Below are 55,030 nucleotides of genomic sequence, written 5' to 3'. Positions count from 1 at the left end.
ACGTATCGAGGACATGCGCCCCTTCTGCGGGGACCAGCGGCGCAATCGCACGGTGAGTATCACGTTCGTCCCGCGCCTGCAAATCCATCAGAAGGTCTTCCATATTAGCAGAAAAACCCTTGTCTATCAATTGCTTGTAGCGCCGTTGCGCGCGCGCCTCGACGCTGGCGGTCAGGAACACCTTCAATGGGGCATGCGGGAAGATCACCGTGCCCATGTCGCGTCCGTCGGCCACCAGGCCCGGCGTCTTGCGAAAGCCCAGCTGCAAACCGACCAAGGCATGGCGGACGGTTGGTAAAACAGCAATTTTCGACGCCGTATTCCCCACTTCTTCGGCACGGATCTGCTCGGTGACATTTTCATGCGCCAGCAGGATCTCGCCGCCCGCAAAATGGCAGGGCAAGTGTTCGGCCAGCTTGGCCAGCGCGTGCTCGTCGCGCAAGTCCGTGCCGCGGCGCAGCGCGCTCAAGGCCGTCAGGCGGTACAGCGCGCCCGAGTCCAGGTAATGAAAGCCCAGCTTGTCGGCCACGCGGTGCGCCACCGTGCCCTTGCCGGAAGCGGTAGGGCCGTCGATGGCGATGACTGGGATGTGGGAGGTCGGCATAGTGTTAGCAATCAATTAAATCAAAGTGTCTTTGGCAATCCCCGCGAAGGCGGCGAAATACTCGGGGAAGGTCTTGGCCACGCATTTCGGGTCGTTGATGCGCATCTCGTTGCCGCGGCGCGCGGCGCCGTCCAGCGAGGCCAGCGAAAAGCACATGGCCATGCGGTGGTCGTCATACGTGTCGATGGTGGCGGCAAGAATCTGCGCCGGCGGCGTCACGCGCAGGTAATCGGCGCCCTCTTCCACTTCCGCGCCCAGCTTGCGCAACTCCGTTGCCATGGCGGCCAGGCGGTCCGTCTCTTTTACGCGCCAGCTGGCGATATTGCGCAAGGTCGAAGTGCCGTCCGCATACAGGGCGGCCACGGCGATCGTCATGGCCGCGTCGGGAATGTGGTTAAAGTCCATGTCGACGGCTTTCAGGACGCCGTTCGAACGGGCTTCGATCCAGTTCTCGCCCATGGTGATGGTCGCGCCCATCTGCTGCAAGGCTTCGACGAAGCGCACGTCGCCCTGGATGCTGTCGCGCCCCACGCCTTCCACGCGCACGGGACCGCCGCCGATGGCGCCAGCCGCCAGGAAATACGAGGCCGACGAAGCGTCGCCTTCCACGTGGATGGTGCCCGGGCTTTGGTATTGCTGGCCCGGCTGCACGGTGAACGACTGCCAGCCGTCATGTTCGACCGTCACGCCGAAACGGCGCATCAGGTTCAGCGTGATCTCGATGTACGGCTTCGAAATCAGCTCGCCCGTTACATCGATGGTGACGGCATGGTCGCGCGCCATCAGCGGCGCCACCATCAAGAGGGCCGTCAGGAACTGGCTCGACACGTTGCCGCGCACGGCGATGCGCTGCGCGTGGATGTGGCCGCGGCGGATGCGCAGCGGCGGGAAGCCCTGCTCACCCGTGTATTCGATCTGCGTGCCGACGGCGTTCAGCGCGTCGACCAGGTCGCCGATGGGGCGCTCGTGCATGCGCGACACGCCATGCAAGGTGTAGTCGCCGCCGATGACGGCCAGCGCCGCCGTCAGCGGGCGGATCGCCGTACCGGCATTGCCCATGAAGAGGTCAGCCTCGTGGTGCGGGAATACGCCGCCGCAGCCTTCCACGTGGTGGATCTGGTGCGCGGTGGCCGGGTCGCCCTGCAACTCGTCCTGCGTCCATTTGACGCCCAGCGATGTCAGGGCCGTCAGCATGACGAAGGTGTCGTCGGAAGCGAGCAGGTCGACGATCTTCGTCGTGCCCTTGGCCAGCGCGGCCAGCAGCAGCACGCGGTTGGAAATGCTTTTCGAGCCGGGCAAGCGCACCGTGCCCTCGGCGTGCATCACCGGTTTCAAGTCGATATGGTGGGGGTAGTGCTTGGTCTGGGTCATGCTGGAATCCTTGAGTATTTATTGTGCGGGCGCGGGAGCTTCCGCCGTCTCGATCGCCTCGATCCATTGCTGCCGCGCGTGCTGGGCGTTCGCGTACACGCCCTCGATGGCGGCGCCGTCGTTCGCGGCCAGGTGGGCGCGCAAGGTCGTCAACTGCGCCAGGTAGGCATCCAGTTCGTGCAGCAGCGCCGGCTGGTTGGCCAGGCTGATGTCGCGCCACATTTCCGGCGATGAGCCGGCGATGCGCGTAAAGTCGCGAAAGCCGCTGGCCGCGTATTGAAACAGCAGGCCCGCGTGCGGTTTGTTGGCGATGTCGTCGACCAGCGCAAAGGCCAGCAAATGCGGCAGATGGCTGACGGCGGCAAACACCTTGTCATGTTCTTCGGGCGTCAACGTGTGCAGGATGGCGCCGCAGGCACGCCAGGCGGCCGCCACGCGCTCGACGTCGTCCGCGGCGTTTTCCGCCAGCGGCGTGAGCACCACTTTCTTGCCTTGATACAGATCAATGATGGCGGCGTCGGGACCATTCGTCTCGCGCCCCGCGATCGGGTGGCCAGGCACGAACTGGCCCACCTTGGCGCCAAGCGCCGCGCGCGCGGCCGCCACCACGTCGCTCTTCGTGCTGCCCCCATCGGTGACGATGGTGCCGGGCTGCAGGTGCGGCGCGATGGATGCCAGGATGGGGCCCGTCTGCGCCACGGGCGCGGCCAGCAGCACCAGGTCGGCACCATGCAAGGCTTGCGCCATGTCGCCGCCGATTTCATCGATGATACCCAGTTCGAGCGCGCGCACCATCGAGGCGGGCGAGCGGCCCATGCCGACTACGGTTTGAACCGCGCCCGCGTGTTTCAAGGCGCGCGCGAACGAGCCGCCGATCAGGCCTACGCCAAAAATGACGACCTTCTTCAGTGCAGGCGTCGTCATGGCGTCAGGCCAGCGCTTTCGTCAGCGCGGCGATGAAGATGGCGTTTTCCTGCGGCAGGCCGATGGAAATGCGCAGCCATTGCGGCAAGCCATAGCTGCCGACGGGGCGCACGATCACGCCCTGTTTCAGCAGCGCCAGGTTCACGCGCGCACCCGCTTCGTCATCGTCGCCCACCTTCACCAGCACGAAATTGCCGTGCGACGGCACGTATTCCAGGCCCAGTTGCGCAAACGCTTCCGTAAACTGCCGGTAGCCGGCCGCGTTGTTGCGCGCGCTTTGCTCGAGGAAGGCCTTGTCGTTCAGGGCGGCAATCGCAGCCGCTTGCGCCAGCGAGTTGACGTTGAACGGCTGGCGGATGCGGTTCATCAGGTCCGTCAGCACAGGCTGGGCGATGGCGAAGCCGATGCGCAGGCCGGCCAGGCCGTAGGCCTTCGACAGGGTGCGCGAGACCACCAGGTTCGGATACTGGCGCACCCACGCCGTCGATTCGTACTGGTCGTCGGCCGACAGGAATTCGTTGTAGGCCTCGTCCAGCACGACGACGACATGCGCCGGCACTTTCTGCAGGAAGGCTTCGAGCTGCGCCGCCGTCAGGAAGGTGCCGGTCGGGTTGTTCGGGTTGGCGATGAAAATCAGACGCGTGTCGTCGGCAATCGCCGCCGCCATGGCGTCCAGGTCATGGCCATAGGCTTGCGCCGGGACGACGATGTGGCGCGCGCCCAGGCCTTGCGTGGCCAGCGCGTACACGGCGAACGAATACTGCGAGTACACGACGGATTCGCCATGCTGCACAAACGCGTGCGCGGCGATTTCCAGGATGTCGTTGCTGCCATTGCCCAGGGTGATCCAGTCGGCCGGCACGTCATAGCGCTTCGACAGCACGGCTTTCAAGTCGAAGCCGTTGGCGTCCGGGTAGCGGCCCAGGTCATCGATGGCGGCGATCATCGCCTGCTTGGCCGATTCCGGCATGCCGTACGGGTTTTCATTCGACGCCAGCTTGACGATGGCTGCCTCGTCGAGGCCGAATTCGCGCGCGACTTCCGCGATCGGTTTGCCGCTCTGGTAAGGGGCGATGGCGCGGACGTATTCTGGACCGATATTTTTAGACATGGTGTTCTTTAAAAAAGTGGGTGATTGTAAGAATAGCTACAGCTTCACAGGCTGACAGGATATGACCCCAGCACCTTGAAAAACGCCGCATTGCTTTGCAGCTCGGCCAGCGCCTGGGCGACGGCTGCGTCGTGCACGTGGCCCTCCACGTCGACATAGAAATAATACTCCCAGCTGCCCATGCGCGCCGGGCGCGACTCGAAGCGCGTCATCGACACGCCGTGTTTCGCCAGGGGCGCCAGCAACTGGTACACGGCGCCCGCCTTGTTCGGCACGGCCAGCACCAGCGACGTCTGGTCCTTGCCCGACGGCGCCGTCTGCAAGGTGCCGACGACGGCAAAGCGCGTGCGGTTGTGCGGGTCGTCCTGGATATGGCCCTTGACCACGCCCAGCTTGTACTGCGCGCCCGCCAATTCGCTGGCGATGGCCGCCACCGTGCCGTCTTCGCCGGCCATGCGGGCCGCCTCGGCGTTCGACGCCACGGCATGACGCGCGATGTGCGGGTAATTCTGGTTCAGCCACACCTGGCACTGCGCCAGCGCCTGCGAATGGGCGCAGATGGCGGTGACGCCATCCATGTTGCCGCTCTTCGTCATCAGGCTGTGGTGCACGGCGATCGCCACCTCGCCGCTGATGATAAGGCTCGTCTGCAGCATCATGTCCAGGGTGCGGTTGACGGCGCCTTCCGAGGAATTTTCGATCGGCACCACGCCGAAATCCGCCGTTCCCGCCTCGGCGGAACGGAATACTTCGTCGATGGACGCGCATGGCAAGCCTTCCACGGCGCTGCCGAACTGCTGGTACACGGCCTGTTCGCTGAAAGTGCCCGCCGGGCCAAGGTACGCCACAGTGACCCGTTTTTCCAGCGAGCGGCAGGACGACATGATTTCGCGGAAGATGGTCTGCACTTCGCGGTCGCCCATGGGGCCGGGATTGCGTTCGGCCACGCCGCGCAGCACCTGCGCTTCGCGCTCGGGGCGGAACACGGGCGCCTGCGTTTCAGCCTTCACGTGGCCCACTTGCTGAGCGATTTGCGCGCGGCGGTTCAGCAGTTCGAGGATTTGCGCGTCGATCGCATCGATCTGTTCGCGCAGCGGTTTCAATTTATCGGTCATGGTTGGTTTGTTTCGTCAGCTGTACTTCAATCATGGCCGCGCGGCCTGCGCCGGCGGCGGGCCGGCGCGGTCGTCTAGGCGACTCAGCGTCCGGCAAACTCGTTCAAATAGTTGACCAGGGCTTGCACGCCCTCGATCGGCATCGCGTTATAAATCGATGCACGCATGCCGCCGACGGACTTGTGGCCCTTCAGTTGCAGCAGGCCGCGCTGTTTTGCGCCGGCCAGGAATGCGTCGTTCAGACTTTCATCGCGCAGATAGAACGGGATGGTCATGCGCGAGCGGTATTCTGGGGCGACCCGGTTCTGGTAAAAGTCGTCCGCATCGAGCGCCGCGTACAGCAGCGCCGCTTTCTCAATATTACGCTGTTCCATGGCTGCAACGCCACCCTGGCGTTTGAGCCACTGGAAAACCAGGCCGGCGATATAGATGCCGTAGGTGGGCGGCGTGTTGTACATCGACTCATGTTCGGCCACGATGCTCCAGTCGAAGGCCGACGGGCAGATCGGCAGCGCCTTGCCCAGCAAGTCTTCACGCACGATGACCAGGGTCAGGCCGGCCGGACCGATATTTTTCTGCGCGCCGCCGAAGATGACGCCATATTGCGATACATCAATAACGCGCGACAAAATGTGCGACGACATGTCGGCCACGATGGTGGTCCCTGCCGGCACGTTCGGCGCCTGCTGGAATTCCACGCCGTCGATGGTTTCATTGGTGCAAATGTGCAGGTAGGCGGCGCCCGGCGTCAGCTGCCATTCGGCGACCGGCGGCACGCCCGTGAAACGGGCGGCCTTGGACGACGCGGCCACGTTGACGTTGGCGTACTTGGCCGCTTCCTGGATCGACTTGCCGGACCACGAGCCCGTATGCACGAAGTCTACGGTGGCCGGCTGCTGCGCGGCCAGGCCCACCAGGTTCATGGGAATGATGGCGTTCTCGCCCAGGCCACCGCCCTGCAGGAACAGGATCTTGTAGTTCTCGGGCACGGCCAGCAGCTCGCGCAGGTCGGCCACTGCCTGCTGGTAGATGGAAATGAATTCGGGACCACGGTGGCTCATTTCCATCACCGACATGCCACTGCCATGCCAGTCCTGCATCTCGGCAGCTGCTTGCGCCAGCACTTCCTTGGGCAGGACGGCGGGGCCGGCGGAAAAATTGTAGATATGGGTCACGATACGGTCCTTGGCAAAATGGAAATCTTATTGGGGCGACTGCGTGGCCGCCCGCATGACCTGGTCCAGCACCGCATTCACGCGCGGGATCAGCACGCGCTGGCTGATGGCCATCGATTCGGCTGACAGTTGCGGCATGGTCGCCAGCATCTTGCGCCCCAGCGGCGTCTTGTAGAAGGTCGTCAGCTGCTCGACTTCGGGCACCGTGTAAAAGCGCGCGTACAGGGGCACCATTTCGGCGGCCAGCTCGTCGATCAGGGTCGGATCGGCCAGCACCTGCGTCAGGGTGGCGATGGCCAGGGGGATTTCTTCCTCGGCGCTGGCCAGCGCGCGCGCCTTGCGCTGCTCGTCCAGGTTCGGGTTGCTGCTGATTTGCTGCTGCGCCGACTGGCGGATCATGGCCGGCACCGATTGCAGCATCTGGTCGAAGATGTTGCGCGTCAGTTGCGGGAACTGCATCGCGTCGAGCATGCGCCGCACGGCCACCTTCATGGCGGGGCTGGGCGCCGCCTGGCGGGCGGGCGTGGCTTGCGTGCTCTGGGCCAGGGCCGGCAGGGTCGCAAGGAAGGCCAGCGAAAACGCGGCGAAGAAGGTGGCGACGATTTTTCTCATGGCATGCGGGACTTTACAAAAGCGGGGAACTATCTGGGGGTACGCAGGCTGGCGCCGCAACCGGCACGCCAACAGCAATTGGGGCTCCCGAAAGAGCCCCAATCATCTTACTCCGGCTGCGCCGGGTCGACAGGATCGGCCGGTTCAGCCGCTGCCGGCGCGGCCGCAGCCTCCTGGCCCGCCTCCGTCGTCAGCTCGACTTCGTCGATATCCGTCTCCACCACGCGCTGCAGGCCGGACAGCTTGGTGCCGTCTTCCACGGCGATCAGGGTCACGCCCTGCGTCGCGCGGCCCATCTCGCGGATTTCCGACACGCGGGTGCGGATCAATACGCCACCGGTGGTGATCAGCATGATTTCATCACTGGTATCGACCAGGGTCGCGGCAACCACTTTACCGTTGCGCTCACTGGTCTGGATGGCGATCATGCCTTTCGTGCCACGGCCATGGCGCGTGTACTCGGTGATCGGCGTACGCTTGCCGTAGCCGTTTTCCGTGGCCGTCAGCACCGACTGCTGCTCGTTCTCGGCCACCAGCAGGGCGATCACGTGCTGACCTTCTTCCAGGTTCATGCCGCGCACGCCGCGCGCCGTACGGCCCATCGGACGCACGTCGTTTTCGTCGAAGCGCACTGCCTTGCCCGAATCGGAGAACAGCATCACGTCGTGCTGGCCGTCGGTCAGCGCCGCGCCGATCAGGAAGTCGCCGTCGTCCAGGTCGACCGCGATGATGCCGGCCTTGCGTGGATTGCTGAAGTCCTTCAGCGGCGTCTTCTTGACGGTACCGAGGCTGGTCGACATGAACACGTAATGGTCTTCCGGGAACGTGCGGTTCTCGCCCGACAGCGGCAGGATCACGGTGATCTTTTCGTTGTCCTGCAGCGGGAACATGTTGACGATCGGCTTGCCGCGCGAATTGCGCGAGCCTTGCGGCACTTCCCACACCTTCAGCCAGTACATGCGGCCACGATCCGAGAAGCACAGGATGTAGTCGTGCGTGTTGGCGATGAACAGCTGGTCGATCCAGTCTTCCTCTTTCGTCGCCATGGCCTGCTTGCCGCGGCCGCCGCGCTTCTGCGCGCGGTATTCGGTGATCGGCTGGGCCTTCATGTAGCCGGTGTGCGACAGGGTCACGACCATGTCCTGCGGCGTGATCAAATCTTCCGTTTCCAGGTCGGTCGCGTTCAATTCGATCTGCGAGCGGCGCACGTCCTTGTTGCCGGCGCCGTATTCGTTCTTCGCCGCCGTCATTTCGTCGGTGATGATGACGGTGACGCGTTCCGGCTTGGCCAGGATGTCGAGCAAGTCGGCGATGTGTTCCATCACGTCCTTGTACTCGTTGACGATCTTGTCCTGTTCCAGGCCGGTCAGGCGCTGCAGGCGCATTTGCAGAATTTCCTGCGCCTGGTCGTCCGACAGCTTGTACAGGCCATCGCCCTGCATGCCATAGTGCTTCGGCAGGTTTTCCGGACGGTAGGCGTCGATGCCGCCTGGCGTCGAGCCGTCGCCCGTGCGGGCCAGCATTTCGCGCACGACGGACGAATCCCAGGCCTTGGCCATCAGCTCGACCTTGGCGATCGGCGGCGTCGGTGCAGCCTTGATGATGGCGATGAAGTCATCGATGTTGGCCAGCGCGACAGCCAGGCCTTCCAATACGTGACCGCGTTCGCGCGCCTTGCGCAGTTCGAACACGGTGCGGCGCGTCACCACTTCGCGGCGGTGCGACAGGAAGCATTGCAGCATCTGCTTGAGGTTCAGCAGCTTCGGCTGACCATCGACCAGGGCCACCATATTCATGCCGAAGGTGTCTTGCAACTGGGTCTGCTTGTACAGGTTGTTCAGCACCACTTCCGGCACTTCGCCCCGTTTCAGCTCGATCACCACGCGCATGCCCGACTTGTCGGATTCGTCGCGGATGTCGGAAATGCCGTCGAGCTTCTTGTCGCGCACGTTTTCAGCGATGCGTTCCAGCAAGGATTTCTTGTTGACCTGGAATGGCAGCTCATCGACGATGATGGCGATGCGGCCGCCATCCTTGCCGTATTCTTCGAAGTGGGTCTTGGCGCGCATGACGACGCGGCCGCGGCCCGTGCGGTAGCCGTCGCGCACGCCGGACACGCCATAGATGATGCCGGCCGTCGGGAAGTCCGGCGCCGGGATCAGCTCGATCAATTCATCGATCGTGCACTCGGGGTTGCGCAGCACGTGCAGCGCGCCGTCGATGACTTCGGTAATGTTGTGTGGCGGAATGTTCGTCGCCATGCCGACGGCGATACCGGACGAGCCATTGATCAGCAGGTTGGGGATACGCGTCGGCAAGACCGTCGGTTCCTTTTCCTTGCCATCGTAGTTGGGCTGGAAGTCGACGGTGTCCTTGTCGATATCGGCCAGCAGCTCGCTGGCGATCTTGTCCAGGCGGCACTCGGTGTAACGCATCGCCGCGGCGCCATCGCCGTCGACGGAACCGAAGTTGCCCTGGCCATCGACGAGCATGTAGCGCAGCGAGAAATCCTGCGCCATGCGCACCAGCGTGTCGTAGATCGAGGCATCGCCGTGGGGATGGTATTTACCCATGGTTTCGCCGACCACGCGGGCGCACTTGACGTAAGGGCGGTTCCACACGTTGTTCATTTCATGCATCGCGAACAAGACGCGGCGGTGCACTGGCTTCAAGCCATCGCGCGCATCGGGCAAGGCGCGACCGACGATCACGCTCATGGCGTAATCGAGGTAGCTCTTGCGCATCTCTTCTTCGAGGGAAATAGGAATTGTTTCTTTTGCGAATTGATCCATTGGCGGTTCGACTGATCTCAGGCTGTGGTTAACTTATCTGTTACGCAATGTATGACGCAATACTGCATATCCTGGGTGGCTGTCGTCGTGGACGCCGCGCCGCGCGCTGCTGGCGCGGCCCGGCTTCCATGTCGCAGAGTGCCGGAACAAATCGGCGGGCTGGCGGCACGGCCAGTACGTGCACCGCAGTGGTACGAGCTGGCCATACAGTGCCGCCGTGGGCATTTGCCCGACACTCTTAACAGTCAAGCGCACGATTTTAGCATGCGCGCCCAGCTACCTGTACAAATTGGCCATACCAACAAGATTGGCAGTTTGCACCGGAGCCGTGCAGCCTGACCTTTCGATAATGCACAATGGCAATACCAGTTCAAGACACCTGCCCTTAAAAGAGGCAAAAAAAGCGATCAATTGTTACAGACGCGTTACAAATGGGCATTTTCGTTGCGCAAAAACAACGCGCGGTCTAAAATCGGGCAAGCTTTGATTTAACCACGGTCGTGCGCCCCTGATGCGTGTGGCAAAATGACTGGGAAGTTAATTGCTAGTTTCGCAATCTGAAACGAGCGCATATGGTCTACATGATAAAATCTTGGCACGTAGCACCAGTAGCGCAGTGTTGTTCTGCGGATATCACCCCCCGAAAGGAAAAAAGAATGAATAAATTTGTAACGCTGTTTTTCGCTGCATCCGCAGTGATTGCTGGCTCGGCTTCGGCCCAAACCCCAACCTCCCCACCATTCGCGCCAGTTACCACTGACATCAAAGCACCAAGCCCAAAAAGCGCTTACGTGCAAGATGCCCGCGGCGTGATCGTGCGTGACCCATTCGGCCTGTGCTGGCGTACCGGCTACTGGACACCTGCTGACGCAGTGCCAGGTTGCGACGTGCCACTGTGCGTAGAGCCAGAAACCCTGCAAGACGGCAAATGCGTGGCTCCTCCAGCACCAGTCGTACCAGCACCGGCACCAGTCGTTGTCGTACCAGTACCAGTCGTAGTTGCTCCTACCTCGGAAAAAGTCAGCTTCGCTGCTGATGCATTCTTCGATTTCGACAAAGCTACGCTGAAGCCAGAAGGCAAAGCCAAGCTGGACGAGCTGTCCGCACAACTGGGCGGCATCAACCTGGAAGTCATCATCGCTGTGGGTCACACCGACTCCGTCGGCACCGATGCTTACAACCAAAAACTGTCGGTACGTCGTGCTGATGCTGTCAAAGCCTACCTGGTCACCAAAGGCGTTGAAAGCAACCGCGTGTACACCGAAGGCAAAGGCGAGAAACAACCTGTTGCTGATAACAAAACTGCCGAAGGCCGTGCGAAAAACCGTCGCGTGGAAATCGAAGTTGTTGGTACCCGCAACAAGTAATAGCTGAACCCCTGGACTTGCCGCAAGTCATCGCGCAAGTCAAGAACAGCATGAAAAACCCCGCCACGGCGGGGTTTTTTTTCGTCCGTGGCTGCCCAATTGTAAAATTGCCGCTATCATTCGACCTATGAACGCCGACCCTCTCGAAATCCAAAAATTCAGTGAGCTGGCCCACCGCTGGTGGGACCCCACTTCCGAGTTTCGTCCCCTGCACGAAATTAACCCCCTGCGCCTGGAATGGATCAACGCGAAAGTGCCGCTGGCCGGCAAGCGCGTGATCGACATCGGCTGCGGCGGCGGCATCCTGGCCGAATCGATGGCCCGCAAGGGTGCCGACGTGACGGGCATCGACCTGTCCGACAAGGCCTTGAAAGTGGCCGACCTGCACAGCCTGGAATCGGGCGCCAAGGTGCGCTACAAGCTGATCGCCGCCGAAGCCATGGCCGAGGAGGAGGCAGGCCAGTACGACGTCGTGACCTGCATGGAGATGCTCGAGCACGTGCCCGACCCCGCCGCCATCGTCAAGGCTTGCGCCGCGCTGGTGAAACCGGGCGGCCACGTGTTCCTGTCGACCCTGAACCGCAACCCGAAAGCGTACCTGTTCGCCATCCTGGGCGCCGAATACCTGCTGCGCCTGCTGCCGAAAGGCACGCATGACTATGACAAATTCATCACTCCTTCCGAACTGTCACAATACGTGCGCAGCGCCGGCCTGGACGTCAACAGCATGCGCGGCATGGGCTACAATCCGCTGACCAAGATTTACTCACTTAATAGCGATACCAGCGTCAATTATCTGGTGGCCTGCACCCGGCCGCTGTAACCATCACGCACAATACAAGGCGGCTGCGGCCGCCATTTTTCATTCCCACTTGACACACTTTGTCCGCCATGATCACTGACCATCTGCCAGCCCCGCGCGCCATCCTGTTCGACCTCGACGGCACCCTGGCCGACACCGCGCCCGACCTGGCGGCGGCCATCAACCTGCTGCGCGCGCGCGCCGGCCTGGCGCCGACCCCGTATGACGTCCTGCGCCCCACGGCCTCGGCCGGCGCGCGCGGCATGATCGGTGTGTCCTACGGCATCGGCCCCGGCGAAAGCGGCTACGAAGCCCTGAAAGACGGCTTTCTGAACAATTACGAAGCGGCCCTGGCCGTGGAAAGCCGCCTGTTCGACGGCATCCCTGCCCTGCTCGACGGCCTGCAAGCGCTGGGCCTGGCCTGGGGCGTGGTCACCAACAAGGCCGCCCGCTTCACCGACCCGCTGGTGGGCCAGATCGGCCTGGGCGCCGCCAGCTGCGTGATCTCGGGCGACACCATGTCCCACCCGAAACCCCACCCCGCCCCCCTGCTGGAAGCGGCACGCCGCCTGGACCTGGCGCCGCAAGACTGCTGGTACGTGGGCGACGATCTGCGCGACATCCAGGCCGGCCGTGCCGCCGGCATGCGCACGGTGGCCTGCGCCTGGGGCTACTGCGGCCCCGTCGAGCCGCAACACTGGAACGCCGACCACCTGCTGGATACCCCGCATGCGCTGCTCGAGCTGGTCAGCGCGGTGGTGAAGGCGGCGCAGGCGCGGCAATTGGCGGCATAAATCAGCCTGCGCTTGATCTGGCACACCAGCAAGCGAATGCACCATGCAAGAGTGGGCGGATTGCGCTACAATAAAGGTTCTGTGGGGACGACCTGGTTTCGACGTGGGTTGCAAAGCAGCGCAGGGCATACCGAGGGCGGGCTACCTCGTAAATACAACCTGAAAAAACTTAACTGCAAACGATAACTCGTACGCACTGGCAGCTTAATCGCTGTTAGCTCTAGAACACCTCGTCCCTGGGGTGGGCCGTCAAAAGCTCTAGAGTCATTTACAGGGACTCGTCGTATGCTGGGTTACTTAGCGTCCGACTAAATAATAGGTAACTCGCTTGCCCATAACGTGCACATCCGTGCTGGCTGAGTTAAATTAAATGATAGTGCTAAGTATGTAGAACTGTCTGTGGAGTGCTTGCGGACGCGGGTTCGATTCCCGCCGTCTCCACCACTGAATAAATAAAAGGGCTTCCCCGTTTTGACGGGGAGGCCCTTTTTATTTATTCAGCGCATGCAGAGCGCGGGCGTCGCATCCGCGTCCGGTACGGACGCGGGGGGTTTGCGGGGCCTTCGGCGAGCGCAGCTCGGCGCCGCAAAACCGGGTTGCGCTTGCAAGCGCAACCCCCTCCGATTCGTCTGGCTAGCTTTTGCGCCGCAGGCGGTTTTTCCTAACGACAACATCAACTGCTCAGGACGTGTACGAGTAGCCGACCTGCCCCTCACCCGTGATGCTATCGCCTGGCGAGCATCCGATGTGGGTGGCAAAACAGATGGGGCATGCGGACTGGACGATGATTGCTAGGGTGTATGGTAGATGGATGCCTGATGCGGACAAATTGGCGGGAGCGAAAGCAGAAGCGCTATTCGGATAATGTGTACTTCTGTAAGTTTGCAAAAAACTCTGCAACAGATAAAATTCATTAATATAAAATATATTCCACGAAAATTTGATACTATCAAACTTAATCTAAAAACATTAATAATTCACCTTAATGCTGTTCAGCTTTCACACGATTAGGAGATAAAATTGCAAACTATAGAACGATATGTGGTATGGAATAATAAAGGTGGTGTAGGAAAAAGTACGATTACATTTCACGCGGCTACGCGCTATGCCGAAGAACATCCCCATAAACAGGTCTTGGTAATTGATCTCTGTCCTCAAGCAAATTCAAGCATGATGCTTCTTGGAGGCGGCACAGCCGGTGAGCAGACTGTACTACAGCTATGCACCGAGGCAATACCTCGCACAGTGGTTGGATACATGAGCACTGTAATTTCTGGCGGGCCTGGCGCTCCGCTTCCTGATCCTTTCGACTATGCAGTACAAGTTGCGAGCGTCAATTCCAACATGCCCCAAAATTTAGGACTTCTTTGCGGCGACGGCAACCTTGAACCAATGGCACCGGCTGTCAGTGGTGCAGCGAACGCTCCCTCTTTGACGCCGCTCGTACAGCCTTGGAAATGGGTACACCTAATATTTAGAGATCTGGTCAGCGCGTTTGCAGCAAAGTTCCCCCAGCAAGACATCGTCGTCTTTATTGATACGAATCCAAGTTTCTCAATTTACACAGAACTCGCAATCTCCGCTGGAGACAAACTTATTGTCCCGGTCAATGCGGATGACTCATCGCGGGTGGCTACAAATGCATTGTTTATTTTATTGCATGGTCAGGTGCCTCCACATCCAATCTATGGCGCTTGGACATATGCTGCAAAAGCAGCAAGCTTCGGCATGATTGTGCCGCAAATTCATGTAATTGTAGGAAATAGATTAACTCAATACGATGGTGCTGCAGGTGCATTTAGCGCATTATCAGATGCTACAGCCGATACACTATTTCATGCATATAGGGCCAATCCTAGTTACTTTACGCCACGATACGTAATGGCACAGAACATAAACGAATTTAGAGGAATGTTCGCAGTCGCCCTACGTGATTTTAATACTGCTGGGGTTGTTGCAGCTCACTTGGGACGTCCAATATCCAAGTTACCTGGAGGCTACTACCCAGTTCATGGACATAGTATTCAGGTCAATAGTGATCGTGTCGCAGAGTGCCGCAAAGCGGTCGACGCGCTCATATCAATGCTCTAATTGACTATCTGGTTACTAGCAATGACTAACCTATGACAACATTTAGGGACAACGGCCCATTTTAACTGATAAGGTGATGGGTTCGATTCCCGCCGTCTCCACCACTGAATAAATAAAAAGGGCTTCCCCGTTTTGGCGGGGAGGCCCTTTCTATTTATTCCATGCATGCAGAGCGCGGGCGTCGAATCCGCGTCCGGTACGGGCGCGGGGGTTTTGCGGGGGACGAGCACTGCTCGTCCGATAGCCGCAAAACCGGGTTGCGCTTGCAAGCGCAACCCTCTCCGATTCGTCTGACTAGGTTTTGCGCCGCAGGCGGTTTTTCCTAGCGACAACATGAACTGCTCAGGCCGTGTACGAATGGCGGACCTGCCCCTCGCCCTTTAGCCGGTAAAATCATACGCAAAGGTGGCCTGGCAAGCCACGCCGGCGCGAGAAAAAATAGCAAGCAAGACTACAAACACGGCCAGCGAGCCATATTCAGCAAAGACAAAACCATCAAAGTAACCAAGCAGCAAGGCCACCTGATCGGGCACAATATCGAGGCCTTGGCAGAGAAACCCCAACCATGAAAATTGCTCGCCTCCTTTCCTCCAGTTTCCTCGTGCTAGCCGTAGCCCTCGTCGCCTATGGTCTTTTCGGCCTCTCCCGTTTTGCCTGGTACACCGGCGCATACTATGATGAGCGCATGATCTTGTTCGACCACGGCTTCTATCCTTTTGCGTGGGGTATCGCGCTGCTGCTGATGGGACAAATCGCCCGCTTGCACCATCGTCGACCGGCCATGCTTCTCGCCGCGGGTGCCGCACTGTTGCTCCTTGTCTGGAAACGAGCAACCGTGCCCGGTGCCATCACCAATCAGCAACTTTTCCCCGATCCAGCTTTACTGGAGGGAATGATTGTTACCGCTGTCGTGGTCTTCGTTTTGGCGCTGATAGACCGCCCCGTCGAACAAGCCATCCGCAAAGCTCTTGCTCGTACCCGGTGACCGGTCGCCCCCATTACTCCCCACACACCGCCCCACCCACCGCTCCCCCGATACTCAAGCCCGTCGACAAATCGAAACCAAAATCACAGCGATAGCCATCTTTCGGACGATGCCGGCACAGCAGCATGTCACGATTGCGAATGCGTATTTGCGGGTCGGGGCAGCCATCGCGCATATCCGGCCCGATGGCGTCAAACATGTCCTTTGCAGCGGCTCCCGTCAAACGAAACGCAACTTTGGTATCGCCCGCAACCGGTGCCACGGCATCGTCGAGATATGCGCCATAGATCGCGTACGCCCCTGAAACATCCTTTTGCACGAATTCCCATATGGCCCGGGCCTGGTGCGCCAACAGCAAGCACAGTAGCGCGACGAATAGCTGGCTGGCGCGCCTCAGCATACGGAGCCGCCGATACTGCGTCCGCTCAGAAGGTCAAAACCGAAGTCGCAATGATGGCCGTCACGGGGATGGTAGGAGCAACGCACTTCCGCCCGCTGGCGCAGGCGATATTCGCCATCCACACCGCACGCGTTACGCAAGTCCGGCCCCATCGCATCGAATAGCTGCTTTGCCGCCTTGCCATCGATCCAGAATGCAATGCGCTTGTCTTTACCGGTCGACGGTTGCGGATCGCTCAGGCCTCCGCTATAGATGGCATAGCGGCCTTTGAATGACTGGTAAGAAAATAACCATTTGGGAGCGGACTGAGCCATGGCCATAGCAACGACAAGGAGCGGAAAAACAGCGAGAAGGCGTTTCATGTCATCCGTCCCGCTATTTAATCGTGATGTGAAAATGGTCGTCGTGATGTATGAGTGGTCTTATCCGGGGGATAGTAGGGTCATTAAAATAAATAACTTGGACAAAGCTGAATTCAAAAAATATGCGGATTAGCTGCGCCGTTGCATCGCGATCATATTGCGTGTCAAACCTTGTCACCGCGCGCTCCATTTTATCTTTGCGAAACAATCGGACGTCGACGTCTTTTCCGCTTCGATGGCTCGCATGGTCATGGTAAACAACGCCATCAGCCAGGCTGATATTTCCAAAACCAATTTTCCGGCTATCGATACCTTGCCATTGATGCTCGACCAAAAATAGTAGCGAAAGTAACTTGGGATGGGCATATTGTCCGGCACCATTGGGCGGTGTGCCATAGGTGTAATATCCCGCGCCTTCCGGTCTTTGCGGAAGATTAAAGTAGCCGCGTGCATCCCTTGGCTGCAATTCCAGCATGCGTGCTCCTGAATGTAACATCCCAGCGCTCAGTTCAAACCATGGCAACAAACAGTGCTCGCTGCACATCTTGATGCAGATGTTACGCACCGACGTCCCTGGCAGGAGTCCTCGCGCCACGCAAAGAAATCTGCACGCTCGACAATTTTTGCCGTTATACATCTTCTGAGCATTGCGAAGGATCAAATCCCTGTACGTTAATGGCGTTATCGCTAATTACAGCCACGACATTGAACCAGCGCAAGATCGCGCAGTGCCACGTTGAGACTAAAGAACCTCCGCCAGCAAATACCCCATCGCCCTCCGGTACTTCTCCACCCGCTCCAAATCCTTCTGCGTCGGTATATCTATCCTCGACAAATCGCTGTTCTCAGCCAAATCAGCCAGCTTGACGGCCTTGCCGACCGGATTCAACGCCGCGCGGGCGATGAAATCGTCGTACGACTCGCCCTCGATCCTGGTCACGGCGCGCACACCGTCGATGATTTACCGGGAAAATCCTTCGCGCGCCAGGTCGTCGAAGGTGATTTTTCCATCGCTGTCTTCCACTACATCATGCAGTACGGCGACAATTTGCTGGGCGCCAGGGGCGACGCGCAGCATGACGCGCAAGGGGTGGAGTATGTATGGCGCGCCGCCCTTGTCCGTCTGGCCGGCATGGGTGGCGGCGGCGATTTCAATCGCGCGTTCCAGGGTGCCGCGTCTTGCGTGTTCACTCATGTTTACTCCTAGTTCACTCCACGTTGCTTGCTGACCCCGTTATGCGCCAGCCGCGGCGCTGCAAATGGCAAACGCTGCTGCACAGCAAGGCTGGCACCAGTAAATTGAGCACCGGTATCAGCATCAGCAAGCACAGCAGCAGACCCAGGGCAGCAATCGCCGGGCGCTGCGCGCGGCGCAACGCCGCTTGCTGTTCTGCGCCGAGCACGTCTTCGGCCGCCGCGCCGTAGATCATCCGGACATTCCAGGCCAGCAGGTACGAGACCAGCACGCCCATGGCCCACACGGGAATCAGCAGGGAAAGCAGCAGCAACAGGCGCCGCCAGACGGGGCGCGGGGCGGGCAGCTCCAGGCCGGCCGGCGCTTGCCACGGGGCATAGCGGCGTGCCGCCACAGCCTTGGCCCGTTCCAGCAACAACCAGCGCAACGGCAAACGCGCCGTGCCGATGGCGCCGACGATAAAGACCATGACATAGAACAAGGTGGCCAGCGCCAGCAAGGCCAGGGCGATCTGGCCGACCGACAGCAGGGCCTTGGCGGCGCTGCCCAGGCCGCCGGCGATATTGCCCATCTGCGAGAGCGTGGCAGGCCCGTTGGCCAGTGTCCCGACGCCATCCATCACGCCCAGGCCCAGCAAGCCGGTAACCGACACCAGCGCCAGCATGGCGCTCAGCTCGACAAAAAAACGGCCGAAGCAGCCATACAGTCCCAGCCATAGCGCCACGACCGCCATGCACCACAGCGCGGAGCGCCACCACAGCCCCGCATGACGCGCATCGCGCACTCCCAGGCCGATGCACGTGAAGGCTTCCCGCCAGGCCAGCAGCCAGGTTTGCAATGTTTGTGTCACGCTCAGGCGTACTCCGCAGTGAAGGGGCGGATACGTCGATCCGGATGTTGCCGATTGTACATGGACAAGGCTTGCGCACGCGCCCTCCTCCGCCGTCAGCAATCGCTATCGAAACGCAAAAGCAGTCGCGTCCTGCTCGGCCGGTTCGCAAGGCGAGGCATAACAGACTTGATTTCTGCCGGATGCCTTGGCCTTGTACAGTGCCGTATCAGCGAGTTCAACCAGTTCGACTGCCTGGTTTTCCAGGTGCGTCGGCATGAAAGCCGCCACGCCGACGCTGACCGTCACCACGCCCAGGGGATTGCCCCGATGTTCGACGCCCAGCGATTGCGCTGCCTGGCGAACACCTTCCGCCACCGCCAGGGCGCCCGGCAAATCCGTTCCAGGCAATAAAATGACCATTTCCTCGCCACCATAGCGTGCCGCCAGGTCGCCCGGCCTGCGCATGCTGTAGCCGACCACTTTGCCGATTTTTCTCAGGCACTCGTCGCCGGCCACATGGCCATAGATATCGTTGTATTGCTTGAAGAAGTCGACATCGATCAACACCAGCGCAAGCGAGCCGTCTTCACGCTGCGCACGGCTGAACTCGGCAAGCAGCGACTGGTCGAAGTGGCGCCGGTTCGCCAGCCCCGTCAAGCCATCCTGGTTGGCAAGGCGGGCCAGGGTTTCATTGATCAATTCCAGCTCATTGCGCGCCTCGAGCAATCCAGCCTCGCTCTTGACCCGCAAATCGATTTGCCGCACCACGCGGTATCCGATGAAGGCAATCAGCAGCACCAGCACGCCACCCACCGCGTTCTGTAAAATCGTGTCGAGACGCCACGAAGCGAGGACTTCATCCTGTGACAGTGCGGCAGAGACCACCAACGGATATTCCTCGACCCTTCGATAGCTATTGATACGCGTCACGCCATCGACGCCCGACTTGATCACGGCCGTGCCAACGGGACTTTTGGGCAAATAATCGTGGAACACGGGGAATTGCGAAATATCGCGCCCCAACAGGCTTTCATCGAAAGGCCTCCGCAATAAAAGAATGCCTTTTCCATTCGCAATGAAAATGGCGCCTTTTTCCCCTATCGAAAAACGTTCATAAAACAGCCTGAAATAATTCATGTCGATGGTCGCCAGCGCCACGCCGCCGAAACTTCCGTCGGGCATATTGATTCGCCGCGATACCGTGACTATCCATTGCCCCGTTGATTTGCTGCGCACGGGAGGTCCGACATAGGGCCCCCGGTCCTCATGCGTTCGATGGTAGTTGAAATAATCCCGATCAGAATTATTCAGATTGCTCAACAGCGTTTTCTGCGAATTCACGAGCCAGCTACCATCCCTCGCATAGATGAAGATGCCGTGCAACTGGCGCAGCTCGGCGACACGGGCGACCAGCAATTTGTGCACACGGGCCAATTCGCTATCGGAAACACCGTCTGTTTCCACCCGCTCCACCAGTCCGACCAGCACCGTATCGGCTTCCTTGATGGTGTCATAGGCATGCTGCGCAACAGATTGCGCCAGATTGGCGCTTTCGCGGGCCGCCTCACTCAGCTGTACTTCCCGTGCGCGCAAGGTCATCCAGAACTGGATCGCCAGGAGCGACAGGCACACCAGCACGACAAATGAGATGGCCAGCGGCAGTAAGGAAAAACCACGGAAACCTGCTCCCAACAAGCGTGGCGGCAAGCTGCGTGACCTGATCATGGCGACACTCCCGGATTGACATGCCGCAAAGTGTGCACCAAATAGGCAGCAACATACTCACACATCGTCACAAACAAGATACAAAAAAATTACCACTGCACTTGCCAGGGAGCATGGATGAAGAATCACTTTGCCTGCTGCGCCATGGTGCTCGCTCTTTTCTCAACGACACGCGCGGCTGACAGGCAGCGCCCGCCCTACCGCCGGCTCAACGGCACGTATTCCCCCGGCAAGCTGGCCACCTCCAGCGCATCGGCAAACGCCAGCAGGAACTTCGCCGGGCCATGGTCCGACACCAGCAGGGAGGCACCCTTGTGGCGCAGCAGTTTCAGCACTTCCTGCTGGTGCGCCTGATATTCGCTGGAGTGCCCGTAAAACGTTTGATACATCTCAAGGGTTTCCATGGCCTTGGCGGCCAGGATGAATTCGGGTTTGTCCATGATGTCTCCTCGTTGTCAGTACTGCCAAAACCACGAAAAAAACCTGCAAGACGTGCGGCCCATGCCGGTCGCACTGCATTGCGGCAACCACATCCGTATTTCCATCATACGCCTCAACCCGGCCATTGCGCCGTCCTGTCGCGCATCTTTTTCCATTCCACCCGTCCTGCTACGTTACCGTGCATCCAGACCTGCGCCATTCCTCGCGTGCGCGCTAGCCGCACGCTCCCGCACATGGCATCATGCGCGTTACCCATTCACTCTGGCGACACATGGACCAATATCACTTCCTGGTAGGCGAATTCAAGAAAAATACCCCCTTCATTGCCGCCGCGGCCAGCGCGCAGCTGTTCGCCTGGTTCGCGCACATCGGCGAACCCGTCGAGCGCTACGGCAACAAGCGCGGCAAGATCGTCAAGTTCTCACAGCGAAATTACGAGAAGATGCTGTTCGCGCCAGAGACCGACGGCATCGGACTGCTTTCGCCGCGTCTCGTGCCGCCCGACGAAGCTGACGAGGCCGTCAACTGCGACGCGCAGGCCATGTATTCATCGGGCTCGGAGCTGGTTCTGTCCATACGCGCCAGCAAGCTTGCGCTGATGCCGTTGTTCGACGGTGCCCGGGCCATACCCGGCCTGTTTGCGCATTGCGAATATGTGTACTGCTACGCTGAAACGCAGGGCTATGGCACCGGCTACGCACTCGGCTACCGGCAGATCGATGAAGCCCATCCGATGACCTTTGGCACTCCTTGCCCCGCAAATAACTGGGCTGCCATCAAGCGGCGCGGGCTGCTAGATTCGCACCTGCGCGATGTATATCCGATCAATGGTTTCACGCAAGCCAGACTGGATGCGCTGCCGCCCGAGCGCCGGCAAGCGCTGCGCGACGCGATGCAGGCGTATGGCCGCTGCGAAGAGCATGCCGGCTTGACTTTCTGGTACCTGCCGCCCGAGGAACTGGACGCCGCCCGCACCGCGCTGAACGCACACGCCATGCTGGGCGCCTATATCAGCCACCGACACCCATGAGCACACATTTATCGCTGCACTGCTATCTGCAGGACGCCGCCGCCGAGCGCCCCCTGCCCTGCTCCGACGTGACCATCCAGGCCGACCCGGCCACCCTGCGTGCCATCGCCCATTTTCTGCTGGCCAGCGCCGACACCTTTGATCAGGCGCAAGACCGGGCCGGCATGCACGCCCATCTGCAAGACGAATGGGACGGCTGGCAGGACGACTTCCCCGACCTCGTCGTGGTGGCGGCCTAGGTGGCAGCCTAGCCCGGCGCCTGCGTCGGCGCGCGTCGGGTAACATACGCCACCTTTGCCATACAGAGAACACCCGATGCCCCATTCCCGATACGCCCTGCCGTCGCTGCGCACGGCCGTGCTGGCCGCCGCGCTGGCCAACCTGTCCGCCTGCGCCAGCCCGCCTGCGCACGAAACGCTGTTCCTCGCCACCACCCTCACGCCCGCGCACTCCTTCACCAAGGGCATCGAAGGCCCGGCCGTGGATGCGGATGGCAATATCTATGCCGTCAACTTTGCGCGCCAGCAAACCATCGGCAAGGTCAGCCCGGGCGGCATGGGCGAGGTGTACCTGACCCTGCCTGGCACCAGCATCGCCAACGGCATCCGCTTCGGCAGCCGTGGGCAGATGTATTTGGCCGACTACATGGAACACACGATTTACCTGGTCGACCCGGCCACGCGCGCGCTCGCCATCCACGCGCGCGAACCGCGCATGACGCAGCCGAACGACATCGCCATCACGGCCGACGACGTGCTGTATGCGAGCGACCCGAACTGGAAGGAAAACACGGGCCGCGTGTGGCGCATCGCGCAGGACGGCACGGTGACCCTGGCGCTCGACACCATGGGCACGGCCAACGGCATCGAGGTCAGCCCCGACGGCAAGATCTTGTATGTGAATGAAAGCGTGCAGCGCAATATCTGGATGTATGACATCGCCGCGGACGGCAGCCTGAGCGGCAAGCGATTGCTGATCAAGTTCGACGATTTCGGCATGGACGGCATGCGCGTGGACGTCGACGGCAACCTGTACGTGACGCGCTACGGCAAGGGCAGCGTGGTCAAATTGTCGCCGCAGGGCCGCATCTTGCGCGAGATCAGCGTGCCCGGCGCCAAGCCGAGTAACATCACCTTCGGCGGCCCCGATGGCCGCACGGCGTACGTGACGGAAGTGGTGCAGGGACGGCTGCTGCAATTTCGCGTCGACCGCCCGGGCCTGGAATGGCAGCGGGCGCAGCAGCATAAGGCAAATGCGGCAAATGCGGCAAATGCGGCGGCAGCGGCGGCAGCCACGCCACCGGCTGCCGCGGAGTCCGTCAGCGCGGAATGACGCGCTCCGCCTTCAACTTCTCGAACAGCTGGAAGAAGGCGTCTTGCGTATCCTGGTAATCGGGGAAGCCGGCCTTGCGGCTCTTGCCCATGTCCGTCATCACTTCCATCGGCCGGCCCAGGTCGGCATCCGTATGCCACCAGGAAGCGAGGCGGCCGACATCCAGCTCGGCCAGATCATGCTGCTGCGCGATGGCGCGCCACTGGGCGGGGGCATCCTGCATGCGCCCGGCCAGCGGCGCCATCACCTGGGGCAAACCGGCCGCCGCGACGCCGAAATAGGCGGCCAGGCGCGGCCACAGCCACTTCCAGCGGAAGACGTCGCCATTGACGATATTGAAGTCTTCGTTGCGCGCGGCGGGGCTGTCGGCCGCCCACGCCAGGTGGCGCGCGATCTGGCCCGCGTCCGTCATGTCGGACAAGCCGTGCCATTGCGCGGGCGAACCGGGAAACACGAAGGGCTGGCCGCCGGCCTTGCACAAATTCGCATACACGGCCAGGGTCAGGCCCATGTTCATGGCATTGCCCAGCGCGTAGCCGATGATGGTGTGCGGGCGGTGCACGCTCCACGTAAATCCGTACTGCGCGGCCGCTTCAAACAGCCGGTCTTCCTGAGCATAGTAGAAATTCTCGACCGCCTGCCGGCCCTGCTCTTCGCGAAATGGCGTGACGGGCACGCTGCCCTTGCCATACGCGTCGAACGGTCCCAGATAATGCTTGAGGCCAGTGACCAGCGCCGCATGGCGCAAGTGGCCGGCCGGTCCCAGCGCGGCCAGCACATTGGCCACCATGGCGCCATTGACGCGGATGTTTTCCTGCTCGTTTGCCTGGCGTGCCCAGGCCGTGAAAAAGACGTGGCTGGCGTCCAGGCCCGCCAGGGCGGCGCTGACGGCCGCGCCATCCGTGGCATCCAATTGCAGGGAAGTGCAGCCTGCCGGCACGGGCGTGCGGCCGCGCGAGACGCCCGTCACCTGCCAGCCCTGCGCCAGCAAGTGCGTGGCCAGGTTGCTGCCGATGATGCCGCTGGCGCCGATGATGAGAGCGTGTTTTTGCATGAGAGAAAGCCTCCGAAAGAAAAAAACATCATATCCGCGACATCAATTCTTATCCACGATACTATTTCACCCTATTCATGAATAAAATTCGCGGATCATGTTTTCATCGGAACATCTCAAGGGCCTCACGCCATTTCTCGCCACGGCCGACGCGGGCAGTTTTACCAGGGCGGCCGAGCGCCTGCACCTGAGCAGCTCGGCCGTCAGCAAGAGCGTGGCGCGGCTGGAAGAACGGCTGGGCGTGCTGCTGTTCGAGCGCAGCACGCGCCGGCTGAAACTGAGCGACGCGGGCCGCGCCTACTACGCCACCTGCAAGCGCGTGCTGCAGGAACTGATGGATGCGGAAGACGTGCTGGCCGAACACGCGACGGAGCTGGCGGGCCAGGTGCGCATCGGCGTGCCCGCCTCGTACGGGCGCCTGCGCGTGATGCCGGCGCTGCTGGAACTGTGCGCGCAGTATCCGCGCTTGCAGCCGTCGATCGCCTTCAGCGACCGCTTCGTCGACCTGTTCGAGGAGCGCATCGACATCGCCGTGCGCATCGGCGCCCCCTCGCACTGGCCGGCCGCGCTGGGCCAGATGCACCTGGGCGACGAACAACTGATCCTGTGCGCCGCGCCCAGCTACCTGGTGCGGCGCGGCACGCCCGCGTCCATCGCGGATCTGGATGGCCACAACTGCATCGCCTACGGGCGCGGCGACGGTTCGCCCATGCCGTGGGTCTTTCCTGACGTCGCCACGGGCGGGCAGGTCGAGCACCGCCTGGCATCTCCCCGCATGACGGTGGGCGACGCGGAAGCGCGCACGGCCGCCGTACTGGCCGGCCTGGGCGTGGCGCAGCTGGCCACGTGGCTGGTGCACGAGCACCTGGCCACGGGCGCCATCGTGGCGGTGCTGCCGGCACTGGCCACGCAAGGCTTGCCCCTGTACCTGGCGTGGCCGCTGGCGCGCCAGCTGACGCCGAAAACAGGCACCCTGCTGCAGGAACTGCGGCAGCGGCTGACGATCAGTTGATTCAGTTAATTCAGTTGAAAATTCCGCTTGACCCTGACGTTACGTCAGGTGCGATTCTGCTTGCACGCACCCGGAAAGGAGTACCCCATGCTGTTGAAAATCGGTGAACTGGCCAAGATGACAGGCTTGAGCATCCGCACCCTGCACCACTACGACAGCATCGGTCTGCTCTCGCCCTCGGCGCGCACGCAAGCCGGCTACCGCCTGTACCAGCACAGCGACATGGACCGGCTGCACCGGATCATGGCGCTGCGCAAGTTCGGGTTGTCGCTGGCCGATATCGCCAACGCCCTCGCCGGCCCGGCCCTGCCCTTGCATTCCATCGTGGCGCAGCAGATCGCCATGCTGGAACGCCAGATCGCGCAAGCTTCCACCTTGCGCGAACGCCTGCGCAGCCTGCAGGCGCAACTGGCGCAGGGGCAGGCGCCGGAACTGGCCGAGTGGCTTACCACTATGGAGTTAATGACCATGTACGATAAATACTTTAGTCCCGAAGAACTGCAACAGCTGCCGCTGCTGACAGATAGCGCCGTGGAACAGGAATGGAAAGCACTGGTAGCGAGGGTGCGCGCCGTCAAGGAGGCGGGCGCCGGCCCCGGCGATGCGCAAGCACAAGCGCTGGCCACGGAATGGATGGTCAAGCTGGTGCGCGACACGGGCGCCCACCCGGGCCTGTTCGCGCGCCTGAACAGCATGCACGAACAGGAACCATCGATGCAAGCGACGACCAGCGTCGATGCGGACGTGATGCAATTCATCATCGCCGCCTTCAATGCCTCGCGCATTGCGCTGTATCGACCTTTCCTCGATAAGCAGGAATATGCGTATCTACTCGCCAACTACGGCAGGCGTTCGGGCGAGTGGCCGGCCCTGATCGCCGCCGTGCGCGCCGCCATGGATGCGCGCACGCCGCCCACCGACCCGGCCGTGCTGCAGCTGGCGCGGCAGTGGCTGGAACTGTTCCGCTCGTATGCGGGCACGAACCCGGCCACGCAGCTGAAATTCCGCCAGGCGCACCAGCAGGAACCGCGTCTGATGGAAGGCAGCTTCGTCGACGGGGCCATGCTGCAATACCTGGGCGCGGCGATGGCCGTGGTGGCGCAGGAGCGTCCCGCCAAATAAGTTGACGTGTGGCATCTCGTGGGCGGGGCCATGTAGAATCGGCCTTCGCCCACGAGAGGAACAACCGATGCGCCGCTTTCTGTTTGCTTGCCTGACCCTGCCCGCCCTGCATGCCGCCATGGCGGCCGAGCCGCCCGTGCAAGGGGTGTGGCAGGGCACCGTGGGCAAGGCCAATATCGTGGCTTGCTTCAACCAGCCCAGCCCCACGCAAGGGTCTGACCGCAGCGGCAACTATTACTACACGCGCTACAAGACGCCGATCATGCTGGCCAAGCCGAACGGCAAGACGCTGTGGCAGGAACTCGACGCCAAGGGCGACACGACGGGCACCTGGTCCTTGAATGCGCCGCAAGATGGCAAAGTCACCGGCACCTGGGCGGACCCGAAAAGCGGCAAGACCCTGCCCCTGGCCCTGACCCTGCTGGAAGCGGCGGGCGACCGCGAGCACCCATCCTGCGCCAGCGATGCCTACAACCTGGCGCTGGAAGATTTTCCCAATACCAAGACGAGCAAGCCGATCGCCTTCGAAGGCAGGCAATACCGCAACCTGCAAGTGGGCGACACCATCACCGTGGAATTGATCGCGCCCGGCGATGGCGTGACAAAAATCAATGCGCAGTTGCGCGCCGTGCTGGCAAAAAATAAAAAAGACCTGGCCGACTTCTATGCCACGCGGCGCGAATACCTGGGCCGCAACGGGTTCACGACGGAAGACGAAGTGTATGCGGAGCCGACCTACTGGTCGCCGCGCTGGGTGACGGTCAAGTTCTACCGCTGGGCGGCAGGCTATGGCGCCAGCGGCATCTCCATCAAATTCCGTACCTGGGACGTCAAAACGGGCCAGGAAACGGACGTGTGGAACTGGTTTGGCGCCAGCGCCAGCGATGGCGACGACAAGGCCGAATTGCCGGACCGCTTGCGCCAGGCCCTGTTCAAGGACGTGAAAATCGATGCCGAATGCAAGGGCACGGATTACGACGGCCGCGGCCGCTTCCACCTGTCCCTGAAGCCGGAAGGCGTGTCCTTCTGGGAAGACTCGAACGGCAGCGGCTGCGAAAACGACTTTTTACTGCCCTACAGCAAGGTCGGCCCCTTCCTCACCGTCAAGGGCCGCGCCGCGCTCAGCGATTTGCTGCCGAAGAACTAAGCAGCACCTCTGCCACCATCTCCGCCGTGGCGGCCGCCAGGGTCCAGCCCAGGTGGCCGTGGCCCGTGTTGTAATACACGCCCGGCGCCTTGCCCGGCCCCACTTTCGGCAGCATGTCGGGCAGCATGGGGCGCAAGCCCGCCCACGGGATCACCTTGCGCGTATTGACGCCGGGAAAACACTGCTCCACCCAGCGCACCAGCGGGCGGATGCGGTCGGCGCGGATGTCGTCATTGAAGCCATTGAACTCCGCCGTGCCCGCCACTCTGAGCCGGTCTTCGCCCAGGCGGCTGCTGACCAGCTTGGTCGCGTCGTCGAGCAGGCTGACCTTCGGCGCCGCCGCGCGGCTGGCTGCGTCGTCGAGCTGCACCGTAATCGAATAGCCTTTCACGGGATACACATTCACGTGGTCGCCCAGCATTGACGCCATGGCGCGGCTGGCCGTGCCCGCGCAGATGACGACGGCGTCGAACAGGGTGCTGTCCTCGCCCGCGCCGTCTCCCACGCCAATGCGCACCTTGCCGTGTTCGCGCGCCAGCGCGGTGACCTGCGCGCCGTAGCGGCACGCCACGCCCAGGCGCAGGCAGGCGTCTGCCAGGCCGCTGGTGAATTTGTGGATGTCGCCCGTGGAATCGCTGTCCGTGTAGTAGCCGCCGTAAAAGTCGCCCTGCAAGGCCGGCTCGATGGCGCGCATTTCCTGCCGCGTGACGGCGCGCCGCTCCAGTCCGCCCTGCGCCAGCAGGCGCGACACGCCGGCCGCCCGCTCGAAGCCGCGCTGGTCCCGGTAGACGTGCAGGATGCCGGCGCGGCGATGATCGAAATCAATATGCTCTTCTTGCGCCCAGGCAAACAAGTGTGCGCGCGCGGCGATCGCCAGGCGCGCCGTGGCGATGGTGTTGCGCTCGTAGGCGGGCATGGCGGCAAGGAATTGCGCAAACCAGCTCAGCTTGTGCCAGCTGGGCCATGGATGCAGCAGCAGGGGCGCATCGCGCCGCGCCATCCATTTCAGGGCGTTCAAAATCGTTGCCTTGTGGTTCCACACTTCCGCATGCGAGGCCGACAATTGCCCGCCGTTCGCATACGACGTTTCCATGGCGGCATAACGGTGGCGCTCGATCAGAGTCACGTCCACGCCCCGTTTCGCCAGCGCGTAAGCGGTGGTGACGCCCGTGATGCCGGCGCCCAGCACGGCCACCCGCGTCATGGTGGCGACACCTTGTGCACGACGGTATCGCCCGCCTGCAGTACGCGGCCATCCTCGGCCAGCACGTCCATCCTGCGCACGGGCAAGCTTGAGGCGCGCTGCAGCAAGGTCGAATGCGCCTCGCCCGCCGCGAACAATTGCGCCTCGCTCCACTGGCGCAAGCCGACGACGACGGGAAACAGCGCCAGCCCCTTGGGCGTCAGCACGTATTCCTGGTAGGCCGTGCCGTCCGAAGCGGGGGCGACCGTAAAGATGCCCTCTTCCACCAGGGTGTGCAGGCGGTCGGCCAGGATGTTCTTCGCCACGCCCAGGCTTTTCTGGAACTCCCCGAACCGGCGCATGCCGTCGAAGGCGTCGCGCACGATCAGGAGCGACCAGCGCTCGCCGATCGCATCGAGCGCGCGCGCCACGGGACAGGGGTCGGTTTTCAGGCTCTTGCGCTTGGCCACGGGCATTCTCCAGGATTGAGTGGTTGCATTTTAAAACTTCCCGGCGTAGACTCCAACTGGTTTTAATTTGAAACCACTTACATACAGACCCATGCGCGATACCAACCCATCCATCACGACAGCACTTCCCCCTTCCCTCGTCTGGCTGTTTGCCACGGCGGCCGGCCTCAGCGTGGCCAATGTGTATTACGCCCAGCCCTTGCTCGCCACCCTGGCGCAGGAATTCGGCATGACGGAAGCGGCCAGCGGCATGGTCATCACGGCCACGCAGCTCGGCTGCGCGCTGGCCCTGCTGCTGCTGGTGCCCCTGGGCGACATGCTGAACCGGCGCCGTCTGACACTGTTCCAGCTGGGCTTGCTGGCCATCTCCCTGGCGGCGCTGGGCTGCGCCCGCTCCACGGCCGCCTTGCTGGGCGGCATGCTGCTGGTGGGTCTGCTGGGCACGGCTATGACGCAGGGTTTGATCGCCTATGCAGCCAGCGCGGCAGCCAGCCACGAGAGGGGCCGCGTGGTCGGCATGGCGCAGGGCGGCGTGGTGATCGGCTTGCTGCTGGCGCGCACCCTGTCCGGCGTGGTGGCCGATGTGGCCGACTGGCGCGCCGTGTACTTTGTGTCGGCGGCCATCGCCTGCGCCCTGCTGTTGCTGCTGTGGCGCAAGCTGCCGCCGGCGCAGCCGGCCAACCGACAACTGGCGTATGGCGCCCTGCTCGCCTCGATGGCGGGGATGTTGATGCACAACAAAGTCTTGCGCGTGCGGGGCACGCTGGCCCTGCTGATGTTTGCCGTGTTCAATATTTTCTGGAGCGCCCTGGTGCTGCCCTTGACGGCGCAAGGCTACAGCCATGCGGCCATCGGCGCATTTGGCCTCGTGGGCGTGGTGGGGGCGCTGGGCGCGGCGCGCGCCGGGGCGCTGGCCGATAATGGCCGCGCGCAGTGGACGACGGGCGCAGCCCTGTTGCTGCTGCTGGCCGCGTGGTTGCCGCTCAGCTTTGCGGGCGCGTCCCTGTGGCCCCTGGTCGTCGGCATCATCGCGCTGGACCTGGCAGGCCAGGCCATCCACGTGACGAACCAGAGCCTGATTTTCAGGCAGGACAGCGACGCGCACAGCCGCCTGGTGGCGTGCTACATGCTGTTTTATGCGGTGGGAAGCGGACTCGGTGCGATTGCCGCCACCAGCGTGTATGCGCTGGCGGGCTGGCATGGGGTATGCGCACTGGGCGCGGCGGTCAGCTTGCTCGCCCTGCTGTTCTGGCGACTGACCTTGCCTGCTGAAAAAGCTTAGTTCAGCATGGCCGTGGCGGAACCATGGCGATACGTCTTCAAGGCGTCCGGCTGGATCTGGATCAGCGAACCGCTGACTTTAATCAAATGCAAGTCCGTCAACTGGTGCAGCACGCGCGACAGGGTGGCGGGCGCCAGGTTCAGGAACGATGCCAGCAGACTTTTCTTCAAGTCCAGCTTGACCTCGTTCGAACGCTGCTGATCCGACGCTTGCAGCAGGTACTCGACCACGCGCTGGGTGGCGTTCTGCACGGAGCAGCGCTCCACGTTGCGGATAAAACCCATCAGGTGATGCGACAGGCTGTTCATCATCTGGCGCGCGATACGGGGCGACTGGTCCAGCAGGCGCAGCAGCGCGTGCGGCGGAATGCGCAGCAGCAGGCAGTGCTCGAGCGCTTCGGCGCAGAACGGATACGGTTCATCGAGGAAAATCATGGCTTCGCCGAAACTCTGGCCCGGGCGGATCAGTTCCAGTACCTTGTCGGTACCTTCCATGGAAAACACGCTCAGCTTGACGAGGCCGAAGACCACCACATAGGCGCCTTCCGCCACTTCGCCCTTGCGGAACAGCACTTTGCCTTTTTCCACTTCGACGCGCACGACATCCTGGCGCAATTGCTCTAATTGCGAAGGGGAAATATGGCGAAACAGAGCCTGGCTCGATAGCAAGCCATCGACGTTGACCTTATGCATGACACTCTCTTATTAGATTAGCGAATGACTAAGAGTGTAATGCGCAGGCACGGTCAAGGCCATACGTCAAAGGAACTAGGGTTGTCTAGGCCGGAACGCCATGCAGATCAAACAATCGCGCATTCCTTGCGCACTATTTGCACTTTGTTTGATCTTTATTTGCTCAACTCGCGCTCGACGGCATACACGGCGATCTGCACGCGGCTGCTGAGCTTAAGCTTTTTGAGGATGTTTTGCACGTGGATTTTCACCGTGCTTTCGGCCACGTCCAGCTGGCGCGCGATTTCCTTGTTGCTCAATCCTTGCGCCAGGCATGCCATGGCTTCGCGTTCGCGCGGCGTCAGTTTGTCATAGTCGGCCTGGGGCGCGTTCTGCCCCGCGCGGAACTGCGACACCAGCTTGGCCGTCATGGCGTCGGCGATCACGGATTCGCCGGCGGCGGCGCGGCAAATGGCCTGGCCCAGCTGCTCGGCTTCGATATTTTTCAGCAGGTAGCCGCGCGCGCCCGCGCGCAGGGCCGCGCCCAGGTCGGCCGCGTTTTCCGACACGGTCAGCATCAGCACGACCATCTGCGGCAAGTCCTGCAAGATCAGCTGCAGCGCCTCGACGCCGGACACGCCGGGCATGTTCAAGTCCATCAGCACCACGTCGGGCCGCAGTTCGGCCGTCAGGCGCACGCCGTCCAGCCCGTTCGATGCCTCGCCCACCACCTGGAATTGAGGATTGCGCTGCAGCAGCAGCTTGACGCCGCTGCGCAGCAAGGTGTGGTCGTCGACCAGCAGGATTTTGATTGGTGCGTTCACTATGTTTGTGGCCTGATAGGGATAAGTCATCTGTTACGCGGCCTGGCGCCGGGCTGCCGGCAAGGCCAGCGAGATCGTCGTGCCGCCGCCGGGCGTGCTGTCGATGGCAAATTGCGCACCGAGCCGCTCGGCTCTTTCCTGCATGATACGCAAGCCGATCTGCAATTCCGTTTTCTTGTCGCGCAGGTTGGCGGCGAAGCCTTCGCCATCGTCGCGCACCTGCAGCGCGAAATCGCGCCCGTTGACCACGCGCAGCGCCACGTTGCTCGCTTGCGCGTGCTTGCGGATATTCGACAGCGCTTCCTGCACGATGAACAGGATCTGCAACTGCTGCTCGGGCGCCAGCGGCGCGCCATTGCCGCTCATGTCCAGGGTGCCGACGACGCCCGTCTGCAGCTCGAACTTGGCCAGCACTTCCGACAGCTTGCTTTCCAGGTCGCTGCCATGCCAGCGCGTGCGGAAATTGACCAGCAATTCGCGCACGTCCTGGTAGCTTTGCTCGACGCCCATGCGCATCAGCGGCAACACTTCGGCCGCTTCGTCGAGCTGGCCCCGGCGCACGGAATCGTCGAGCATCTGCACTTGCAGGCTGATGAAGTTGAGGCTTTGCGCAATGCTGTCATGCAAGCCTTCGGCCAGCAGGCTGCGTTCGCGCGCCACGGCGAATTCCTTTTCGCGCGCGATCAGGCGCTGGTTTTCGATGGCGATGCCCAGGCTCTGGCCCAGCGTTTCCAGCCAGCCCTGTTGCTGCGCATGCACGGCTTGCGGGCGCGCAAAGTGCAGCGAAAAACTGCCCACCACCTGGTCGCGCGCGAGGATGGGAAAGACGGCGATGGCGATAAATCCTTCATCCTGGCAACGGTAGCGCTGCAAGGCATCGACCTGGCGGAAATCACGGATCTGGATCACGCCCTGCGCCACGGCCGCGCCGCACAGGCAATCGTTGTTGCGGATGCAGTGTTCCTCTTCCACCATGGCATCGGAAATGCCCTCGTGCACGATGATGTGCACGGTATCGTGCTGCGGATCGAGGATGCGCACGGTGCCCCCTTCCGCCTGCGCGAACTGCATCACGTGGCGCAGGAAGCCGCGGCACAGCGCATCGATGGCGTGCTGTCCCGCCAGCAAGGTGGAAATCTCGTGCAGGGTGGCCAGCTGGCGTTCCTGCGCGGCGCTCAGGCCCGATTCGGCTTGCGCCAGGCGGCGCTGGCGCCAGCGCGACGCTGGAAGTTGTTTGCGGGAAGATTGACTGCGCGGCGCATGCATGAAGAACTCGAATCTGAAAAGTGGTGCGCCCGGCAAGCGCTGCGGCTTGCCGGGCTGGTAAAGGTTACAAACGGATCTCGGTACCGAGCAGCTTGACGAACTGCGCCAGCCAGGCCGGATGCGCGGGCCACGCGGGCGCCGTGACGAACTGGCCATCCGTGACGGCGTCCGTGACGGCGATGTCGGCATACGTGCCGCCCGCCAGCTTCACTTCCGGCGCGCAGGCGGGATAGGCGGAAATGCGCTTGCCGCGGATGACGTCGGCGGCGGCCAGCAATTGCGCACCGTGACAGACGGCCGCGACAGGCTTGCCCGCGTCGGCGAAATGGCGCACGGCGGCGATGACTTTCTCGTTCAGGCGCAGGTATTCGGGGGCGCGGCCGCCGGCGATCATCACGGCGTCATAGTGGGCCGGGTCGATGTCGTCGAAGCTGGCGTTCAGGGTGAACAAATGACCGGGCTTTTCCGTGTAGGTCTGGTCGCCCTCGAAATCGTGGATGGCCGTCTTGATCGTCTCGCCGCTCTTCTTGCCGGGACACACGGCATGCACGGTATGACCGAGCATCAGCAGGGCCTGGAACGGCACCATCGTCTCATAATCTTCTGCAAAATCGCCGGTCAAAAACAGAATTTTCTTCGCTGCCATTTAGTTCTCCTATGAAAGATTGATCCCATATCCTTGCCTGCAGGACACACCGCAAGGCGTATCTTAGCGCGACTTGGCAACCATACTGGATATTTATCAAACTTTTGCGCCTTGATCGAGGATTTTACAGGCTGAGGCAGAATTTTTTACAGGCTGGCAGGTCAAACTCGGACGCCCCCACTCGAAAGCCTGGCCATGCACACCGCCGCCATCCCCCTTGCTGCGCCTGCCCTGATCCGTATCTTCGACCATTTTGCCGATGCGCAGCAGGCCCGCAGCGCCCTGCTCGACGATGGTTTCCCCGCGCACGCCGTGCAGCTCGACACGGTCGACGACGAGGCCGTCCCCACCGTCCCCATACAGGGCAAGGCCGCGTGGCGCGGCATGTTCCGCCTCGTCGTGGCCATCGGCAATGCGCAGGAACGGGAACGGGCGCACGCCATCGTGCAGGCGCATCACGGCTGCGATATCGACCAGCGCACGGCCAGCCACGCGGGCGGGCGGCGCGCAGGCGTCGCTACGCTCGCTGGCTGAGGCGCTCTCCCCCCGCGCGGCCAAATTATGGCAAGATCAAGCTTCCTTCATTCCTCAGTGGAACTTGCCATGATTTTTGAAATTGCCCACATCCAGATCAAATCGGCCACGCACGCTGCCTTCGAAGCGGCCGTGACGAAAGCCATCCCCCTGTTCCAGCGCGCGCGCGGCTGCGAGTCGATGCGCCTGGAGCGCTCGATCGAAAACGGCGACGCCTACCGCCTCGTCGTGGGCTGGACGACCCTGGAAGACCATACCGTGCATTTCCGCGGCAGCGACGACTTCCAGGCATGGCGCGGCCTGGTGGGCGAATTCTTTGCCGCCCCGCCCCAGGTCGAGCACATGAACACGGTGGTGACCGGGTTTTAATATCGGCAGGCGGCACGGGCTGTCAATGTCCGTGCCGGCGCCTTAAACGGCAGGGTGGTGAAACACTTGCCGCAAGTAGGCGAGGAAAGTTTCATCCTTGCACAGGGTCTTGCCCGGCGAATCCGACAATTTCGCCACGGACTGGCCATTGCAGCGCACCAGTTTCATGACGATGTTGAGCGGCGTCAAACCGACGTCGTTGGTGAGATTGGTGCCGATGCCAAAGCCCGTCATGATGCGGTCGGCGAAGTGCTGGTACAGGGCAAACGCCTTGTCCAGGTCCAGGCCGTCGGAAAATACGAGGCGCTTGGTATTGGCGTCGATGCGCAGGGCCGCATAGTGGGCCAGCGCCTTCTCGCCCCACTCGACGGGGTCGCCCGAATCGTGGCGCAAGCCGTCGAACAGCTTGGCGAAATACAGGTCGAAGTCGGCCAGGAAGGCGTCCATTCCCACCACGTCCGTCAGGGCAATACCCAGGTCGCCCCGGTATTCCTGCACCCAGTCTTCCAGTGCCGCCTTTTGAAAGTCGCGCAGGCGCACACCGAACGACTGGAACGATTGCATGTATTCATGGGCCATGGTGCCGATCGGCACGATGCCTAGCTTTTTCGCCAGGTAGACATTCGACGTGCCCTTGAAATACTCGGGCACCTCGCGCGCCAGGCGCTGCACCACCTCGTCATGCCAGGCACCGGAAAAGCGCCGGCGCACGCCGAAGTCGGAAAACTCGAATGGATGCTTGCGCCTTGGCAGCTTGCCGAATTCCTTCACGGCCGCCACTTTCAAGCCCAGGCGGTGGCGCCCTTCGCGCATGGCCGCATCCAGGTCGAAACGGCGGAAATACAGTTCGTTGATGATGTACAGCACGAAAATCTCGAAGCCCATCACGTGCACTTGCGGCCCGGCCGCGTGCACGAGCAAGGTGTCGCCATCCGTGCTCACTTCGATGAACTTGCGCTGGAAGCGGAACACCGTCAAAAAGTCGACGAAATCGCTCTTCATGAAGCGCAGGGTGCGCAAATAGGCCAGCTCGTCGTCGGCAAACGACATCGAGCATAAATGGTCGAGCTGCTCTTCCAGCTCGCCCTTCAGTTCGGCCAGGGGAAAGGCCGTGGCGTTGCGGCAGACAAATTCGTATTCGGTATGGGTATTCGGATGACCGTGCAGCAATGCTTGCCACATTGTAAATTTATACAGATCGGTTTCCAGCAAACTGCGCACTATCGGGGTCATGTGTGTTTTCTCCAACTTCCTGAAGCCAGAATAGTACGCCACTGCAAGCATTTCAGCAGGACACAATCGACAATGGCTCAGGCCGGCGCGTTCGCCTGCAGTTCGGGCAAGACGTCGGCGGACGTGGCCAGCCGCGCGCCGCGCGCATGCATGGCGGCCAGGAAGTCGCGCTGCTGCGCTTCGAAGCCAGTGACGGGGCTCATGCAGTCCGTCAGCAACACCAGGCGCGACAGGGCCTGCGGTCCCTGCTGCGCTTGCAGGTAATCGGCGATGTGCTCGGTGCTGGCTTTCACGCAATGGCTGCCCGCTTCGCCGGTGACATAAATCTGCTGCGCCGGCAGCAAGGTATCGAGGAAGGCGCGGTTGAGCTGGGTGGCCGCATCCTGCGGATCGGGCACTTCCGCCATGACGGCCGAGTAATGCTCGGTCCATGGATTCGAACCCTTGCTCAGCTTGGCCACCACTTGCAGCCGCTCCACTTCCCACGCGTTGTAGGCGGCGCGCACGGCCGCGTGGACATTCTGCCCCCAGCTGCCGATCTCGCAATGCACGGGCCACACCATCAATTGATAGCGCCCCGCTTGCTGCAAGGCATCCAGATAAGCCAGCGCGCGCGGCAAGGCGCCGCTGGCGGCGGGCAGGAACAGGCGGTCGCGTACCTGCTGCGCGCTGATCTGCGTAAATGGCGGCACGGCGCCGCCATCGCCCGTGCGCCAGAAGGCGGGGTGGGCGATGTCGTAACGGTGGTGCGCATCGAGCGTGATGCTGATCTGCGTCAAACCGCCGCCCCCTTCGCGGATCAGTTGCGCCACGCGCAGCATATCCTGGTGGGCGCCGGGCACGGCCAGCGCCGGTGCGGCGTCTGGCGGCAGCCATGCGGCGGGCAAGTCGCAAAAATCGTTTTGCGGATCGATGACGAGCAGGTGCAACTGGCGTTTCATGGCGGTCCTCTGGCGTGGCAATAGTTCGCATGATACGGGCAACTGCGCCGGCGCGCCTGCACCGGCTACGTGTGCTCATTCGCAATAACTTGCGCCGAAACAAGCCACGCGAGCTTCAGGGGTGGAAGACATAGCGGCGCTGGCGCCGCTCGACCAGCTTGACGGCCACCTCGCCCGCTTCCGCCACGGCGTCCGCTTCCGTTGTAAACTGGTGGTCGGCCGACACCCGGCGCTTTTTCACCAGGTTGACCCGGTGCATGGGGTTGCGCGACGGGGCATAGATGGCGACATAGGCACCCCATAGCTTGCAGCCCCGCAAGGGTTCCGCCGTGTAATTCACCTCATAAAAATCAACATACTTTATCGGCACGATGTTCGCTCCAAAAATGACATGGCCGGACAGCTTGTCTCTACGGACTGACGCGGTAAAAAGGTAAAACCATGCGTTCACGCCTGCTCGGGATACCCGATGCGGCTTTGTTTTTATAACGCGGCACAGGAGAAAATGGATGAATGACTACCTCATCTTCATGCACGACGACACGGAAACACCGGTGGACGTCGCCACGCCGGCCTGGGAAGATTACTTCGCCATGCTCAGGGCCAGCGGCCGCTTCTGCGGCGGCAGTTCCATCGGTCCCGGTATCTGCGTGCACCGGTCCGGCCAGGCCAAACCGGTCACGCCACACTTGTCAGGTTATATACGTGTACAAGCTGAAAGTATAGACGATGCAAAAAAATTGTTAATCGGAAACCCCGTACTGAACGCAGGGGGGACGGTGGAAATCCGCGAGCTGCCGCGCGACTGACACGGCGTCGCCGGCCCCCTACTTTCCGGCCTCGGCCGCGGAATGCATGGACCACACGACGCTGAGGATTTTCCATTCGCCATCGCGCTTGACCATTTGCCACGCTTCCACGCCATAGTTGGACAATTTATTGCCGACGAGGAATTCGTAGTCGAAGTTGACCCACGCGACATGGCGGTCCTGGGTGATCTTGACGTTGTAGAATTTTTCTTCCGTGCGCTGGGGTTCGCGCTTGATGAAGTTGGCGAAACCGACATAGCCGGCCGCCCCGACGCCGTCGAAGTGGACGTCCGTCGTGTCGCGCATTTTCTTGATGAAATCGTCGTCGGCAGGCGAGGCGAACAGGATGTTCGTATGCAGCAGCAGCGACGACAGCAGCTTGACATCCTTGGCGATCAGGGCCGCCTGGAAGTCGGCGACGACTTTTTCGATGGCGCGGATATCGTCGGACGTGGAGGCATGGCGCCCCACGTGGGACGGCGCCACGGGCGCAGTTTGCGCCAGCGCAATGCCTGCTGAAAGCAAAGAACATCCGAACAATATTGCGCTTGCCAACTTGTGCATGAGGGACTTTCATGGCGAACCGCTCGCCGGGCCGGCACGGGGCGTGCCGCCGGCAAGCTTATGTCAACCATGGCAGATTGGCAATCCCCCTTTGGAACTAGAGGCGAGCCTGATTCAGGCAGCCAGGGCTTCGATCGACGCGCGGCCCTTGGCGATCGCGCTGCTGACGGCTTCCTCGCCCATGGCCACGCCTTCGGCCTGCACGAACTCGATCTCGGTGATGCCGATGAAGCCCAGCGCCGTGCGCAGATAGGTGCTCAGGTAGTCATACGCGGCGCCGGGGCCTTCGCTGTAGACGCCGCCGCTGGCCGTGAAAATGACCGCTTTCTTGCCCGTGGCCAGGCCGACCGGGCCCGTCGCCGTGTACTGGAACGTGCGGCCCGCGCGCGCCACGTGGTCGATCCACGCCTTCAGGGTCGAGGGCACGGAAAAGTTGTACATGGGCGCGGCCAGCACCAGCACGTCGGCAGCCAGCAATTCGTCGACCAGGGTATCGGACAATTCCACGGCCGCTGCCGCCTGCGCGCTGCGCAGGTCGGCCGGCGTGAAGAAGGCGCCCATCACCTCTTCCGTCAGATGCGGCACGGGCTGCGCCGCCAGGTCGCGTTCGACGACGCTGGCCCCTTGCGCGGCCAGTTTGGCGACGAATTCGCCGGACAATTGACGAGAAAGGGAACCGCTGTTGCGCACGCTGCTATTAATGTATAAGACCTTGCTCATGAAGTGCTCCTGTGAAAACGGGTGACGGGAATGGCCGCATCGCAGCCCTTGCACACAGCATAGTTCGGGTCTACCATCGAGAAAACCGTGTAAATATAAATGATTAGCATCGAATTTCTAGATATGGAGTCAGCATGAGAGAACCGGGCCAGCCTTCGCTCGACCAGTTGCGCGTGTTTGTCGCCGTCATCGACGCGGGCGGTTTCGCCCACGCGGCGCGCCAGTTGCACCGCACGCAGTCGGTGATCAGCTACACCATCGCCAACCTGGAAGAACAACTGAACGTGGTGCTGCTCGACCGCGGCAAGCGCAAGCCCACCCTGACGGACGCGGGCAAGGCCCTGCTGGCCGACGCGCGCGCCGTGGCCCTGAAGGTCGACGGCATGCGCGCGCGCGCCAAGGCCTTGGCCGGCGGGCTGGAGGCGGAAGTGTCGGTGGTGGTCGACGTGATGTTTCCCACCTGCGTGCTGGTGCGCGTGCTCGAAGCGTTCCAGGCGCAGTTCCCCACCGTCGCCCTGCGCCTGCGCATCGAGGCCATGGGCGCCGTGGCGCAACTGGTGATGGATGGCAGTTGCCACATCGGCCTCGGTGGCTGGATGACGGCCACGGCCAGCGTCTTCGAGCGCCTGGCCGTGGGCCACGTGCGCCTGATTCCCGTGGCCGCGCCCAGCCACGCGCTGGCGCAGCTGGCCGGCCCGATCCCCTCCAACGTGGCGCGCGAACACGTGCAGCTGGTACTCAGCGACCGCAGCGTGCTGACGGAAGGCCAGGATTTCGGCGTGCTGGGATTGCGCAACTGGCGCCTGGGCGACCTCGGTTCCAAGCACGCGCTGCTGCGCGCGGGCCTGGGCTGGGGCAACATGCCCGAAGCGATGGTGCGCGACGACCTGGCGGAAGGCCGCCTGGTGCACCTGCCGCTGGCCGTCGACAATGGCGAAAATTACCCGATTTATCTGATCCAGCGCGCCGACACGCCGCCGGGCCAGGCGGGCAAGTGGCTGACGGAGCGGTTTGCGGAGCAGTTGCCGCTGCTGGCCCAAGGGTTTTAAACGCCAAACAAAACCTACTGCGCGTCGCGCTTTGCGGCCTGCGATGCTCACCGTACTAAAGTACGGTTGCGCTTCTTAGCCACAAATCGCTGCCGCTCGCTACGGTTTTGTTAGGCGTTGTGAGTTCACAATTGACACAGGTATGATGCGGGTAACACTTTAATAAGGAACCACATGGCCGGCATCGACGACTTCGTCAACAAACAAAAACCTGGCGCGCGCTTCGTCATCACGGCGCAGATGCTGCGCATGACGCCGCAGCAATTCGATTCGCTGGCGCAGGAATGGATGGAAGACGGCGGCCCCGGCTTCGACGTGGCCGGCATCCCGCACCGGGTGGTCGTCGACGGGCAGTTCTATATTGCCCGGCTCACCGTGCAGCGGCACGGCGAGCCGGCATAAGGTCTACTCGACGCCCAGCACGTGCAGGCGGCGCCGCAGGCGCGCCACTTCTTCCGACAGATCGACCACCAGCGCGGCCAGTTCGGCGTTCGCGTCGAACACGGATTCGATTTCGTGCAGGCGGCGCGCGCGCACCAGGTCCAGGCTGGTGAAGCGCCAGGCCGTGAGTTGCCCCGCCGGCGGGCCATTTTGCAGCAGCACGCCCGTCTGCACGTGCTGCACCACCCAGTCCGGCTCCACGGCGCAGGCGCGCGCCAGTTCTTCCAGGCTCAGGGCACGGTCTTCCAGCAATTCGCCAATTACCTTGTTTGTCATGATTTACCCTCCCAGCTTCTGGCGCGGATTGAAAGCCATCTCGCGCGCCATGGTTGCATACAGTTCGCGCGCCTTGTCATCGTTCGCCGGCGGCAGCACCACTTCCAGCAGCAGATACAGGTCGCCCGGCTGGGCGGCGGGGATGCCGCGCCCCTTCAGGCGCAGCTTGCGCCCCGTCTGCGAATTGGGCGGCACGCTGACGGACACCGTGCCCGATGGCGTGGGCACGTCGATCTCGCCGCCCAGCGCCGCTTCCCACGGCGTGACGGGCACCGTCTCGAAGACGTCGCGCCCTTCCACCTTGTAGCGCGCATCGGGCCGGAAGCGGATTTCCAGGTACAGGTCGCCGGCCGGCGCGCCGCCGCTGCCCGGATTGCCCTGCCCCTTCATGCGCAGCTGCTGGCCTTCCGTGACGCCTTTCGGTATCGTCACTTCCAGCGTGCGCTCGCGCGTCACCACGTGGCCTTGCGCATCCGCCTCGGGCACGCGCATGACAATATGGCGCTTGGCGCCCTGGTAGCTGTCCTGCAAATCGATGGTGATGGCGGCGTGGCTGTCCTCGCCCTGCATCTGGAACGTGCTGTTGGCGCGGCGCCGCCCGCCCACGTGGGCGAACAGGTCGGCAAAGAAGTCGCTGTCGTCGGCGCCCGACGATTCGTAGCCCGCACCCCAGTCCGGCGGCGGGCGGAAGGGCTCTCCCTTGGGATGGCCCTGCGCGCTGCGGCCCAGCTCATCGTAGGCGGCGCGCTTTTCCGCGTCGCCCAGCACGCCGTAGGCTTCGTTGAGGGCCTTGGTGCGCTTGTCGGCGTCCGGCTCCTTGCTCACGTCGGGATGGTATTTGCGTACCAGCTTGCGGTACGCCTTCTTGATCTCGGCCTCGGTCGCCGTCTTTTCGACGCCAAGTTCCTTGTAATAATCCTTGTATTCCACCGTGCCTGCTCCCCATGGTTGAAGTGCCTATGGGAAGAGTACACGAATTGGCCGAAGGACAGCGGACGCACAAACCAAACCGCCCGCGGGACACGGGTCGCGCGGGCGGTGCAAGGGCAGCGGAAAAGGTCTAGCGCACGCGGCGCAGCGAGGAAATGCGGCGGTCCAGGCCATTGTGCAGGCGCCCGTAGCTGCCTGGCCCCATCACCACGCAGCGGCCGCGGAAGTTGGCGTCGACGCAGAATTCCCAGCGGCCGTAATTGACGACGATCGATTCGGCGCGGTCGTTGAAGCCATAGCGGCTCAAGTCATGCACTTCGCGGTCCAGGCGCACGGGCCGGCCGCGCATGCCCGCATCGGGGAACATCAGCACGGCGCCGTTCATGTCGGGACGGTGGCCGCCGCCATGGCCGTGGCCAGGGTACGGGCGTTCCGGCTCCGGATACGGGCGGTTCGGCCGCGGCGGGTAGGGACGGTGATCGCCGCCGCCATGACCCGGCCTGCCCACTTCGCGCACCGAGGAAACGGCGTCGTTCATGCCCGGCATGGTGTCGTAGCGGCCCGGCCCCAGGGTGCGGCAGTTGCCACGGTAATTGGCGTCCTTGCACACTTCCCAGGTGCCCGAGCGCACGATGATGCTGGAGGTCTTGTCGTTAAAGCCCATGCGCGACAGGTCGCCCGCATCGGAACGCAGGGTGACCGGGCGACCGCGGAAACCGGCATCCTCGAACAGGGTGATTTCGCCCGCCGATGCGGCAAGGGGGGCGAGGAAGGTGGCGGCGCACAGCAGCGCGGGCCGGAAAGATCGAACCATGACAACTCCAATACTGAGACATTTTCGCCAGTGTAGTCCAGGCGGCAGGCGGCGAGTGTAACAAAGGGCAAGCAAATGTCAGCACACGGCAGGGAATGTAAAAACCGCCTGGCGGGGTCAACCCGGCAGGCGGCCTGTCAGTACCGCGTCAAGACGCGATCAGCGCACGCGGCGCAGCGAGGAAATCTGGTTTTCCATGCTGTTCAGGCGGCCGTATTCTCCCGGCCCGATCACTTCGCAGCGGCCGCGGAAGTTCGAATCGCTGCACACTTCCCACTGCCCCTCGTTGACGACGATGGACGAGGCGCGGTCGTTGAAGTTGTAGCGCACCAGGTCTTCCGCATTGCGGTCCAGCGCCAGCGGCTCGCCGCGCATGCCCGCTTCGGGGAACAGCAGGACGGCGCCGCGCTGCTGGTACTGCTGTTGCGGATATTGCTGTTGCGGATACTGCTGCTCGTATTGCGGCCGCTGGTACTGCTGCTCATACTGCTGCTGGCGGCGCGCTTCGCGCTCGTCGACCATGCGCGCCGACGAGACGCGCCCATCGAGGCCGCGCCCCAGGTCGTCGTGGCGGCCGGGGCCGAAGATGCGGCACACGCCGTTGTAGTTCGAATCGCTGCACAGCTGCCAGTAGCCGTTGTAGATGACAATGCTCGTGGTGCGGTCGTTGAAGCCGATACTGACGAAATCGTCCGTATCGCGGTTCAGGCGCGCCGAGCCGCCATTCTGCCCCGCGCCCGAATACACTTCCAGGGTGCCGCCACGGCCATAGCCGCCATGGCCGCGGTCCGGATCGCGCCCGGGGCGTCCCGGATTGTAGCCGTCGCCGCGCCCCGATTCGCGCACCGAACTGATGGCGTCGTTCATGCCCGGCATCGAGCGGTACTCGCCCGGCCCCAGGGTCTTGCAATTGCCGCGGAAGCCTGCATCGGTACACACGTCCCAAGTTCCAGAACGCACCAGGATGCTCGACGTCTTGTCGTTGAAGCCAAAGCGCGACAAATCGTCCGTCGTCTCGCGCAGGTTCACGGCGCGGCCCCGGAAATTATCATCCTCGAACAAGGTGATATCGCCCGCATGGGCGGTTGCATGCGCCCCCAGCGAGAGCAGCAAGGTCGCCGCGCATGCCAGCGCGTGTTTGAAAGGGCCCGTCATGATTAACTCCATTCTTCATTCTTTGGTGATGATACGCCTGGCCAAAACGCCAGGGTGTTAGTGTAACAAATACAAGGCCTCGGCGAAGGCCCGGTCGCGCATTCAATACAGGCGACGCAGCGAGGAAATGCGCTTTTCCAGCGTCGCGCCCAGGGTTTCATACTTGCCCGGTCCCATGCGCTCGCAGGTGCCGCTGAACTGCGAGTCCGTGCACACTTCCCAGGTGCCTTCGTGGATGGTCATGGAGGCGGCCTGGTCGTTGAAGTTCAGGCGCACCAGGTCGCTGACGTCGCGGTTCACCTGCAGCCCGGGTCCATTCAGGAACGCGCGGCCGTACAGCACCACCAGTCCCTCGTTATTCTGCGGACGGTTCTCTTCGCGCGGATCGACCATGCGCGCGGACGACACGCGCCCGCTCAGGCTGCCCAGGTCGTCGTGGGTGCCAGGCCCGAACACGCGGCAGCTGCCGCGGTAGTTGGAATCGCTGCACAGCTGCCAGTAGCCATATTCGATGCGCGCGCTGCTGGCGCGGTCGTTGAAGCGGATGTCGACCAGGTCGTCGCGGTCCGCGTTGATGCCGGCAGACGCGCCGCGCTGGCCGCCGTCCGCATACAGTTCCAGCGCCGCGCGGCGCCCGCCGCTGCCGCCGCTGCCGCCGACCTCGCGCACGGATGAAATCTTGTCGTTCATGCCCGGCATCGAGCGGTAGTCGCCGCGCTCCAGCGTCTTGCAATCGCCCTTGAAATCGGAATTCGTGCACACTTCCCAGCTGCCCGACTCGACCTGGATGCTCGACACAGTGTCATTGAAATTGACGCGCGACAGGTCATCGGTCGTATCGCGCAAGACCACCACCCTGCCCTTGAAATTATCGTCGGTGTACAGGCGGATCTCGCCGGCCTGCGCCGCGAGGTGGACAAACAGTGAACTGGCGCACAGCAGGGCAAAAGCGAACGGGCGATTCATGGGGCGGTCTCCGGTGGCGGCAAAGGCAAGTGATCGACATGACAACTGATGCCAGTGTAGCCATCCGTAGAAAAAACGGTGTAACAAAGTATGAGAAAAGGACAACAAATTGTTACCAAAAGCAATAACCGACCCTGCGGGAGCCGGTTATTGCCATTTCGCTGACGCGCTGCCCCGCGTCAGCGCACTTCGCGCACCGACGAGATGCGGTTGCTCAGGCGCTCCAGGCTCGCGTATTCACCGGGTTCCAGGGTGCGGCAGCGGCCGCGGAAATCCACGTCCTCGCACACTTCCCAATAGCCGGAGCGCACGCGCACGCTTTGCACCGTGTCGTTGAAATCGCGCTCGCGCAAATCGGCCGAGGCATTGCGCACGGTCAAGCTGCGGCCGGCGAAATCGTCGCGCGTATAGAAGGTCAGTTCGCCGCCCAGCGAGCGCCCCGGCAAATGGCCGCGCTCGCGGTCGCGGTCGCGGCGGCCGTCCCAGTCGCGCCCCCGGTCGCGGTCGCGGCCCGGATAACCATCCCAGCCGCCGCGCACTTCGCGCAGCGAGGTGATCTTGTTGGCATGGCCGTCCAGCGACGGATATTCGCCCGCCTCGAGCAGGAAGCAGGCGCCGCGGAAATCGGCTTCCTCGCACGCTTCCCAGCGGCCCGAGCGCACGCGGATGCTTTGCGTCGTGTCGTTGAATCGGACCTCTTCCAGGTCGGCGACGGCGTCGCGCACGGTGTGCGAGCGGCCGTGATAATCGTCGCGCGAATACAGGGTCAGTTCGCCGGCGCCGGCCAGTTCGGCCGTCATGGCGGCGCCCAGCAGCAGGGCGCAGTTCAAAGCTTTCTTCAACATGGTCTTACTCCATAGTCAGGGTACTGCGGTTGACTATTTGGTCATTTTGCCAAATAGAGCGCGCAGTCTATCCGCGACTGGCCCACTTAGCTGTAACAAATGATTACCATGCCCGGGCGCCAGGGATGCCATGACGGACAAGCACGGCGAATGCCGGTAGAATCTTGTGTTTAGTCAAGCTTGCCGACCATGCCACACACTACCTCGTTCACCCTGCCCGCCGTCCGTACTGAAATTTCTTCGCTGTGGAAGCTGGCATGGCCCATCCTGATCGGCCAGCTGGCCACCGTCGGCATGGGCGCGGCCGACGTGGCGATGACGGGCCATACGAATCCCGAGGAACTGGCCGCCGTGTCGCTGGGCGCGGCCATCTGGTCCATCGTACTCGTCACCGTGAGCGGCATCATGATGGCGATCAATACCCTGGTGGCGCATGAAATCGGCGCCGCGCGCCACGACCGGGTGCCGCACATCGTGCGCCAGTCGCTGTGGAAGGCGCTGCTCGTGGGCCTCGTGGCTTGCCTGCTGACGAACATGGCGGCGCTGGTGTTCGACCACCTGATGCTGGAGCCAAACGTGGCAGCCAAGGCCAAGCTGTTCGTGCACATCATCAGCTGCGCGCTGCCGCCGTTCGCCGCCTACCGCGCGCTGTACGGCTACAGCACCAGCATCAACCAGACCAAGCCCGTGATGGTCATCGCGCTGGCCGCGCTGGGCCTGAACATCCTCGTCAACTACCTGCTGATCTACGGCCACTGGGGCATGCCGAAGATGGGCGGCGTGGGCTGCGCCGTGGCCACCACCTGCTGCGTGTGGATGATGTTGCTGGCCATGCTGGCCTGGATCAAGATCGCGCCCGCCTACCGCACCACGTACCCGTTCACGCACTGGGAAGGGCCGCAGCTGTCGTCCATCGGCCCCATGCTGCGTCTGGGCCTGCCCATCGGCGTGACCTACTTTGCCGAAGTGAGCGCGTTTGGCGTCATCAGCCTGCTGGTGGCGCGCTTCGGCGTGATCCAGGTGTCCGCGCACCAGATCGCCCTGAATTTCTCGTCCGTCGTCTTCATGGTGCCGCTCACGTTCGGCATCGCGCTGGTCACGCGCGTGGGCCATGCCGTGGGCGAAGCCAACCTGCGCCGCGCGCGCTTCATTTCGTGGGTGGGCGTGGCCATGTCGCTGACGGCGGCCATCGTCTCGGCCACCGTCATCACCGTGTTCCGCCACCAGATCGCGCAAGCCTACACGTCCGACCCGCAAGTGCAGGCCCTGTGCGCGCAACTGCTGCTGTTCGCCGCCCTGTTCCAGCTGTCCGACGCGACGCAGGTGGCCACGTCCTGCGCCATCCGCGGCTACAAGGTGACGCGCCAGCCGATGCTGATCCAGCTGCTGGCCTTCTGGGGCTTCTCGCTGCCGATCGGCTACGTGCTGGGCCTCGCGCCAGCCGGTTTCCCCTGGTCGCCGGCCGAGCCGATGGGCGCCGCCGGTTTCTGGATCGGCCTCGTCACGGGTTTGACGGTCGCCGCCGTGCTGCTGACCTGGTACTTGAACCGGCTGTCGCTGCAGCGCCTGCGCGCGGCGCATTGAAACAATGCATGGAACACAGGGCGGCGCGCAACTTATGCATGCCGCCCTCCCTGCTTCGCCATACAAAGCCCCAGCGCCGCACTCTTTCTACCAAAGTAAAGAAGGCAATTGCTGGATTATTCCGTGACTGGCCCTATCGCATTAAACGCCGTGCTCTGGTATCGTTTGCTGTCAAGCATCTTCTTGACATCCCTTTACAATCACCGAGACATCCATGCGTTTTATTCTTTGTTTTCTGGCCGCGATGGCCAGCGTTCCCGCATCGGCTGAAAAGCTGACCCTGGAACGCATCCACGCCGATCCGGCGCTGGCCGGCCCCGGCGTGCGCAACCTGAAGGTCTCGCCCGACGGCGAGCGCGTCACGTTCCTGCGCGGCCGCGCGGACAACCAGTTCCAGCTCGACCTGTGGGAATTCAAGCTGAAGGACAAGAGCACGCACCGCCTGGTCGACTCGAAGGCGCTGGTGCCGAATGAAACGATTTCGCCCGAAGAGCAGGCGCGCCGCGAACGCGAGCGCACGGCCAGCCTGAACGGCATTCTCAGCTACAGCTGGTCGCCGGACGGCAAGCAGCTGCTGGTGCCGCTGGCCGGCAATCTGTACCTGGTCGACGCGGCCCACCCGGACAAGGCGCGCCTGGTCGCCAAGGGCAATGTGCTCGATCCGAAAATCTCGCCGAAAGGCCGCTACGTATCGTTTGTGCGCGATCAAAACATCTATGTGATCGACCTCAAGACGAACAAGGAACGCCAGCTGACGACCGATGGCAAGGGCACTATCCGCAACGGCGAAGCCGAATTCGTGGCGCAGGAAGAAATGGGCCAGCGCACCGGCTACTACTGGGCTCCCGACGATTCCGCCATCGCCTATAAACGCTATGACGAAGCGCCCGTGCCCGTCGTGCGCCGCTTCGAAATCTTCGCCGACCGCACCGACGTCGTCGAGCAGCGCTACCCTGCCGCGGGCGACCCGAACGTGCTGGTGCAGCTGCTGATCGTCTCGCCGGAAACGGGCGTGCAGCGCCAGGTGGACCTGGGCACGAACCCGGACATCTACCTGGTGCGCGCCGACTGGAGCGCGGACGGCAAGTCGCTCGTGTACCAGCGCCAGTCGCGCGACCAGAAGACCCTCGACCTGGTGGCCGTCGATGCGGCCACCCTGGCGCAGCGCACCTTGCTGACGGAAACGTCAAAGACCTGGGTCAGCATCCATGACGACCTGCGCTTCCTGCCGAACGGCCAGTTCCTGTGGTCGTCCGAGCGCACGGGCCGCAACCACCTGTACCTGTACGACATGAGCGGCAAGCTGCTGCACCCGGTCACTTCCGGCGAATGGGGCATCGACAGCGTGCTGGCCGTGAACCAGAAGACGGGCAAGGTCTACGTATCGTCGAACCGCGACGCCGTCATCGACAAGCAGACCTACGCCCTGGCCCTCGATGGCAGCACGGCCGACAAGCCGCAGCGCGTCACCAAGGCCGATGGCTGGCACGACACGACGTTCTCGCGCAATGGCGAAGTGTTCGTCGACACGTATTCCGACCCGGCCACGCCGCCGCAAGTGAGCATCCGCCGTCCGGACGGCGCCATGGTGGGCTGGCTGGAAGAAAACGCGCTGAACGCCAGCCACCCGTACTTCAAGTACAAGGCGGACCACCTGCCGACCGAATACGGCACCCTGAAGGCCAACGATGGCCAGACCTTGCACTATTCGATCGTCAAGCCGTCGAACTTCGACGCGGGCAAGCGCTATCCCGTCTACCTGTCGACGTATGGCGGCCCGCACTCGCAGCACGTGGCTCGCCGCTGGGGCAACAACTTCGACCAGTACATGGCGCAGCAGGGCTTTGTCGTCTTCCGCCTCGATAACCGCGGCTCGTCGCGCCGCGAGCGCGCGTTCACGGACGCCATCTATCACAACCTGGGCGCAGCGGAAGTGGCGGACCAGCTGGTGGGCATCGACTGGCTGGGCAAGCAAAGCTTCGTCGATCCAAAACGCATCGGCGTGTTCGGCTGGAGCTACGGCGGCTTCATGACGCTGCGCTTGCTGTCGGCAGCGTCCGACAAGATCGCCATGGGCGTTTCCGTGGCGCCCGTGACCGACTGGTCGCTGTACGACACCCACTACACGGAGCAATTCCTCGGCATGCCGAAGGAAAACGTGGACGGCTACAAGGCCAGCACGGTGTTCGCCCACCTGGACGGCCTGAAGTCGCCGCTGCTGCTGGTGCACGGCATGGCCGACGATAACGTCTTGTTCAGCAACAGCACGCGCCTGATCGACGCGCTGGTGAACCGCGGCGTGCAGTTCGACCTGATGACGTATCCGGGCGCCAAGCACGGCATCTCGTCGCGCGCGGGCCAGCGCCACGTGTACAAGAAAATCGAGCTGTTCTTCAAGCAGAACCTGGCCAATCCAGTGAAATAAGTTTGATCGGCATCAAATAAAAAAACCGCCGCCTGTCTCGCGACAGGCGGCGGTTTTTTTATGCGTGCGCCAGATTACGGTTTGCGCGTGACGGTTTCCACCGCGTCCTTGACGTCGCCGACTTTCTTCTGCACTTTGCCTTCGACCTGGTTTGCCAGGCCCTTGGCTTGCTGTTCTTCGCTGCCGACGATCTTGCCAGCGGCTTCCTGGATTTTACCGCCGACTTCCTTCAGTTTACCTTCGACTTGATCTTTGTTCATGATGGATCCTCACTGTAGTTGGTACATCTGTTGTCCGGCCCCGAAGGGCCGGTACTGCGGCTCACACGCTGTTGCAAACTGCTTGCTGCGTGTCGATGTGTCCATACTACGGGGCGGGGGATCAATGCTCTGTACGGTTCCTAACACATGCTCAATTTGCGCCAATATCGGCGATCACGCGGGCTTGCGCCACACGGTGGCCAGCCACGGCTGCTGCTCGCGCGGCAAGCCCGGCGGGCGGTAGTACTGGTCGAGCAGGCTGAAACCGGCCGCCTGCACATAGGCGGCCCACGTCTCCTCGTCGTGATAGCTGCCGTAGCGGGCGCCGTTCCAGCCTTCCTGGTTCTGCCCGCGCGGATTCGAGCTGAACAGCACGCCACCGGGCTTCAGGCAAGCGTGCAAGGCGCGCAGCACGCCGGGCAAGACGGCGCTGGGCACGTGGAACAGCACGGCATTGGCAAACACGCCGTCGAAGTGCGCGGCCGGCAAATCGAGGTCGACGAAATCCTGCTGCCACACGGTGCAGCCGCTGTAGGCGCGCGCCATCTCGACGAAGCGTGGGCAGCCATCGACGCCCGTGGCCTGATGCCCCATGGCCGTGAACGCCTTCAGGTCGCGGCCCGGACCGCAACCGAGGTCGAGGATGGCCAGCGGCGCCGGCTTGCCGATGGCGCCCAGCAGCGCGGCGATGTTCTGGCTGACGTCATGGTCGCGCGTGCCTTCGAAAAACTGCTCGGCGCTGGCGTCGTAATGGGCCAGGGTGCGGCCCGTAATGGCGTGGATGGGGTCTTGCGGTGGGCTTGGCTGCATGGCGGTCCTGTCGATATGTTCCGCCATTTTACGCTGCCGACCAGCTCCCCGGCCGGCAGCGTCAGCACTCTTACCAGACGCGCACGCGCTGCTCCGGCGCCAGGTACAGCTGCTGGCCCGGCTGGACGTCGAAGGCCGGGTACCAGGCGTCGAGGTTGCGCACGGTGGCGGCACGGTATTGCGCCGGCGCGTGGCCATCCGTGAGGATTTGCTGGCGCGCCGCCGCTTCGCGCGCCTTGCTGCGCCAGCTGACGCCATAGCCCGTGAAGAAATCGCGGTCGGCGCCCGCCTGCAGCGGCTTGCCCTGCTGCGACAGGGTGAACGCATCATGCGCTGCCGCCACGCCGGCCAGGTCGGCCAGGTTTTCGCTCAGGGTCAGCTGGCCATTCACGGCCAGGTCGGGGAACGGTTTGTAGGCCGCGAACTGCGCCACCAATTGCTTGGATGCCGTCTGGAAATGCGCCAGGTCGGCCGGCGTCCACCAGTCGCGCAGCTTGCCCTGGGCGTCGAACTGCGCGCCCTGGTCATCGAAGCTGTGGCTGATCTCGTGGCCGATGGTGGCGCCGATGCCGCCATAATTGGCCGCATCGGATGCCTGCGGGTCGAAGAATGGCGGCTGCAGGATGGCGGCCGGGAAGTTCAGCGCGTTTTGCAGCGGCAGGTTGACGGCGTTGACCAGCTGCGCCGGCATGGCCCAGGCCTTGCGGTCGGGCGACTGGCCCAGCTTGGCCAGTTCCTGGCGATAGTGGAACTGTTCCGCCCGCTGCACATTGCCCAGCGCATCGCCGCGCACCACGCGCAAGCCAGCATAACTGTCCCAGCGTTCCGGATAGCCCACGCCCACGTACAGGGTTTGCAGTTTTTCCTGCGCCTGCGCCTTGGTGGCCGGCGCCATCCAGTCCAGCTTGTCGATGCGGCGCGAGAAGGCGGCGACGATATTCGTCACCATCTCCTGCACGCGGGCTTTCGATTCCGGCGGGAAATAGCGTTCCACGTACAGCTTGCCGACGGCGTCGCTGAGGGCCGCATTCGTCGCGGCCAGCGCGCGCTTGCTGCGCGGCGACTGCTGCGGCGTGCCGCTCAGGGCGCTGCCATAGAAGGCAAAGCGCTGGTCGGCGGCCGCCTTCGGCAAGGTGGTGCTGAAATGGTTGATGGCGTGGAAGGCCAGGAAATCCTTCCACGTGGCCAGCGGCACGCTCGCCACCAGCGCGGCACTGCCCGTCATGGCCGACGGATGCCAGACGATGAAATCCGTCTGCTTGCCCAGGCCGGCCGCCTGGAAGAAGGCTTGCCAGTCCAGGCCCGGCGCCTTGCTGGCGAAGTCGGCGGCGCGCCACGCGTTGTTGCCCTTGGCGACATCGGCCGAATCCTCGCGGCTGGCGTGGCTGGCGGCAATTTGCTGTTCCAGCGCAAACACGCGCGCGGCGCGGGCCGGCGCATCGCCGTAGCCGGCCTGCTTGAGCATGGCGGCGATATGCGCCTGGTAGCCCGCGCGCAAGCCCTGCATGCGGGCGCTGTCGTCCTGGTAAAAGGCGCGGTCGGGCAAGCCCAGGCCGCCCTGCAGCAGGTAGGCGACATTGCGCGTGGTGTCGTTCAAGTCTTGCGCCACCCACAGGCCGAACAGGTTTTCCGTATAAAAATTGGTGGAATTGAGCGGATCGACATCGGCGCGCAAGCTCTCGCCCAGCGCGCGGGCCAGCCCTGCCTGGTCGCGTATGCCATTGATCTTGCTCAACAAGGGCTTGATCGGGGCCCAGCCTTTCGCTTCGATAGCCGATTCGTCCATCCAGGAACGGTAAAAATCGCTGACCTGGCGCGCGGAGGCATCGGCCTGCGGCGCCGCCGCCAGGCCTTCGACGAGGGCGATGATGCGCTCGTTGGTGGCATTGGCGAGGATGGCGAACGAACCCCAGCTGCTGCGGTCGGCGGGAATCTCCGTGCCGCGCAGCCAGTCGCCATTCACGTAGTCATAGAAGTCGTCGCCGGGCAAGGCGGCGGGGACGGCGGCGCCAGCGACATCGGCTGCCGCCGGCTGGCCGTGCGCCCGGGCGGGCAAGCCGGTCAGCGAAACGCCGGCCAGGGCGAGGACGATGGCGGCCTGGACTGGCGTCCGGGACCAGGAAAAACGCAAACCGTGCATGGCGATCCTTTCGATGGAATAGTCAAAATCATAGCCTGTTTCCCATGCAAAAAGCATCCCGGAACTTTTTTGCATGCGGACAAAAAATCGGCCTATAGTTTCACGAGTTCGTGCCGCGCGTACGCCAAGGAGATTGCCATGCAACTGGAAGCGCTGTTCCAGCAACCCCACGCCCTGCCTGCCGCCCCGAAGATCGTCGATGAACTGGTGCGCAGTTTCGACAACCCCGCCATCGCCACCGAAGACATCGCGCGCCAGCTGGGAGCGGACCCGGCCTTGAGCGCCAAGCTGCTGCGGCTGGCCAATTCAGCCTATTACCACGTCTCGCGCAGCATCGGCACGGTGGAAGACGCCGTGCTGATGCTCGGTTTTGTTACCGTGCGTACCCTCGTCATCAGCTCGGGCCTGGTCAGCGGCTTCAAGGCCGTGCCCGGCCTGAACCTGCCGCAATTCTGGCGCTACAGCCTGCACAGCGCCGTGTCGGCCCGCTGGATCGCCAGGCAGACGGGCGACAACCAGGACCTGGCGTTCACCATCGGCATGATGCATGCGATCGGACAACTGGTGATCCATGCCGCCATGCCCGAGCAAGCCATGCAGCTCGACAAGATCGCGCCACCGCTCGATGCGCGCCGGCTCGACGCGGAGCGGGTCTCGCTGGGCTACGACTACGCGCAGGTGGGCGCCGAACTGGCGCGCCGCTGGAAATTCCCCGGCGCCTTTGCCGACGCCATCGCCGCCTTTCCCGACCCGCTGGCCAAGGCGCCGCTGAACCGCCTGGCCGCCATCATCCACCTGGCCGCCTGGCGCGCCCGCATCGATGAAAACGCCCTGAGCAATGAAGAAATCATCGCCTGCTACCCCGGCAACGTGGCCGAAGCGCTGGGTTTGCCGCCCTCGGTACTGGTCGACAAGATGCCGCCGCCAGCCGAACTGAGCGCGGGATTGGAAGAACTCGTCAAATAAATCCCCCACCGCCGGCATCGCCGACCCTGCATCCATGCGGGTTTGCGGGCGATTCCGGCGGATCGCCAAAATTATCCAAATTATTTTCACTTTTTTTTCAAAAACACCCTCAAGTTCCCGTCAAGCACGCCGTTAATCTAGACAAGCGGTAATCCATTCACTAGTTACGGGTGTGCTCATGACCTCCAACGACGTTCTCTCGATGTATGAAAATATTGCAGGAATGACCAATAAAATGGTCGTGGCCGCACGTTCGAGCGACTGGAATGACTTGGATGCCCTGGAAAACCAGTGCGCCAGCGCCGCCAGCACGGTCATGACGGGCAAGGTGCCCGCCCAGGCCGGCGCCTCGCGCCTGCGCAAGATCGACTTGCTCAAGCAAATCCTGGCCAACGACCGCGAAATCCGCACCATCACGGAACCGTGGATGACGCAGCTGCCGAACGCCATGCAAGGTTCGCGCGCCCGCATGTAAGTCATATGGCAGCACCAGAAACGACAAAAGCACCCGCGGGTGCTTTTTTTACGTCTGCCGCCTTGCCGGGGAGCGCGCCATCTGCGGCGCTCGGGAAACAAGGAGGGGGAATTTGGAAGGCGAGCCCCAGGTATCTCCTGGCGTCGCCTCGCTGCCGGTTGCATCCGGCGTTCGCGAGCACATCGTCGGCATCGCGAACCGCTTCCAGACCCAGGCGTTTATGCAACGCTACACCTGTTTGCCGCGCCACACTATCGTTGGTGACTGCGCCAGGCTGGGGCTGTTTTGTCGTAGAGCAAGTCCACTGAATTAATCATATCACCATATTTAAGAAACAGGCAACACGCGATACAAGCATTTTTCTGTCTTTTTTCAATATCTTTTTTTATATCAAATTCCGGCGCCGCCTTGTCGCAGCCATTGCAACATCATCAACGCGAGAACGGCTCCGGTTCCGGCTCGTCCGCCGCCCCCTCCTCCACCGCCTCCGTCAGCACGGGCGCCTCCTTCTTCTTGGGGCCGAATGGCTTGCGCAGCAAGACCCAGTATTTCGACGGCGCGCCCGGCCCCGCCACCTGCCTGCGCTTGCGCACGACGTACACGATGAGGGCCGTCAGCAACAGGAAGGCCAGGGTGCCGATACCCAGCCACAGCAAGCCGTTGCCGCCCGCCTTCTTCTCGGCTGCCGGTGCCGCGTGCAGGGGCTTGGGCTTGGCATGCGGCGCCTGCGCCTCAGCCGGCGCGGCAGCCGGCGCAGCGGCGGCAGCGGCGGCAGCAGCGGCGGCAGGCTGAGCCAGCGCCTGCTGCAAGGCGCCGATCTTGCCTTCCAATTCGCCGAGCTTGTCATTCAAAGCCGCGTTTTTCTCGTCCAGCGCCACGCATGCTTGCGCCTGCTCCATATTGGCTTGCGGCGCGCAAGCGGCGACGGGCGCCGTGGCGCGGCGCAACGGCGCCGGACGCAGCGCGGCAGCGGCCGGCGCGGGCGCG

Annotated in this window: 59 protein-coding genes, 1 other RNA gene and 1 pseudogene (1 of these 61 cut by a window edge); 22 read left to right on the top strand and 39 right to left on the bottom strand. The window is 62.7% G+C overall.

Features of this window, described 5'->3' with window-relative positions:
* From cmk to gyrA, 8 genes are all read right to left on the bottom strand, one after another.
* Positions 1 to 604, bottom strand: the 5' portion of a protein-coding gene (gene cmk / locus O3299_RS26845; protein WP_305063588.1) for a (d)CMP kinase. It extends 65 nt beyond the left edge of the window; 604 of the gene's 669 nt are visible here — the first part of the coding sequence; the start codon lies at positions 602 to 604; the stop codon falls past the left edge of the window.
* A 15-nt stretch (positions 605 to 619) separates the two neighbouring features.
* Positions 620 to 1,975 (bottom strand): 3-phosphoshikimate 1-carboxyvinyltransferase, encoded by a 1,356-nt coding sequence (aroA, locus tag O3299_RS26840; protein ID WP_099665146.1) that lies wholly within the window; start codon positions 1,973 to 1,975, stop codon positions 620 to 622.
* Between the two features lie 18 nt (positions 1,976 to 1,993).
* Positions 1,994 to 2,899, bottom strand: a complete 906-nt coding sequence (locus tag O3299_RS26835; protein WP_305063587.1) for a prephenate dehydrogenase/arogenate dehydrogenase family protein — start codon at positions 2,897 to 2,899, stop codon at positions 1,994 to 1,996.
* A gap of 4 nt (positions 2,900 to 2,903) precedes the next feature.
* The gene (gene hisC / locus O3299_RS26830) at positions 2,904 to 4,010 is read right to left on the bottom strand and encodes a histidinol-phosphate transaminase (protein WP_305063586.1); all 1,107 of its coding nucleotides are present in this window, start codon (positions 4,008 to 4,010) and stop codon (positions 2,904 to 2,906) included.
* 44 nt (positions 4,011 to 4,054) lie between these two features.
* Entirely contained in the window at positions 4,055 to 5,125 is a 1,071-nt protein-coding gene (pheA, locus tag O3299_RS26825; protein WP_077400751.1) for a prephenate dehydratase, read from the bottom strand.
* Positions 5,126 to 5,208: 83 nt separating this feature from the next.
* Positions 5,209 to 6,300: a 3-phosphoserine/phosphohydroxythreonine transaminase gene (serC, locus tag O3299_RS26820; protein ID WP_289906214.1), complete on the bottom strand. Its 1,092-nt coding sequence runs from the start codon at positions 6,298 to 6,300 to the stop codon at positions 5,209 to 5,211.
* A 27-nt stretch (positions 6,301 to 6,327) separates the two neighbouring features.
* Positions 6,328 to 6,912, bottom strand: coding sequence for a DUF2059 domain-containing protein (locus O3299_RS26815; protein ID WP_251349946.1), 585 nt, complete (start codon positions 6,910 to 6,912; stop codon positions 6,328 to 6,330).
* Between the two features lie 107 nt (positions 6,913 to 7,019).
* Positions 7,020 to 9,704, bottom strand: a complete 2,685-nt coding sequence (gene gyrA, locus O3299_RS26810) for a DNA gyrase subunit A (RefSeq protein ID WP_251349945.1) — start codon at positions 9,702 to 9,704, stop codon at positions 7,020 to 7,022.
* A gap of 656 nt (positions 9,705 to 10,360) precedes the next feature.
* Here gyrA and ompA point away from each other — a divergent pair.
* The 5 genes from ompA to O3299_RS26785 all read left to right on the top strand — a co-directional run bounded on the left by ompA (position 10,361) and on the right by O3299_RS26785 (position 14,758).
* Complete coding sequence (ompA, locus tag O3299_RS26805) at positions 10,361 to 11,071, top strand: outer membrane protein OmpA (protein ID WP_034782001.1); 711 nt, start codon at positions 10,361 to 10,363, stop codon at positions 11,069 to 11,071.
* A 127-nt stretch (positions 11,072 to 11,198) separates the two neighbouring features.
* Positions 11,199 to 11,894 (top strand): bifunctional 2-polyprenyl-6-hydroxyphenol methylase/3-demethylubiquinol 3-O-methyltransferase UbiG, encoded by a 696-nt coding sequence (ubiG, locus tag O3299_RS26800; protein WP_077400739.1) that lies wholly within the window; start codon positions 11,199 to 11,201, stop codon positions 11,892 to 11,894.
* Positions 11,895 to 11,962: 68 nt separating this feature from the next.
* Positions 11,963 to 12,667, top strand: coding sequence for an HAD family hydrolase (locus O3299_RS26795; RefSeq protein WP_305063585.1), 705 nt, complete (start codon positions 11,963 to 11,965; stop codon positions 12,665 to 12,667).
* Positions 12,668 to 12,750: 83 nt separating this feature from the next.
* Positions 12,751 to 13,111: a transfer-messenger RNA gene (gene ssrA / locus O3299_RS26790) on the top strand.
* Between the two features lie 576 nt (positions 13,112 to 13,687).
* Positions 13,688 to 14,758, top strand: a complete 1,071-nt coding sequence (locus tag O3299_RS26785) for a ParA family protein (RefSeq protein ID WP_305063584.1) — start codon at positions 13,688 to 13,690, stop codon at positions 14,756 to 14,758.
* A 380-nt stretch (positions 14,759 to 15,138) separates the two neighbouring features.
* Here the strand turns inward: O3299_RS26785 and O3299_RS26780 are convergent, their stop codons facing one another.
* Positions 15,139 to 15,321 carry a hypothetical protein gene (locus tag O3299_RS26780; RefSeq protein WP_305063583.1) on the bottom strand — a complete coding sequence of 61 codons (183 nt, stop codon included), beginning with the start codon at positions 15,319 to 15,321 and terminating at the stop codon, positions 15,139 to 15,141.
* A 2-nt stretch (positions 15,322 to 15,323) separates the two neighbouring features.
* On the opposite strand from O3299_RS26780, the gene O3299_RS26775 reads away from it, so the two are divergent.
* Positions 15,324 to 15,743 carry a hypothetical protein gene (locus O3299_RS26775; RefSeq protein WP_099665155.1) on the top strand — a complete coding sequence of 140 codons (420 nt, stop codon included), beginning with the start codon at positions 15,324 to 15,326 and terminating at the stop codon, positions 15,741 to 15,743.
* Between the two features lie 13 nt (positions 15,744 to 15,756).
* Here the strand turns inward: O3299_RS26775 and O3299_RS26770 are convergent, their stop codons facing one another.
* From O3299_RS26770 to O3299_RS26735, 8 genes are all read right to left on the bottom strand, one after another.
* Complete coding sequence (locus O3299_RS26770) at positions 15,757 to 16,143, bottom strand: hypothetical protein (protein WP_305063582.1); 387 nt, start codon at positions 16,141 to 16,143, stop codon at positions 15,757 to 15,759.
* Positions 16,137 to 16,505, bottom strand: coding sequence for a hypothetical protein (locus O3299_RS26765; protein WP_305063581.1), 369 nt, complete (start codon positions 16,503 to 16,505; stop codon positions 16,137 to 16,139). The genes O3299_RS26770 and O3299_RS26765 overlap by 7 nt, the downstream gene beginning before the upstream one ends.
* 13 nt (positions 16,506 to 16,518) lie before the next feature.
* Entirely contained in the window at positions 16,519 to 16,980 is a 462-nt protein-coding gene (locus O3299_RS26760) for a penicillin-insensitive murein endopeptidase (protein WP_289906220.1), read from the bottom strand.
* 267 nt (positions 16,981 to 17,247) lie between these two features.
* Positions 17,248 to 17,445 carry a hypothetical protein gene (locus O3299_RS26755; protein WP_305063580.1) on the bottom strand — a complete coding sequence of 66 codons (198 nt, stop codon included), beginning with the start codon at positions 17,443 to 17,445 and terminating at the stop codon, positions 17,248 to 17,250.
* 21 nt (positions 17,446 to 17,466) lie between these two features.
* Complete coding sequence (locus tag O3299_RS26750) at positions 17,467 to 17,700, bottom strand: hypothetical protein (RefSeq protein WP_305063579.1); 234 nt, start codon at positions 17,698 to 17,700, stop codon at positions 17,467 to 17,469.
* A 13-nt stretch (positions 17,701 to 17,713) separates the two neighbouring features.
* Complete coding sequence (locus tag O3299_RS26745; RefSeq protein ID WP_305063578.1) at positions 17,714 to 18,550, bottom strand: hypothetical protein; 837 nt, start codon at positions 18,548 to 18,550, stop codon at positions 17,714 to 17,716.
* 105 nt (positions 18,551 to 18,655) lie between these two features.
* On the bottom strand, positions 18,656 to 20,257 hold the full coding sequence (locus O3299_RS26740; RefSeq protein WP_305063577.1) for a sensor domain-containing diguanylate cyclase: 1,602 nt from the start codon (positions 20,255 to 20,257) through the stop codon (positions 18,656 to 18,658).
* A 197-nt stretch (positions 20,258 to 20,454) separates the two neighbouring features.
* Complete coding sequence (locus O3299_RS26735; RefSeq protein ID WP_099665161.1) at positions 20,455 to 20,697, bottom strand: hypothetical protein; 243 nt, start codon at positions 20,695 to 20,697, stop codon at positions 20,455 to 20,457.
* A 272-nt stretch (positions 20,698 to 20,969) separates the two neighbouring features.
* Between O3299_RS26735 and O3299_RS26730 the strand changes: the two genes are divergently transcribed.
* The 3 genes from O3299_RS26730 to O3299_RS26720 all read left to right on the top strand — a co-directional run bounded on the left by O3299_RS26730 (position 20,970) and on the right by O3299_RS26720 (position 23,060).
* Positions 20,970 to 21,728, top strand: coding sequence for a hypothetical protein (locus tag O3299_RS26730; RefSeq protein WP_305063576.1), 759 nt, complete (start codon positions 20,970 to 20,972; stop codon positions 21,726 to 21,728).
* Positions 21,725 to 21,967: a hypothetical protein gene (locus O3299_RS26725; RefSeq protein ID WP_305054418.1), complete on the top strand. Its 243-nt coding sequence runs from the start codon at positions 21,725 to 21,727 to the stop codon at positions 21,965 to 21,967. The genes O3299_RS26730 and O3299_RS26725 overlap by 4 nt, the downstream gene beginning before the upstream one ends.
* Positions 21,968 to 22,043: 76 nt before the next feature.
* Positions 22,044 to 23,060 (top strand): SMP-30/gluconolactonase/LRE family protein, encoded by a 1,017-nt coding sequence (locus O3299_RS26720; RefSeq protein WP_305063575.1) that lies wholly within the window; start codon positions 22,044 to 22,046, stop codon positions 23,058 to 23,060.
* Here O3299_RS26720 and O3299_RS26715 read toward each other — a convergent pair.
* The gene (locus O3299_RS26715) at positions 23,047 to 24,114 is read right to left on the bottom strand and encodes an SDR family oxidoreductase (RefSeq protein WP_305063574.1); all 1,068 of its coding nucleotides are present in this window, start codon (positions 24,112 to 24,114) and stop codon (positions 23,047 to 23,049) included. The genes O3299_RS26720 and O3299_RS26715 overlap by 14 nt on opposite strands.
* Before the next feature lie 97 nt (positions 24,115 to 24,211).
* Here O3299_RS26715 and O3299_RS26710 point away from each other — a divergent pair, with 97 nt between their 5' ends.
* The 3 genes from O3299_RS26710 (at position 24,212) to O3299_RS26700 (ending at position 27,395) form a co-directional block, all read left to right on the top strand.
* Positions 24,212 to 25,126 (top strand): LysR family transcriptional regulator, encoded by a 915-nt coding sequence (locus tag O3299_RS26710; RefSeq protein ID WP_305063573.1) that lies wholly within the window; start codon positions 24,212 to 24,214, stop codon positions 25,124 to 25,126.
* Between the two features lie 87 nt (positions 25,127 to 25,213).
* Entirely contained in the window at positions 25,214 to 26,248 is a 1,035-nt protein-coding gene (locus O3299_RS26705) for a MerR family transcriptional regulator (RefSeq protein WP_305063572.1), read from the top strand.
* Positions 26,249 to 26,315: 67 nt separating this feature from the next.
* Positions 26,316 to 27,395 carry a hypothetical protein gene (locus O3299_RS26700; RefSeq protein WP_305063571.1) on the top strand — a complete coding sequence of 360 codons (1,080 nt, stop codon included), beginning with the start codon at positions 26,316 to 26,318 and terminating at the stop codon, positions 27,393 to 27,395.
* Here the strand turns inward: O3299_RS26700 and O3299_RS26695 are convergent.
* Positions 27,370 to 28,599 (bottom strand): D-amino acid dehydrogenase, encoded by a 1,230-nt coding sequence (locus tag O3299_RS26695; protein WP_305063570.1) that lies wholly within the window; start codon positions 28,597 to 28,599, stop codon positions 27,370 to 27,372. The genes O3299_RS26700 and O3299_RS26695 overlap by 26 nt on opposite strands.
* The gene (locus tag O3299_RS26690) at positions 28,596 to 29,048 is read right to left on the bottom strand and encodes a helix-turn-helix domain-containing protein (RefSeq protein WP_305063569.1); all 453 of its coding nucleotides are present in this window, start codon (positions 29,046 to 29,048) and stop codon (positions 28,596 to 28,598) included. Before O3299_RS26690 ends, O3299_RS26695 begins: the two co-directional genes overlap by 4 nt.
* Before the next feature lie 91 nt (positions 29,049 to 29,139).
* On the opposite strand from O3299_RS26690, the gene O3299_RS26685 reads away from it, so the two are divergent.
* The gene (locus O3299_RS26685) at positions 29,140 to 30,330 is read left to right on the top strand and encodes an MFS transporter (RefSeq protein WP_305063568.1); all 1,191 of its coding nucleotides are present in this window, start codon (positions 29,140 to 29,142) and stop codon (positions 30,328 to 30,330) included.
* Here O3299_RS26685 and O3299_RS26680 read toward each other — a convergent pair.
* The 4 genes from O3299_RS26680 to O3299_RS26665 all read right to left on the bottom strand — a co-directional run bounded on the left by O3299_RS26680 (position 30,327) and on the right by O3299_RS26665 (position 33,737).
* Complete coding sequence (locus O3299_RS26680; protein ID WP_034759676.1) at positions 30,327 to 31,022, bottom strand: Crp/Fnr family transcriptional regulator; 696 nt, start codon at positions 31,020 to 31,022, stop codon at positions 30,327 to 30,329. The genes O3299_RS26685 and O3299_RS26680 overlap by 4 nt on opposite strands.
* A 155-nt stretch (positions 31,023 to 31,177) precedes the next feature.
* A complete protein-coding gene (locus tag O3299_RS26675) occupies positions 31,178 to 31,855 on the bottom strand; it encodes a response regulator (protein WP_170846465.1) in 678 nt (225 codons plus the stop codon).
* A gap of 3 nt (positions 31,856 to 31,858) precedes the next feature.
* Complete coding sequence (locus O3299_RS26670) at positions 31,859 to 33,091, bottom strand: GAF domain-containing protein (RefSeq protein ID WP_099665170.1); 1,233 nt, start codon at positions 33,089 to 33,091, stop codon at positions 31,859 to 31,861.
* Positions 33,092 to 33,155: 64 nt separating this feature from the next.
* Positions 33,156 to 33,737, bottom strand: coding sequence for a DJ-1/PfpI family protein (locus O3299_RS26665; protein ID WP_099665171.1), 582 nt, complete (start codon positions 33,735 to 33,737; stop codon positions 33,156 to 33,158).
* A gap of 195 nt (positions 33,738 to 33,932) precedes the next feature.
* Between O3299_RS26665 and O3299_RS26660 the strand changes: the two genes are divergently transcribed.
* Both O3299_RS26660 and O3299_RS26655 read left to right on the top strand, forming a co-directional pair.
* Positions 33,933 to 34,271: a hypothetical protein gene (locus O3299_RS26660; protein ID WP_305063567.1), complete on the top strand. Its 339-nt coding sequence runs from the start codon at positions 33,933 to 33,935 to the stop codon at positions 34,269 to 34,271.
* 69 nt (positions 34,272 to 34,340) lie between these two features.
* Positions 34,341 to 34,640 carry an antibiotic biosynthesis monooxygenase gene (locus tag O3299_RS26655; RefSeq protein WP_034781921.1) on the top strand — a complete coding sequence of 100 codons (300 nt, stop codon included), beginning with the start codon at positions 34,341 to 34,343 and terminating at the stop codon, positions 34,638 to 34,640.
* A 42-nt stretch (positions 34,641 to 34,682) separates the two neighbouring features.
* Here O3299_RS26655 and pncB read toward each other — a convergent pair whose 3' ends face one another.
* The 3 genes from pncB to O3299_RS26640 form a co-directional block, all read right to left on the bottom strand.
* Complete coding sequence (gene pncB / locus O3299_RS26650; protein ID WP_099665174.1) at positions 34,683 to 35,873, bottom strand: nicotinate phosphoribosyltransferase; 1,191 nt, start codon at positions 35,871 to 35,873, stop codon at positions 34,683 to 34,685.
* Between the two features lie 77 nt (positions 35,874 to 35,950).
* Complete coding sequence (locus O3299_RS26645) at positions 35,951 to 36,814, bottom strand: cysteine hydrolase (RefSeq protein WP_305063566.1); 864 nt, start codon at positions 36,812 to 36,814, stop codon at positions 35,951 to 35,953.
* Positions 36,815 to 36,929: 115 nt separating this feature from the next.
* Complete coding sequence (locus tag O3299_RS26640) at positions 36,930 to 37,184, bottom strand: hypothetical protein (protein ID WP_099665176.1); 255 nt, start codon at positions 37,182 to 37,184, stop codon at positions 36,930 to 36,932.
* A gap of 139 nt (positions 37,185 to 37,323) precedes the next feature.
* On the opposite strand from O3299_RS26640, the gene O3299_RS26635 reads away from it, so the two are divergent.
* Entirely contained in the window at positions 37,324 to 37,623 is a 300-nt protein-coding gene (locus tag O3299_RS26635; RefSeq protein ID WP_099665177.1) for a hypothetical protein, read from the top strand.
* Between the two features lie 18 nt (positions 37,624 to 37,641).
* Here the strand turns inward: O3299_RS26635 and O3299_RS26630 are convergent, their stop codons facing one another.
* Together O3299_RS26630 and O3299_RS26625 are read right to left on the bottom strand one after the other, a co-directional pair.
* Positions 37,642 to 38,148, bottom strand: coding sequence for a nuclear transport factor 2 family protein (locus O3299_RS26630; RefSeq protein WP_305063565.1), 507 nt, complete (start codon positions 38,146 to 38,148; stop codon positions 37,642 to 37,644).
* Positions 38,149 to 38,301: 153 nt separating this feature from the next.
* Complete coding sequence (locus tag O3299_RS26625) at positions 38,302 to 38,907, bottom strand: FMN-dependent NADH-azoreductase (protein WP_305063564.1); 606 nt, start codon at positions 38,905 to 38,907, stop codon at positions 38,302 to 38,304.
* 134 nt (positions 38,908 to 39,041) lie between these two features.
* On the opposite strand from O3299_RS26625, the gene O3299_RS26620 reads away from it, so the two are divergent.
* Both O3299_RS26620 and O3299_RS26615 read left to right on the top strand, forming a co-directional pair.
* Positions 39,042 to 39,956: a LysR family transcriptional regulator gene (locus tag O3299_RS26620; protein WP_305063563.1), complete on the top strand. Its 915-nt coding sequence runs from the start codon at positions 39,042 to 39,044 to the stop codon at positions 39,954 to 39,956.
* A 174-nt stretch (positions 39,957 to 40,130) separates the two neighbouring features.
* Positions 40,131 to 40,358 (top strand): hypothetical protein, encoded by a 228-nt coding sequence (locus tag O3299_RS26615; protein ID WP_099665181.1) that lies wholly within the window; start codon positions 40,131 to 40,133, stop codon positions 40,356 to 40,358.
* A 3-nt stretch (positions 40,359 to 40,361) separates the two neighbouring features.
* On the opposite strand, the gene O3299_RS26610 is transcribed toward O3299_RS26615, so the two are convergent.
* The 6 genes from O3299_RS26610 to O3299_RS26585 all read right to left on the bottom strand — a co-directional run bounded on the left by O3299_RS26610 (position 40,362) and on the right by O3299_RS26585 (position 45,383).
* Positions 40,362 to 40,673, bottom strand: a complete 312-nt coding sequence (locus tag O3299_RS26610; protein WP_046685292.1) for a MerR family transcriptional regulator — start codon at positions 40,671 to 40,673, stop codon at positions 40,362 to 40,364.
* Positions 40,674 to 40,676: 3 nt separating this feature from the next.
* Positions 40,677 to 41,603 (bottom strand): DnaJ C-terminal domain-containing protein, encoded by a 927-nt coding sequence (locus O3299_RS26605; RefSeq protein ID WP_099665183.1) that lies wholly within the window; start codon positions 41,601 to 41,603, stop codon positions 40,677 to 40,679.
* 130 nt (positions 41,604 to 41,733) lie between these two features.
* The gene (locus O3299_RS26600; protein WP_305063562.1) at positions 41,734 to 42,417 is read right to left on the bottom strand and encodes a beta/gamma crystallin-related protein; all 684 of its coding nucleotides are present in this window, start codon (positions 42,415 to 42,417) and stop codon (positions 41,734 to 41,736) included.
* A 159-nt stretch (positions 42,418 to 42,576) separates the two neighbouring features.
* The gene (locus O3299_RS26595) at positions 42,577 to 43,572 is read right to left on the bottom strand and encodes a beta/gamma crystallin-related protein (RefSeq protein WP_180278612.1); all 996 of its coding nucleotides are present in this window, start codon (positions 43,570 to 43,572) and stop codon (positions 42,577 to 42,579) included.
* Positions 43,573 to 43,674: 102 nt separating this feature from the next.
* Complete coding sequence (locus O3299_RS26590) at positions 43,675 to 44,538, bottom strand: beta/gamma crystallin-related protein (RefSeq protein WP_305063561.1); 864 nt, start codon at positions 44,536 to 44,538, stop codon at positions 43,675 to 43,677.
* A gap of 179 nt (positions 44,539 to 44,717) precedes the next feature.
* Positions 44,718 to 45,383, bottom strand: coding sequence for a beta/gamma crystallin family protein (locus O3299_RS26585; protein ID WP_099665187.1), 666 nt, complete (start codon positions 45,381 to 45,383; stop codon positions 44,718 to 44,720).
* A 189-nt stretch (positions 45,384 to 45,572) separates the two neighbouring features.
* On the opposite strand from O3299_RS26585, the gene O3299_RS26580 reads away from it, so the two are divergent.
* Both O3299_RS26580 and O3299_RS26575 read left to right on the top strand, forming a co-directional pair.
* Positions 45,573 to 46,967 (top strand): MATE family efflux transporter, encoded by a 1,395-nt coding sequence (locus tag O3299_RS26580; protein ID WP_305063560.1) that lies wholly within the window; start codon positions 45,573 to 45,575, stop codon positions 46,965 to 46,967.
* Positions 46,968 to 47,181: 214 nt separating this feature from the next.
* On the top strand, positions 47,182 to 49,392 hold the full coding sequence (locus O3299_RS26575) for a S9 family peptidase (RefSeq protein WP_305063559.1): 2,211 nt from the start codon (positions 47,182 to 47,184) through the stop codon (positions 49,390 to 49,392).
* Positions 49,393 to 49,466: 74 nt separating this feature from the next.
* On the opposite strand, the gene O3299_RS26570 is transcribed toward O3299_RS26575, so the two are convergent.
* The 3 genes from O3299_RS26570 to O3299_RS26560 all read right to left on the bottom strand — a co-directional run bounded on the left by O3299_RS26570 (position 49,467) and on the right by O3299_RS26560 (position 52,602).
* A complete protein-coding gene (locus tag O3299_RS26570) occupies positions 49,467 to 49,652 on the bottom strand; it encodes a CsbD family protein (protein ID WP_077400637.1) in 186 nt (61 codons plus the stop codon).
* Between the two features lie 174 nt (positions 49,653 to 49,826).
* Positions 49,827 to 50,462 (bottom strand): bifunctional 2-polyprenyl-6-hydroxyphenol methylase/3-demethylubiquinol 3-O-methyltransferase UbiG, encoded by a 636-nt coding sequence (locus O3299_RS26565; RefSeq protein ID WP_305063558.1) that lies wholly within the window; start codon positions 50,460 to 50,462, stop codon positions 49,827 to 49,829.
* A gap of 70 nt (positions 50,463 to 50,532) precedes the next feature.
* Entirely contained in the window at positions 50,533 to 52,602 is a 2,070-nt protein-coding gene (locus O3299_RS26560; protein WP_289899954.1) for a M13 family metallopeptidase, read from the bottom strand.
* Between the two features lie 138 nt (positions 52,603 to 52,740).
* Here O3299_RS26560 and O3299_RS26555 point away from each other — a divergent pair, with 138 nt between their 5' ends.
* Both O3299_RS26555 and O3299_RS26550 read left to right on the top strand, forming a co-directional pair.
* Entirely contained in the window at positions 52,741 to 53,568 is an 828-nt protein-coding gene (locus O3299_RS26555; protein ID WP_099668200.1) for an HDOD domain-containing protein, read from the top strand.
* 223 nt (positions 53,569 to 53,791) lie between these two features.
* Complete coding sequence (locus tag O3299_RS26550; RefSeq protein ID WP_257218715.1) at positions 53,792 to 54,043, top strand: flagellar protein FliT; 252 nt, start codon at positions 53,792 to 53,794, stop codon at positions 54,041 to 54,043.
* Between the two features lie 431 nt (positions 54,044 to 54,474).
* On the opposite strand, the pseudogene O3299_RS26545 reads toward O3299_RS26550, so the two are convergent.
* Positions 54,475 to 55,030, bottom strand: a pseudogene (locus O3299_RS26545) (hypothetical protein); the annotation flags it as partial.

This window comes from Janthinobacterium sp. SUN176 (assembly GCF_030587335.1).
In the GTDB taxonomy this organism is placed as follows: domain Bacteria; phylum Pseudomonadota; class Gammaproteobacteria; order Burkholderiales; family Burkholderiaceae_D; genus Janthinobacterium; species Janthinobacterium kumbetense.
The sequence above is the reverse complement of the archived record's forward strand: the minus strand, read 5'-3'. Positions and strand labels throughout refer to the sequence as shown.

Bases quoted from the DNA above. Each gene is read 5' to 3' on its own strand.
- aroA (WP_099665146.1), bottom strand. From the start codon at position 1,975: ATGACCCAGACCAAGCACTACCCCCACCATATCGACTTGAAACCGGTG.
- O3299_RS26835 (WP_305063587.1), bottom strand. From the start codon at position 2,899: ATGACGACGCCTGCACTGAAGAAGGTCGTCATTTTTGGCGTAGGCCTG.
- hisC (WP_305063586.1), bottom strand. From the start codon at position 4,010: ATGTCTAAAAATATCGGTCCAGAATACGTCCGCGCCATCGCCCCTTAC.
- pheA (WP_077400751.1), bottom strand. From the start codon at position 5,125: ATGACCGATAAATTGAAACCGCTGCGCGAACAGATCGATGCGATCGAC.
- O3299_RS26815 (WP_251349946.1), bottom strand. From the start codon at position 6,912: ATGAGAAAAATCGTCGCCACCTTCTTCGCCGCGTTTTCGCTGGCCTTC.
- gyrA (WP_251349945.1), bottom strand. From the start codon at position 9,704: ATGGATCAATTCGCAAAAGAAACAATTCCTATTTCCCTCGAAGAAGAG.
- ompA (WP_034782001.1), top strand. From the start codon at position 10,361: ATGAATAAATTTGTAACGCTGTTTTTCGCTGCATCCGCAGTGATTGCT.
- ubiG (WP_077400739.1), top strand. From the start codon at position 11,199: ATGAACGCCGACCCTCTCGAAATCCAAAAATTCAGTGAGCTGGCCCAC.
- O3299_RS26795 (WP_305063585.1), top strand. From the start codon at position 11,963: ATGATCACTGACCATCTGCCAGCCCCGCGCGCCATCCTGTTCGACCTC.
- O3299_RS26775 (WP_099665155.1), top strand. From the start codon at position 15,324: ATGAAAATTGCTCGCCTCCTTTCCTCCAGTTTCCTCGTGCTAGCCGTA.
- O3299_RS26770 (WP_305063582.1), bottom strand. From the start codon at position 16,143: ATGCTGAGGCGCGCCAGCCAGCTATTCGTCGCGCTACTGTGCTTGCTG.
- O3299_RS26765 (WP_305063581.1), bottom strand. From the start codon at position 16,505: ATGAAACGCCTTCTCGCTGTTTTTCCGCTCCTTGTCGTTGCTATGGCC.
- O3299_RS26760 (WP_289906220.1), bottom strand. From the start codon at position 16,980: ATGCTGGAATTGCAGCCAAGGGATGCACGCGGCTACTTTAATCTTCCG.
- O3299_RS26750 (WP_305063579.1), bottom strand. From the start codon at position 17,700: ATGAGTGAACACGCAAGACGCGGCACCCTGGAACGCGCGATTGAAATC.
- O3299_RS26740 (WP_305063577.1), bottom strand. From the start codon at position 20,257: ATGATCAGGTCACGCAGCTTGCCGCCACGCTTGTTGGGAGCAGGTTTC.
- O3299_RS26735 (WP_099665161.1), bottom strand. From the start codon at position 20,697: ATGGACAAACCCGAATTCATCCTGGCCGCCAAGGCCATGGAAACCCTT.
- O3299_RS26730 (WP_305063576.1), top strand. From the start codon at position 20,970: ATGGACCAATATCACTTCCTGGTAGGCGAATTCAAGAAAAATACCCCC.
- O3299_RS26725 (WP_305054418.1), top strand. From the start codon at position 21,725: ATGAGCACACATTTATCGCTGCACTGCTATCTGCAGGACGCCGCCGCC.
- O3299_RS26720 (WP_305063575.1), top strand. From the start codon at position 22,044: ATGCCCCATTCCCGATACGCCCTGCCGTCGCTGCGCACGGCCGTGCTG.
- O3299_RS26715 (WP_305063574.1), bottom strand. From the start codon at position 24,114: ATGCAAAAACACGCTCTCATCATCGGCGCCAGCGGCATCATCGGCAGC.
- O3299_RS26710 (WP_305063573.1), top strand. From the start codon at position 24,212: ATGTTTTCATCGGAACATCTCAAGGGCCTCACGCCATTTCTCGCCACG.
- O3299_RS26705 (WP_305063572.1), top strand. From the start codon at position 25,214: ATGCTGTTGAAAATCGGTGAACTGGCCAAGATGACAGGCTTGAGCATC.
- O3299_RS26700 (WP_305063571.1), top strand. From the start codon at position 26,316: ATGCGCCGCTTTCTGTTTGCTTGCCTGACCCTGCCCGCCCTGCATGCC.
- O3299_RS26695 (WP_305063570.1), bottom strand. From the start codon at position 28,599: ATGACGCGGGTGGCCGTGCTGGGCGCCGGCATCACGGGCGTCACCACC.
- O3299_RS26685 (WP_305063568.1), top strand. From the start codon at position 29,140: ATGCGCGATACCAACCCATCCATCACGACAGCACTTCCCCCTTCCCTC.
- O3299_RS26680 (WP_034759676.1), bottom strand. From the start codon at position 31,022: ATGCATAAGGTCAACGTCGATGGCTTGCTATCGAGCCAGGCTCTGTTT.
- O3299_RS26675 (WP_170846465.1), bottom strand. From the start codon at position 31,855: ATGACTTATCCCTATCAGGCCACAAACATAGTGAACGCACCAATCAAA.
- O3299_RS26670 (WP_099665170.1), bottom strand. From the start codon at position 33,091: ATGCATGCGCCGCGCAGTCAATCTTCCCGCAAACAACTTCCAGCGTCG.
- O3299_RS26665 (WP_099665171.1), bottom strand. From the start codon at position 33,737: ATGGCAGCGAAGAAAATTCTGTTTTTGACCGGCGATTTTGCAGAAGAT.
- O3299_RS26660 (WP_305063567.1), top strand. From the start codon at position 33,933: ATGCACACCGCCGCCATCCCCCTTGCTGCGCCTGCCCTGATCCGTATC.
- O3299_RS26655 (WP_034781921.1), top strand. From the start codon at position 34,341: ATGATTTTTGAAATTGCCCACATCCAGATCAAATCGGCCACGCACGCT.
- pncB (WP_099665174.1), bottom strand. From the start codon at position 35,873: ATGACCCCGATAGTGCGCAGTTTGCTGGAAACCGATCTGTATAAATTT.
- O3299_RS26645 (WP_305063566.1), bottom strand. From the start codon at position 36,814: ATGAAACGCCAGTTGCACCTGCTCGTCATCGATCCGCAAAACGATTTT.
- O3299_RS26635 (WP_099665177.1), top strand. From the start codon at position 37,324: ATGAATGACTACCTCATCTTCATGCACGACGACACGGAAACACCGGTG.
- O3299_RS26625 (WP_305063564.1), bottom strand. From the start codon at position 38,907: ATGAGCAAGGTCTTATACATTAATAGCAGCGTGCGCAACAGCGGTTCC.
- O3299_RS26620 (WP_305063563.1), top strand. From the start codon at position 39,042: ATGAGAGAACCGGGCCAGCCTTCGCTCGACCAGTTGCGCGTGTTTGTC.
- O3299_RS26615 (WP_099665181.1), top strand. From the start codon at position 40,131: ATGGCCGGCATCGACGACTTCGTCAACAAACAAAAACCTGGCGCGCGC.
- O3299_RS26610 (WP_046685292.1), bottom strand. From the start codon at position 40,673: ATGACAAACAAGGTAATTGGCGAATTGCTGGAAGACCGTGCCCTGAGC.
- O3299_RS26600 (WP_305063562.1), bottom strand. From the start codon at position 42,417: ATGGTTCGATCTTTCCGGCCCGCGCTGCTGTGCGCCGCCACCTTCCTC.
- O3299_RS26595 (WP_180278612.1), bottom strand. From the start codon at position 43,572: ATGACGGGCCCTTTCAAACACGCGCTGGCATGCGCGGCGACCTTGCTG.
- O3299_RS26590 (WP_305063561.1), bottom strand. From the start codon at position 44,538: ATGAATCGCCCGTTCGCTTTTGCCCTGCTGTGCGCCAGTTCACTGTTT.
- O3299_RS26585 (WP_099665187.1), bottom strand. From the start codon at position 45,383: ATGTTGAAGAAAGCTTTGAACTGCGCCCTGCTGCTGGGCGCCGCCATG.
- O3299_RS26580 (WP_305063560.1), top strand. From the start codon at position 45,573: ATGCCACACACTACCTCGTTCACCCTGCCCGCCGTCCGTACTGAAATT.
- O3299_RS26575 (WP_305063559.1), top strand. From the start codon at position 47,182: ATGCGTTTTATTCTTTGTTTTCTGGCCGCGATGGCCAGCGTTCCCGCA.
- O3299_RS26570 (WP_077400637.1), bottom strand. From the start codon at position 49,652: ATGAACAAAGATCAAGTCGAAGGTAAACTGAAGGAAGTCGGCGGTAAA.
- O3299_RS26565 (WP_305063558.1), bottom strand. From the start codon at position 50,462: ATGCAGCCAAGCCCACCGCAAGACCCCATCCACGCCATTACGGGCCGC.
- O3299_RS26560 (WP_289899954.1), bottom strand. From the start codon at position 52,602: ATGCACGGTTTGCGTTTTTCCTGGTCCCGGACGCCAGTCCAGGCCGCC.
- O3299_RS26555 (WP_099668200.1), top strand. From the start codon at position 52,741: ATGCAACTGGAAGCGCTGTTCCAGCAACCCCACGCCCTGCCTGCCGCC.
- O3299_RS26550 (WP_257218715.1), top strand. From the start codon at position 53,792: ATGACCAATAAAATGGTCGTGGCCGCACGTTCGAGCGACTGGAATGAC.